This window comes from Kitasatospora sp. NPDC092039 (genome assembly GCF_044756065.1).
GTDB lineage: Bacteria > Actinomycetota > Actinomycetes > Streptomycetales > Streptomycetaceae > Kitasatospora.
Window position 1 is genome coordinate 1 of record NZ_JBIVSD010000007.1, and the last position, 56,883, is coordinate 56,883.

The window sequence follows — 56,883 nt, forward strand, 5'->3', positions numbered from 1 at the left end:
AGCATCAGCCCCCGAAGATAGCAATCCCCCTGCCGGCGCTGGTCCTTGCGCGCCAGGGACGCGAACACCTCGGCGACGAACTCGCCGAGGCGCTCGCGGAGCCTCTCCACTTCACCAAGATCCACAGGCAGCAGCATGCACCGAACGGCAACCAAGATCAAATCGACCTAACGAAGTACTACTAGGCCCTAGACCGCCACGGCCTTGGCGCGGTCGGCGGCGATGTGCACGGCGAGGCCGGCGAGGACCGTGCCCATCACGTAGCGCTGGATCCGCAGCCAGCCGGGGCGGCGGTTGAGGAAGGCCGCGATGCCGCCCGCGCTCACCGCGATCAGGCCGTTGACGGTGATCGCGATCGCGATCTGGGTCAGGCCCAGCAGCAGGCTCTGCGCGGCGACGTGACCGCGTTCCGGGGCCACGAACTGGGGCAGCAGCGAGATGTACATGATGGCGATCTTGGGGTTTAGCAGGCAGGTCAGGAAGCCCATCGCGAACAGTCGGCGCGGCGGGTCCGGCGGCAGCTGCTGCGGGGCGAAGACCGCCGTGCCGCCCGGTTTGACGGCCTTCCAGGCCAGCCAGAGCAGGTATCCGGCGCCGGCCAGCTTGATCGCGGTGTAGAGGGCGGGCACCACCGAGAACACGGCGGCCACTCCGGCCGTCACGGCGACCAGGTAGACCAGGAAGCCGGCCGCGACCCCGATCAGCGAGACCAGCCCGGCGCGGCGGCCCTGCGCGATCGAGCGCGAGACCAGGTAGATCATGTTCGGCCCGGGCGACAGCACCATGCCCAGGGCCACGGCGGCGATGCCCAGCACCGCCTGGCCGTCCACGGCCGATTTCAACGCGTCCATGCGAGGAGGCTAGGGCGGGCGATCGGGTCGATGCAATGATGACTTTGCGCTCGGTGCAATGTGCCGAACGGACCGGTCGTCGTGGCGGCCGACTGCGAGGGACCACGGGAGGGCCCACCACCGATGGACGACTACCGCCTGATCGCCGACCGGATCGCCGCCGAGATCGCGGACGGGCGGCTGCGGCCCGGCCAGCAGCTGCCCACCCAGCGCGCGTTCGCCCGCAGCCGGGGCATCGCCGCCTCGACGGCGGGGCGCGTCTACCGGGAGCTGGCCCGGCGCGGGCTGACCGTCGGGGAGGTCGGGCGCGGGACCTTCGTCCGGGCCGGGCGGGCCCCGGAGGGCGCCCGGGTGGCGCTCGCGGAACCGGCCGCCGCCCCCGTGGACCTGGAGCTCAACTACCCCTCCGTCCCCGGCCAGGCCGAGCTGCTGGCGGGCGGACTGACGCCCCTGCTGCGGTCGGACGCGCTGGGGGACGCCCTGCGGCCGGTCGGCGCGGCCGGGACGGGCGCGGCCCGGCGGGCGTTCGCGGCACTGGTGTCGGCCGTCGGCCCCGGGGAGGTGGCACGGGAGGTCGCGGAGGCCGTCGGAGGGAACCTCGCAGGTGACGTCGGAGGGGACGTCGCGGGTGGCGTGGCCTGGGAGGTCGGGCCGGAGCGACTGCTGTTCGCCGGCAACGGGCGGCAGGCCATCGCCGGGGCGCTGTCCGCGCTGGTGCCGCCCGGGCAGCGGCTGGGCGTGGAGGAGCTGACCTATCCGGTCGTCAGGGCGGTGGCGGAGCGGCTGGGCATCGTGCTGGTGCCACTGGCCGTGGACGAGCACGGGCTGGTGCCGGACGCGGTGGCGGCCGCCCACCGGGCCGGGCCGCTGCGCGCGGTGTACGTCCAGCCGCGGCTGCAGAACCCGCTCGGTACGAGCCTGCCGCCGGAGCGGGCGGCGGCGCTCGCGGCGGTGCTGCGCGGGCTCGACCTGCCGGCCGTCGAGGATGCCGTCTGGTCGTTCCTGCGGCCCGACCTGGCACCGCTGGCCGCACTCGCGCCGGAGCGCACCGTGCTCGTGGACAGCCTCTCCAAGCGGCTCGCCCCGGGACTGACCACCGGGTTCGCGGTCGTCCCGGCGGGACTGCGGGAGCGGGTGGCGGGCGCGCTGCGCTCGGGCGGGTGGACACCGAGCGGCTTCGCGCTGGAGGCCGCGGTGCGCTGGATCGGGGACGGCACGCTGGCCGCGGTGGAAGCGGCGAAGCGGGCCGACGCGACGGCCCGGCAGCTGCTGGCGCGCGAGCTGCTGCCGGGGCAGCGGCTGCGGTCCGACCCCTGCTCGTACTACCTGTGGTGGGAACTGCCGACGGGCCTGCGGGCAGAGGCCTTCGTCGCGGAGGCCGCGCGCGCCGGGATCTCGGTCACGCCCGCGGCGGCCTTCGCCGTCGATCCCCGGCGCTCGCCCTCCGCCGTCCGGGTCGGGCTCGCCTCCCCGCCGCTGCCGGTCCTGGCGCGGGCACTGGAGACGCTGGCGGGGATCGCGGGCACTGACAGCTGACAGATTTCGAAATCTGTCAGCTGTCAGCTGTTAGTCGTCGGCTGTCATCTGTTCGCCGTCAGCCGTCAGTCTCCGCCCCGCTCCGGCTCCCCCGCACCGCCGTGTCCGCCGCGCCCCCGGCGCCGACGGCACGCAGGCGGCTGGCGGCGGTGGCGGCGAGCTGGGGCGCCAGCCGGGCCACGTCCCGGGAGCCGACCACCGCGATCAGGGTCGGCAGCAGCCAGCGGACCGGCTGCATCCCGCGCAGCCACGCCTGCGCGTAGACGTGGGCGGACCGGCGGGCGATCCCGGCGACGATGCGGTCCACCGCGGGCTCCAGCGGGTACGTCTTGTTCGCCGGCCACGGCAACCGGGAGCGCATCTGCTTCAGCACCGCGTCCTCGTCGGCCCCGCGCACCATGTCCGTGTCGGTCCAACTCAGGTACCCGACCCCGACCTTGACCCCCTGGAAGGCCACCTCCGCGCGGATCGAGTGGGCAAAGGCCTCCACCCCGGACTTGCTGGCGCAGTAAGCGCTCATCAGCGGCGCCGGGGTCAGCGCGGCGAGCGAGGCGATCTGGAGCAGGTACCCCCGGCTCTCGGCGAGCGCGGGCAGGAAGGCCCGCGCGGTGGCCACGCTGCCGAGCAGGTTGACCTCGATGACCCGGCTGAACGCCCTGTGGTCGCTGTCGGTCAGCGGTCCGCCGATGGCGATCCCGGCGTTGGCGACGACGGTGTCGATCCGCCCGTAGTGCTCCTTGATCCGCCGGGCGGTGTCCTCGAGCGCATCGAGGTCGGTGACGTCCACCTCCCAGCTGGTCGCGGACGGGCCGCACTGCGCGGCGACGGCCTTCAGCTCCTCCGGCTCGAGCCCCAGCAGGGCCACCTTGGCTCCGCGCCGGGCGAGCTTGCGGGCCAGCGAGGCGCCGACGCCGCGCGCGGCCCCGGTGACGACGACTACCTGTGCGGAAAACGGCGGGATCGCGTTCATGCGACGGCGGTCCTCTCCTCGGCGGAATCGGAAGCGGAGTCGGAAGCGGAGTCGGTTGCGGGAGCGGGAACGGAGTCGGAGACAGGCGGCGCGGGCGCGGCGGCGGGCGCGGACGTCAGGTACGCGGAGGCCATCCGGTGGATCTCGGCGGCGACCTCCTCCGGACGCTCCAGCGGCGCCATGTGGCCGACCCCGGGCAGCAGCAATAGCCCCTGCGGGTCCTGGAGTCGGGAGACGATCCGATGGGCGTGCACCGGCGGGGTCAGCCGGTCGTCGGTGCCGACCACCACCGCGGTGGGCGCGGCGAGCCGGGCGAGCCCGGCGTGGACGTCCAACCGGTCCAGCACCGCGGCCCAGTTGGCGCGGACGGCGGTCGGGCAGGCGTGCACGATCCGGGCCGTCGCCTCGACCTGACCGGCGGGCGAACCGGGCCCCATGGTCGCGTACTTGAGCGCCGCCCGACTGACCGGAGAGACCCGCCCGAGCGGCATCCGGGAGCGCAGCAACTGCCGGTGCAGGAAGCGCCGCAGGCCCCGGGCGCGTACGGCGGGCGGCAGGACGGTGAGTTCGGCCACCAGGTCGCCCGGGCCGGTGGAGACCAGGACGGCCGCGGCGGTGCGTTCGGCGACCTCGGGACGGCCGCCGGCGGCCATGACGGTCATCCCGCCCATGCTGTGCCCGGCCAGTACGGCCCGCTCGCCCGCCGGAACGGTCCGCGCGAGTACGGCGGACAGGTCCTCGGCGAGTGCCCGGGTCGAGTAGCGGGCCCGGCTCGGCGGGATCTCGCTGTGCCCGTGGCCGCGCTGGTCGTAGGCCACCACCCGGTACCGGTCGGCGAGTTGGCGGATGACCGGGGCCCAGAAGACGGTCGAGCAGGTCCAGCCGTGCGCGAGCACCACGGTGGGCGCGCCGGGCTGGCCGTGCACCTCGACGTGCAGCCGGATGCCGTCGGCCGACCGGACGCTCAACTCCTCGACCGGGACCGGTGGTTCGTACTCCTCGGGCAGCTGGACGCGGGTCACGCGGAGACCTCCTGGACGGTACGGGCGGCGGCCGGTGCGCCGCGCATGATCAGCTCGTACTCGCCGAGGTCGACCCTGCGGGTGGCCCGGCGGAACGCGGTGGTGGAACCGGGCCAGAGCACGGTGTTCTTGCCGCTCGGGTCGAGGTACCAGCTGCGGCAGCCGCCGGTGGTCCAGACGGTGCGGTCCATCCGGTGCTGGAGTTCGAGGTTCCACTGCCGCTGGGCCCGCGCGGTGGGGTGCATCGCGGCCGCGCCGATCGAGCCGAGCGCGGTCAACGCGTCGATCAGGTAGTTCAGTTGCGACTCGATCATCAGGATCATCGAGCTGTTGCCGAGGCCGGTGTTGGGCCCGATGACGAAGAAGAGGTTCGGGAAGCCGCGCACGGTCGAGCCGCGCAGCGCCTCCATGCCGTCCTTCCACTCCTCCGCCAGGCTGGTGCCGTCGACGCCGAACACCCGGGCGCCGATGGGCATGTCGGTGACGTGGAAGCCGGTGCCGAAGACGATCGCGTCCACCTCGTGCTCGCTGCCGTCGGCGGCCACCAGCGTGGAGCCGCGCAGTTCGCGCAGGCCGGAGGAGACGACCTCGGTGTTGGCCGCCGCGAGCGCCGGGTAGTAGGTGTTGCTGAGCAGGATGCGCTTGCAGCCGATCCGGTAGTCCGGGGTGAGCCTGGCGCGCAGCGCCGGGTCGGAGACGCCCTGGGCGATGTGGCGTTCGGCGAGCTGCTGGACCAGGCGCAGCAGTCCGGGGCGGCGCACGAACGCGTCCACCTGGAGCTCACGGAGCGCGAAGAGGGTGCCGCGGCGGATCTTCGTGGTGACCGGCAGGCGGCCGTGCAGCCACTTCTCCAGCTGGGTGATCTCGCGGTCGCGGCGCGGCAGCACCCAGGCCGGAGTGCGCTGGAAGACCGTCAGTTTGCCGACCTCGGGCTGGATCGACGGGATGATCTGGGCGGCGGAGGCGCCGGTGCCGACCATCGCCACGCGCTTGCCGGTCAGGTCGAAGTCGTGGTCCCAGCGGGAGGAGTGGAACACCTTGCCGGGGAAGCCGGCCAGTCCGGGCAGGTCGGGGATCTGCGGGTCGGCGAGCGGTCCGGCGGCGGAGACGACGGCGTCGGCGGTCCACTGGCCGGCCGAGGTGGTGATCCGCCAGCGGGTCCGATCGCTCTCCCAACGGGCTTCCAGGACTTCGGTGTTGAAGCGCAGGTGGGGGCGGAGGCCGAAGACGGTGGCGACCTTCTCCAGGTAGGCGCGGATGTCCGGCTGGCCGGAGAAGCTGCGCGGCCATTCGGGGTTGGGCGCGAAGGAGAAGGAGTAGAGGTGCGAGGGCACGTCGCAGGCGCAGCCGGGGTAGCTGTTGTCGCGCCAGGTGCCGCCGACCGAGTCCGCCCGCTCCAGGACCACGAAGTCGGTGATCCCGGCGCGACGCAGTCGGACCGCGGCGCCGAGGCCGCCGAAGCCGGAGCCGATCACCGCCACCCGGACGTGCGGAACGGGCTCCTGCGCAGCGGTGGTGTCGGTCGCTGCGGACGCGCCGGAGCCGGGGCGCTTGCTGCTGGATGCCATGCGGCAACCTCCTGAGGGTGGGACGGTGATCGTCGCGCTCTCCCGGAGCCCCTCGGCCCCGGAACCTCCCGGGGAGACTCGCCTCCGGGACCCTGCCAATCGCGCCAGCAATCACTGGCATGGTTGGCAGGGTAGCCCTTGCTGACACCGGATGGAAGAAGCACGACGGCTCCGGTTCGGGGAGCCTTCCGAGCCGGCGGTCCTATGCTGATCGCCGTGGACAAGGTCAGAGCTGCTGCGGGCGACAGAAAACGCGAGTACCGGGTGGAGGAACTGGCCGAAGCCGCCGGCATCACCACCCGCACCCTGCGCTTCTACCGCGAGCGCAAACTGCTGCAGCCGCCCCGCAAGGAGGGCCGGATCGCCTGGTACGGCGAGGAGCACCTGGCCCGGCTGCGGATGATCGCCGAACTCCTCGAACGCGGCCACACCCTGGGCGGCATCGCCGAGCTGATCGGCGCCGGCGAGAGCGGGCGGGACGTCGCCGAGCTGATCGGACTGGAGGCGGCGATCGTCGCGCCGTGGTCCGACGAGACCCCGGTGCGCCTGGACTGGGAGGAGCTGAGGTCCGCCTTCGGCGACCAGCTCACCGAGGAGAACACCGCCGAATCGATCGCCCAGGGCTACATCACCGTCGAGGAGCACGGCATCACCCACGTCAGCCGCCGGCTGATGGAGGCCACCACCGAGCTGGTGGCGGAGGGGGTGCCGCTCGCGGCGGTGCTGGAGGCGAGCCGGCGGACCCGTGAGCACGTGGACGCCATCGCCGAGATCTTCATCGAGGTGGTCAGCGAGCACCTGCTCAGCGCGCTGGCCGCCGACACCCCGCTCCCGCCCGGCACGGCGGCCCGGCTCACCGAGCGCATCATGCGGGTCCGGCCGCTGGCACGGACGGTCGCGGACGCCCAGTTCACCCTCGCGATGGACCGGCGGGTGCACGCCGAGTACGCGGAACTCCTGCGCCAGCGACGGGAGAACGGTTCCGAGGCGTAGCCGGGCCGTCGTGCGGGCAGGGATTCCGGCGCCCCGCCCGTACGTTGGAGGTGCCGCCGATGCCCCGACCGCTCAGCCGCCGCGCCGCGCTCGGCCTCGCCGCCGGACTCGCCCCGGGGCTCGCACTCGCCGCCTGCGGGTCCGGCACCACGGCGCCGAGCGGCGGTTCGGGCGCCGGTTCGTCCGGCACGGGCGGCACGGGCGGCACGGGCGGCACGGGCGGCACGGGCGGCACGGGCGGCACGGGCGGCAGCCGGACGGTCCGGCACGCGCGCGGCGAGAGCACCGTGCCGGCGCGGGCGAGCCGGGTGGTGGTCCTGGACACCGACGCGCTGGACTCGGCGGTCACCCTCGGCCTCAGCCCGGTCGGTGCCACCACCGTCACCGCGGGCGCGTCCTTCCCCGCATACCTGCCCGCCGAGCGGCTGGCCGGGACGAAGCCCGTCGGGGCCATCGGCCAGCCCAGCCTGGAGGCGATCGCGGCGCTGCGGCCGGACCTCATCCTGAGCAACCAGGTCCGCGACGACAAGCGGTACGACCAACTCTCGAAGATCGCGCCGACGGTGCTCTCCGCGACCACCGGGCCGACCTGGAAGGAGAACGTCCGACTGCACGCCGAGGCGCTGGGCCGTCAGGCCGAGGCCGACGCGGCGAACGCGGCGTACCGGGCGAAGCTGCGGGACCTGGTCACCGCGCTCGGCGGCCCGGCCAGGGCGGCGGCCACCCGGGTCGAGATGGCCCGCTTCCTGGCGGGCGCGCCGACCAGGCTCTACCTGAACGACACCTTCGTCGGCTCGCTGTTCAAGGACCTCGGCCTCGGGCGGCCCGCCAACCAGGACAAGCCCGGCTTCTCCATGGAGATCAGCCCCGAGCAGGTGGACCAGGCGGCGGCCGACGTCATCTTCTACTCGGTGTACGGGGACGCGGCCAAGTCCGACCAGGGCAAGATCACCGAGGGAGCGCTCTGGAGGAACCTGGACGCCGTGCGCGGCGGGCGGGTGTTCCGGGTGGACGACAACCTGTGGATGCTCGGCATCGGCTACAGCGGGGCCGGGCTGATCCTGGACGAGATCCGCAGGGACCTGGCTCCGGCGGGCGGGTGAGGGGCGGCGGCGGGCGCCGAACACATGACAGCCGACAGACGACAGCCGACGGATTCCAGCGAACAGATGACAGATGATGAAATCTGTCATCTGAAATCCGTCATCTGTCATCCGCCCGCGCCCACCGCCCGTCACCTCCGCAGGTACCGCCCCGGCCGCAGCCGCCCGGTGCCCGCCAGGAAGGCCACGAACCCGCCGAGGACGATCCACCCGGGCCAGCCCGCCAGTGACATGGTGAGCGGGTCCAGCTCGGCGTCCGGGGCCGCGAACTCCCGGACCATCGACACGCTCATGCTGCTGGCGAAGGCGTGTGCCAGCACCGCCGGGACGACCGACCCCGAGCGCAGCCTCAGCCAGGTGAAGACCGGCAGGACGAGCACGCAGCTCACCGTCAGCGCGGGCACCGCCAGGTACCAGGGCCGCCCCGGGTACTGTCCGCCCATCAGCAGGGTCGGCAGGTGCCAGAGCGCGAAGGCCGTACCGGTGAGCAGGTAGGCCCGCACCAGTCCCGCCGTGCCGCCCCCGAACTGCAGCAGCCGGGGGAAGAGGAAGCCCTGCCAGCCGATCTCCTCGCCGAAGAACAGCGGCAGCGAGAACACCATCCCGATCAGTCCCTGGACCGCCCACGACCCGACCCGGCCCACGTCCAGCGCGCCGAAGCCGGCGAACGGGTAGTCGCCCACCAGTGCGCCGAGCCCCAGTGTCGCGGCGGTCAGCCCACCGATGATCCCGAGCGGCAGCAGGAGGGCTCGAACCGCGCGGGCCCGTGGCCGCGGCATGCGCAGCGCGAGCGCCTCCCGTACCGCTCCGCCGCGCTCGACGAAGCGGACCACGAGCAGTGCCGCCAGCGCCGGGGCCAGCATGGCGGCCGCGATGCAGAGTTGCTCCAGCGCGCCGGTCTCCTCCCGGGCGTTGGAGCGCCGGTAGCCGTCGGCGAGCAGCGGCGCCATGGCCGCCCACATTCCGGCATAGGCGAGCACCAGGTAGACCAGCAGGCCGCGTCGCCGGACGGCGCCCGGCCGGGTTGGCGTCGGTTGCGTGAGCCGCGTCGATGGCGTCGGTGGTGTAGGTCGCGTCATGCCGAGCACGCTACGGACCCGAAGGTTCGCCCCGTAACCAAGTGCTCTGCCGTTCCGAGGTGTTGTCCACTACCACGCCGATGGTCGAGATTTCTGGGTGGACAAGGGCCCACTGGAGGTACTCGTGCGCGCCCCGCACCCCGCCGACCGCCACCCTGCGTTCCGTGAACCACCGCGGAGGCTGCAGCGGGGAACGAATTGACGTATCGTCAGACCTCACGCGGCGGGGGCGACGGTGGTCCGCTCACCGTCGCCCCCGCCGTACTCCCGCCGTACTCCCGCCGGCCGGCAACCCCGGCGCCCGGAACCCGCTCCGTTCACGTCGGCGGCCGGCCGGGCGGCGACGGCGTCGCACTCCGCACTGGGGATGGGAACGGCCTGGGCACGGCCCGGCGGGGCCTCCGTTCACTGGAAGCGCCACTCCTGGGCGGTGTTGCCGGGGGTGCAGGTGACCATCGTGACCGCGCCGCCGGGGCCGTTGTTGGTCATGCAGCTCTGGCCCTGGTAGTCGGCGAGGGTGTAGGAGCCAGCCGAACTCCCGCTACGGACGCTCCAGTTGGTGAGGAAGCTGAAGCCACCGCTCAGGGCGACCTTCCCGTCCATCGTCTGGACCATCTGCGGGCCACCGTTGTTGCAGGCGTTGAAGAGGATCCACGCGCCGGGGTTGGTCGAACGCACCCAGCCGTACTGCGCGTTGCCGCCGACCACGATCGGGTTGTCGCCGTTCAGGTTGTCGTCGCGCATCCCGATCGCGCGGCCGTCCTTCACGCTGACGATGGTGCTCCAGCTGGTGCCGCCGCAGGACGCGGGCCGGCTCGGGCTCTGCGGGGCGGTGGTGGTGCCGCCACCGGTGGTCTGGGCAGGGGGCTGCGGGTTCTGGTTGGCGGGCGGGTTGGGCGGGTTGCCGCCGCCTGGCTGATTCGCCTGACCGGCCGACGACCCGCCCGCGGCCGTACCGGTGCCGGCGCCCGTGCCACCGGTCCGGCTGCCGCCCGAGCCGCCGCTCGCGCCGTTGCCGCCCTGACCCGCGGTCGGGAGCGGAGGGACCGGCACCTGCGGCTGGTTCTGGGCGGCGCCGGGCGTCTGCTGGTCCGGGCCCGGGGTGGCCGCCGGGGTGTCGGTCGGCGCCGGTGCGGCGGGCGCGGTGGTGGTCGCGGGCGCCGAAGTGGCGGTGCCCGGGTTCACGGGGGCGGTGACCACCACGGTCGGCTGGGCGGCGGGCGGCTGGGCGGCATCGGAGTTGCCGGCGCCGCGGTCGATCAGCAGCACGGTCGCCGTGCCCATCGAGATGACGACGGGGATGACGACGGGCACCAGCAGGGTGCGTCGCGTCCGTCGACGGCCGGGCTCGGTCTGCGCCTGCGGCTCCACCTTCGCGACCTCGTCCGGTGCCGGGGTGCCGCCCGCGGGTGCCACCACGGCCCCCGCCCCGGCGGGCTCCGCGGCACCGCCCTTGGCCAGGTCCACAGCGCCGCCCTTGGCCGGCTTCGCCGCACCGCCCTCGGCCGCCCCGCCGTCAGCCGCCGCACCGGCGCGGGGCCGGAGCGGGAGGGTCCCGCTGTCTGCCGCACCGATCTCCGCGGGCCCCGGCTCGACGACCGGACCGTCTCCCCCCGCGCGCGCCGCACGGGCCGCCGCACGGGCCGCCGCCGCCATTCCGGCGGCGTCCGCGTACCGCTCCTCGGGCTTCTTGGCGAGCGCCCGGGCGACCAGCGCCCGCACCGGCGCCGGGAAGGTGTCCGGCAGTTCCGGCACCGGCTGGTTGACGTGCTTGAGCGCGATCTGGAGCGGCCCGTCACCGGAGTACGGCGGCTCGCCGACCAGCAGTTCGTAGCAGACCACGCCGATCGAGTAGAGGTCGGTGGCCGGCCCGAGGTTCGCTCCCTCGGCCTGCTCCGGGGACATGTAGAGCGCGGTGCCGATGATCGCGAACGGGGCGGTGAGCTTGGTGCTGGCGAGCGCCCGGGCGATGCCGAAGTCGGTGATGGCCACCCGTCCGTCGGCGCGCACCATCAGGTTGGACGGCTTGATGTCCCGGTGCACGATCTCCCGCCGGTGCGCGGCGTGCAGGGCGTCCAGGGCGCCGGCCACCAGGTCGAGGGTGCGCTCGACGGTCATCGGGCCGGTGTCCGTGAGCACCCGGTCCAGCGGACGGCCGTCGATCAGTTCCATGACGATGTAGGCGCAGCGTTCCTCGCCCTCGCCGCCGCTCTCGCCGTAGTCGTGGACGCCCACCACGCCGGGGTGGTCGACCGCGGCGACCAGCTGGGCCTCGCGGCGGAAGCGCTGGGCCGAGGTGTCGTCCTCCAGCAGCTCCGAGCGGAGGATCTTGACCGCGACCTGCCGTGCCAGCACGGTGTCCTCGGCCTTCCAGACCGAGCCCATCGCGCCGCCACCGATCTTCTCGACCAGCTCGTACCGGCCGCCGAGCACGGTGCCCGCCCCGCTCATACCCCTGCTCCCCCGTGTTCCGTGCCCCGCCCCGACGGGTCATCGGCACACAGTGTGCCAGAGGGTGTCGCAGCCTCAGCAGTCCAGGTCCGAAAAGGAATTGAGCACGAATTGTCAGACCTTGAGGAAGTATCGGGCGTGATCCGCAACTTCTCGAACGGCCGCGACGACCGCCTTGGGCCGGTCGGCCTGGATGACGTGACCGGCGCCCTGGACGGCGCCGTGCGTCGCCCGGACGGCGTTCCTCGCCACGCACGCCTGCAGCGCGGTCCAGCGGCGGCGCATCGGCCCGGGCAGGCCCCGGGTCGCGCTCAGGACCGCCACCGGCATCGCGAGCGGCCGCGCGGCAGCACGGCGCCGCCGGATCTCGGGTGCCGCGCGGGCCGTCATCCGCACCTCGGCGAGAACGGCCCGCCGCTGGTGCCGGTACGCGATCACGGCCGCCTCGGCCCGGTCGAGCGGCCCCGCCGGTCCGGCCGCCGTCGGCGACGGTGACACCCGTGCCGGCGCGGTCCGGAGCAGCCACAACCGGGTCAGTACGGCCTCGGCGACCCGGATGGACCGCGGCTGGAACTCCTCGTGCCCGGGGTCGACCAGCACCAGCCCGGCCACCAGCTCCGGCCGCTGCCAGGCGAGGAGTTGGCCCAGCTGCCCGCCCCAGCTGTGCCCGACCAGCAGGGCCGGTCCCGCGTCCAGGTGCCGTATTAGGGCGGCGAGGTCGGCGATCTGACCGTCCAGGGTCGGGGCGGTGGCACACCCGGGCGCGCTGGCGCCGAGCCCGGCCCGGTCGTACGCCACGACCCGTCCGTACCGGGCGAGTTCGGGCAGGACGGCCGACCAGCTGAGCGCCGTGGTGCCGCAGCCCGCGATCAGGACCACCGGCACGGCGCCGCCCCGGCCGGCTTCCACCCAGCGCAACAACCGTCCGCCGCAGTCGAGTTCACCGCAGCGCACGCCGCCGGGCAGGTGCTCGCCGAGCGCCCGCGCGATGGCCTCCTGGACGCTCCGCAGGCCCGGCCCGGCGAGCGCCCTCCGTTCGCTCCGACTGGTGTTCATGAGCGATCCCCCCTGGATCGGTCGTCGGGCCCCTCCCCCGGGGCCCGGTTCCGCACGGCCTGCGAGCGGCCGGTCAACACCTCAGCGGGCCGGCCGGTCAACAGGCCGGCCGATCAGCAGGCGCCGTCAGGCCGGCAGCGTCCGCTTCAGCACGCCGAGCAGCGCGTCCCAGTGCCGCTCGGCGGCCGCCGCGTCGTAACGGGTGGTGTCGGCCTGGGTGTAGCCGTGCGGGGCGCCGGTGTAGACCTCCGCCCGGTACCGGACACCGGCGGCGGCGAGGGCCGCGGCGAGCCGGCCGATCTGCTCGGGCGGCAGCGACGGGTCGTCGTCCGCGTGGCCGAAGTACAGCTCGGCGGTGATCCGGTCGGCGCCCAGGTGCGGGCTGTCGGGGCTGTCGGTAGCCAGGCCGCCGCCGTGGAATCCGGCCGCGACGGCGATCCGGTCCGGGTGGCCGGCGGCCGTGCGCAGCGCCAGCCGGGCTCCGAGGCAGTAGCCGGTCAGGCCGACCGGGCCGTCCTGGACCAGCGGGGAGTCCGCGAGCCAGCGCAGGTACGCGTCCGCGTCGCGGGTCGTCGCCTCCGGGGTGAGTTCGTCGAGCAGCGGGACGATCCGGGCGAAGAGTTCGTCGGCCTGCTCCACGTCGATGAGTTCCGGCAGTTCGACGACCGGCGCGCGGCCGCCGCGGTAGAAGGCGTTGGGGACGAGCACGGTGTACCCGGCCGCGGCCAGCCGGTCGGCCATCCGCTCCAGGTGCGGCCGGAGCCCGAAGGCGTCCATGTAGAGGATGACGCCCGGGTGGGCCCGGCCGTCGTCGGGGTGGGCGAGGTAGGCGTCGGCGGTGCCGTCCGCCGTCGGGATGTCCACGAGGGTTCCGCGCACGGGCATGGTGAGGGCGCTCCTTATCGGTCGTCCGGCAGCGTATCCGGTGGGTCCGCCCCCGCCCACGCGCTTTTCGTCACACCGCGCCCGCCCCGCGTCCGCGGTTCGCGTGGGGAACGCTGCGGGCCCGCGGCCCCGTTGAGCGGGCATGGGCTGGATCGTGGGTGTGGCGGCGGCGGTCGTGGCGGTGCTGGGGATGGTGCTGCTGGCGGTGTGGCAGGTCGAGGACGAGTCCTCGTCGCGACCGCGGCAACGCGGGCCGGGGACCGGGCTGGGCGTCGGCGGGCTGGAGGAGCTGCACGCGCTGTTCAGCCCGGGCAAGCAGGTGCAGGTCGAGCAGAGGCGGGAGCGGCTCGTGCTGCGGGACGACGCGCGGGCCGGAGCGCCGCCGCGGTTCGGCGTGGACCTGGACCGGGGCTTGGCGGTGCTGCCCGGCGGCGCCGCGGGCCGTACGCCCGGCCCCGCGCCGCGTGCGGACGGCGCCACGGTCACGGCCGGCCGGGTGCCCGGGGAGACGGAGGCTCAGGTGCCCCGGGCGCGGGAGCGGAGCACCGGCCGGTAGCCGTCCGGGTCGGCCCTCGTCGCGCCGCACTCGCCCCGGTACGGGTCGGGGGACTCGACCCGGGTGCCGCCGGCCTCCTCCGGCCGACGGACGGGAGACATGCTGCAGCGGCGGGGCCGTGAACGAGCCGTCAGAGCCATGAGAGCCGTCAGAGCCGTCGCAGCCGCTCCTCGTCGGAGGTCCGCGGGCAGGTCAGGCAGGCGGTCGCCGCCGGCCCGACCGCGTAGTAGAGGCAGCAGCCGAGCCGGGTGCGGGTGTGGTGGGCGCGCCCGTCGGGGGTGCGCAGGCGGCGGAAGTCGGCGCCGCCGGGGAGCGGCAGGGTGCCGCCGGGCAGGACGGACTCGGCGGCGGCGACGGAGGCGTCCTCCTCACCGAGCATCCGGCCGAGGTACCAGATGGCGGAGGTCAGGTCGTCCGTCACCATGCCCCAGAGCGCGCGGTCGCGGCGTCGGGTGGGCCCGGCGAACGCGGTGAGCACCGGTGCTAGGTGCGCGACCACGGCCGTCCGCAGTTCGGCGCGCAGTTCGTCGTCGCCGGGCAGGGTGACGTGCCCGCGCGGGCGCAGCGCGAGGTCGCCGGTGGGGGCGTGCAGCCAGAGGTCGCCGGGGTCGACGGCGGGGACCCGGCGGCCGAGGTGCCAGGGGCCGGCGATCAGCAGGCAGGCCGACCAGGCGTAGTGGTGGAGCAGCCGGGAGGCGGTGACGTGCGGTCGGGGGGCGCGGCCGTGCTCGTCGGCGATGCGGGCCTCCTCGCCGGCCAGGACGGCGGCCAGTGCCCGTTCGTCGGTGGCGAGTTCGGCTCCGGAGTACCAGCCGTCGGCGGCGCACGGGTCGGGCTCGGCGGCGTCGAGCAGACGCAGCTCCAGCACCGGGCACAGCTCCAGCAGCCGCCGGTAGTCGGCGACCAGCGCCGAGGACGCGGCGGGCCCGCCGGGCAGGCAGTCCGCGGCGGGCCCCGCCGGCGCGGGGGCCGTGACGGACGCGGCAGCCCCGCAGTGCGCGACGGACAGGGGTGTTCCGGGAACCATTGACACTCCCGTAGATCGATTCTGCATGATCGATTAAGGTGAGGCTCACCTTACAATGCATCACGGCGCCCGGCGACCACCGCGGCCCCACCGGTCGGTTCATCGGTCCAATCGGTCGAACCGACCAAAAGCTTGACGAGTTTAGGTAAACCTAACCTAAGATGTCTCTTCGTGCTGAGAACCGACCCGCCGGCCCCCACAGCCCCGGCGCCGCCCCGCTCCCCGGCGATCCGGCAGCCCCTGCCGCTGCTCGCCGGCGCGTGCGCGCTCGTGCTGTGTGCCGCCCTGAGCCTTGCGCTGGGCTCCCGATCCATCCCGCTCTCCACCGTGATCGACGCCCTCACCGGTGCCGCCCACGGCGGTGACGCCGATGTGGTGACGGGCCTTCGGGTCCCACGCACGCTGATCGGACTGGCGGTCGGCGCCGCGCTCGGCGTCGCCGGGGCGGTCGCCCAGGGCGTCACCCGCAACCCGCTGGCCTCCCCGATCACCCTCGGCATCAACGCCGGGGCGAGCCTCTTCGTGGTCGCCGCGATCTACACGCTGGACCTCTCCCGGACCGTCGAGTACGTCTGGTTCGCCTTCGCCGGCGCGGCCGTCGCCGCCGTCGCCGCGTACGCGATGTCCCGGCGCGGTGGAGACCTCGACCCGGTCCGGCTGGCGCTCGGCGGCACCGTGCTCACCGTGGTGCTCACCTCCTGGACCTCCTCGCTGATGCTGGCCAGTCACCGCACCCTGGACGAGGCCCGGTTCTGGCTGGCCGGCTCGATCGCCGGGCGGCACCTGGACACCCTCACCCCCGTCCTGCCCTTCCTCGTGCTCGGCCTGGTCGGCGCGCTCGCCATCGCGCCCGCGCTGAACGCGCTGGCGCTCGGCGACGAGACCGCGCAGGCGCTGGGCGTGCCGGTGGCCCGGATCCGGGTGGTCGGCGGACTGGCCGTCGTACTGCTCGCGGGCGGCGCGGTCGCCGTCGCCGGACCGGTGGCGTTCATCGGACTGGCCGCGCCGCACCTGGTCCGTCCGCTGCTTGGCAACGACCACCGCTGGCTGCTGCCCGGATGCCTGGTCACCGGCCCGGTGCTGCTGCTCACCGCCGACGTGCTCGGCCGGCTGGTGGTCCGCCCGTCCGAGATCGAGGTCGGCATCGTCACCGCGTTCCTCGGTGCGCCGCTGCTCGCGGTGCTGGCCCGGAAGGTGGCCAAGTGAGCACGATCGCCCTGCCCGTGCGGGCCCTCGCCCGCCGCCGGACCCGTACCGCCGTCTGGTCGCTGGTGGCCGCCGCGCTGCTGGTGCTGCTGACCGGGATCGCGCTCGGCACCGGACGGCTCAGCATCTCCGCCTGGGACGCGCTGCGCGCCCTGGTCGGCCAGGGCGAGCCCGGGGACGTCCTGGTGGTGCAGCAGTTCCGGGCGCCCCGGGTGGTCTCGGCGCTGATCGCGGGCGCCGGGCTGGCGGTGGCCGGCTCGATGCTCCAGCGGCTGTTCCGCAACCCGCTGGCCGCCCCCGACACCATCGGCATCACCGGCGGCGCCTCCTTCGGCGCGACGCTGATGCTCGCCGCCGGCGCCTCCCAGCAGCTGATCCCGCTGGCCGCGGTCGGTGGCGGGCTGCTCGCGGCGCTGCTGCTCGGCGGCTTCGCCTGGCGCTCCAAGATGGCCGTCACCCGGCTGGTGCTGGTCGGCCTGGCGGTCCAGCAGGGCCTGGCCGCGGCCGTGAACCTGATGATCGTACGGTTCCCGGCCGAACTGGCCTCCTCCGCGCTCCAGTGGACCACCGGCTCGCTCTACGGCCGCAACTGGACGGAGGTGTGGATCGGCGGCACCGCCATCGCGCTGACCATCGCCGCCCTGCTGCTCTGCCAGCGGCGGGTCGCGGTGCTCGACCTCGGCGACGACTCGGCCGGCGGCCTCGGCCTCAACCCGGCCCGGGACCGGCTCTGGCTGCTGCTGCTCACCATCACGCTGGCCTCCCTGGCCGCCGCGCTCACCGGGCCGGTCGCGTTCGTCGCGCTCGCCGTCCCGCACCTGGTCCGGCTGCTCGCCGGGCCGCCCACCCTCGGCACGCTCGGCCTCACCGCGCTCACCGGCGCCGTGCTGCTGCTCTCCGCCGACCTCCTCGTGCTGCACGTGATCCCCGTCCACGGCCTGCCGGTCGGTGCCGTCACCGCCACCCTCGGCGCGCCCTGGCTCCTGGTGCTGATGATCCGCCAGGGCCGGCTTCCCCAGAGGAGCAGCTGATGACCTCCGTCGAGACGACCACCGGGACCCCCGGGGCGGCCGGGGCCACCGAGGCAATCGGGACCGCCGCGGTCTCCGGCCCGGCTGCCGGTACGACTACCGGTACGGCGGCGGGCGCTGCCACCGGTGCCGCCGCGAACCGGCTCGCCACCCGGGGCCTCGGCCTGCGCTACGGCGACCGGACCATCGTGGACGGGCTCGACCTCGAACTGCCCGGCAACGCCGTCACCGCGATCGTCGGGCCGAACGCCTGCGGCAAGTCCACGCTGCTGCGCGGACTGGTCCGGCTGCTCGACCCGGCCGTCGGGACGGTCACCCTGGACGGCTCCGACATCCACCGGATGCCCGCCCGGGCGCTCGCCAAGCGGATGGGCCTGCTGCCGCAGCAGCCCGTCACCCCGGAGGCCGTCACCGTCGAGGCGCTGGTGCGGCTCGGGCGCTACCCGCACCAGCGGATGCTCAGCCCGTGGTCCAAGGCGGACCAGGCCGCGGTCGAGGAGGCGCTGGAGCGCACCGGCACCGCCGAGCTGCGCGACCGCCAGGTGGACCGGCTCTCCGGCGGGCAGCGCCAGCGGGTCTGGATCGCGCTCGCACTCGCCCAGGAGACCGACCTGCTGCTGCTGGACGAGCCGACCACCTTCCTGGACCTGCGCCACCAGCTGGACGTCCTCGACCTGGTCGCCGACCTGCACGCCGAGGCCGGGCGCACCGTCGTGATGGTGCTGCACGACCTCGGGCAGGCCGCCCGGTACGCCGACCACCTGGTCGTGCTCAAGGATGGCCGGCTCGCGGCCGCCGGGCCGCCGTCGGAGGTGCTGACGGCGGACCTGGTGGAGAGCGTCTTCCAGGTGCCGTGCCGGGTCGTGCCCGACCCGGAGACCGGCACGCCGCTGGTCGTGCCGCGGGCGCGCCGACGCGGCGGCGCCACCCCGTCCGGCTCGTGACCTCACCGCCCTCACCGACTGCCGAACTCCCCCATCCCGTCCCCCCGTTCGACCCGATCCAAGGAACCCCGATGAATCGCCGACTCCCTGTCGCCGTCCTCGCCGCTGCCCTCTCGACCACCCTGCTCGCCGCCTGCGGCAGCAACGGGGACGGCGCCAAGTCGGGCGGCGACTCCGCGTCGTCCGCTTCCTCCGCCTCGGCCGCCACCGCCGCCGGATTCCCGCGCAGCGTCAAGCACGCCGCCGGGACGGCCCAGATCAAGAGCCAGCCCAAGCGCGTCGTGGTCCTGGACAGCGGCGAGCTGGACGACGTCACGCTGCTCGGCATCACGCCGGTCGGCGCGGTGTCCCCGCACATGAAGACCGAGGGCGGGTTCCCGAACTACCTCAAGGACAAGATCAAGGACACCAAGGACGTCGGCCCGATGAACGAGCCGAACCTGGAGCTGATCGCCTCCCTCAAGCCCGACCTGATCCTCTCCTCCAAGGTCCGCCACGCCAAGGTGTACGACCAGCTGAACGCGATCGCCCCGACCGTGCTGGCCGAGACCACGGGCTTCCCGTGGAAGGAGAACCTCGCGCTGTACGCCCAGGCGCTCGGCAAGGAGGACGACGCCAAGAAGGCGCTCGCCGACTACGAGGCGCGGGCGAAGAAGCTCGGCGAGGCGATCAAGGCGAAGAACAACGGGACCATGCCGACGGCCTCGGTGGTCCGCTTCGTGGCCGGCCCGACCCGCCTGTACGCCAAGTCCTCCTACAGCGGCGTGGTGCTCAAGGACGTCGGCCTGGCCCGACCGGCCTCGCAGGACGTGGAGCAGAACATCGTCGAGGTCAGCGCCGAGCAGATCAACCAGGCCGACGCGGACCTGGTGTTCGTCACCACGGCCGACGACCCGAGCAAGACCAAGGAGAGCGAGGTCCAGCAGACCCCGGTCTGGCAGGGCCTGAACGCCGTCAAGAACAACAAAGTGTTCAACGTCCCGGACGAGACCTGGATGTCCGGCATCGGCGTCCAGGCCGCCGACGCGATGCTCGGCGACATCGCCAAGGCCGCGGGCGTGGAAGCGCCCAAGTAACCGTCGACAGCCGGGGGGCGAACAGATGACAGCCATCGGACGGCCGACGACGGACGACCGATGACAGACGACAGACGACGGCTTTCAGCCGACGGATTTCAGATGACAGATTTCGAAAGTTGTCCGCTGTCATCTGTTCCCCCTTCCTCCTCCGCCACCCTCCGAGGACCCTCCATGCGGCTCTACCTGCTCGCGCTCAACCCCACCGACTCCGTCACCTCCGGCTTCCTGCCCGCCGCCGCCCGGCTCGGGCTCGACGTCACCGTCCTCACCGACGGCGCCGACGCCCACCGACGGGCCTACGCCGAGCTGGCCTTCCCCGCACCCGAGGTCCTGGAGTGCGACGTCCGCGACTTCCGCGCCGTCATCAGCCTCGTCTCCCGCCTCGCCCTCGCCGCCCCGGACCACGCGCCCGACGCGGTGTTCAGCAACAGCGACCACCTCCAGACCCAGACCGCGCTGGCCGCCGAGTACTTCGGCCTCCCGGCCAAGGACTGGAAGGCCGCGCTGCGCGCCAAGGACAAGGGCCAGCTGCGCCGCCACCTCGCGCTGACCGGCCTGGACACCGTCCGCTCCGCCGAGCTGGCCCTCGGCCAGGACCCGGCCGAGCTGAACGTGCCGTTCCCGTGCGTGGTCAAGCCCCGCGAGGGCGTGGCCAGCGAGGACGTCACCCTGGTCGCCGACGCCGCCGAACTCGCCCAGCGCTGCAAGGAGATCCAGCACCGCAGAGCCGGCGCCACCCTGGTGGTCGAGGAGTTCCTGGCCGGGCAGCTGTGCACCCTGGAGACCCTCGGCGACGGCCGCCGACGGCACGTCCTCGGCGGCTTCCGCACCCGGCTCTCCCCACCGCCGGACTTCATCGAGGAGGTGCTCACCTTCGTCCCGGCCCACCCGCGGCCCGTGGTCGACCAGGTGCTCGCCCAACTCGACGCGCTCGGCGTCGGATTCGGCGTCTGCCACACCGAGTTCGTCGTCCAGCCGGACGGCCGCGCCCGCATCATCGAGGTCAACTACCGCGCCCTCGGCGACCAGTGCGACCTGATGCTGGCCGAGATCCTCGACATACCCCTGTTCGAGCTGATCCTCGGGGTCCACCTGGGCCGCGACCTGCCTGCCGACCTCGCCGAGCGGTGCGCCGCGACCCCCCGCCGGGCCCGCAACGAGGTGGTCTGCGCCGACCGGGCCGGCGTCCTCACCGCCGCTCCCGGCCCGTACGACGAGGAGCGCGACGGCGTCCGGCTCGCCTACCGCCCGCTGCGCCCGCTCGGCGAGCGCCACGAGCACTACCGCACCAACCGCGACTACCTGGGCGTCGTCTGGACGATCGGCGCCGACCAGGACGCGGTGGACGCCGCCGCCGCCCGTTTCCTCGCCGCCAACCGCTGGGAGATCACCCCATGACCGTCGGAGACCGGACCACGGCCGCGACCGCGGCCCGCCCGGCGGGTCCCGCCGAGCAGCCCCTCACCACCACCGGGCAGGCGGCCACCACCGCCACCACCGCCGCGCGGCCGTCTGCCGCGGCCGCGGCCGCGGCCGACCAGCTCACCCTGCGCGTGCTCTCCGCCCTGCTGCGCGAGGACGTCCTCGGTCTGCGCACCCGCGGCACCGTCGAGGACCGCGCCGACGGCCGCTGGCTGACCGTTCCCGAGCTTCGACTCGCCCTGCCCGTACAGCCGGAGGGCTTCCAGTCGGAGTACGCGGCCCGGCTGCCGCTGCTGGAGCTGGCCGGTCGGCGGCTCACCGGCCCGGACACCGTCGTCACGGCGCTCGCCGAGTCGGCCGAGCCCGAGGACCGGCCCGGCTGGGCGGCCTTCGCCGAGGAGTGCCGGCAGACCCTCGCCACCATGGAGCTGCACGAGCGGGTCCGCCCCGAGGTGCACGAGCGGCTCGCCGACCTGTACGGCGCGGACCCAGCCGACTGGACCGGCCTCGCCGCCGCCCTCGGCCACGACGCCCTGGCCGCCTACCTCGACCACCCGGTCTACCCCACCGCGCGCGGCCGCTCCGGTCTCACCGAGCCCCAACTGCGCGCTTACGCGCCGGAGTTCCACTCTCCCTTCGAGCTGCGCTGGCTGGCCGTGCCGGCCGGCGCGCTGACCGTCCACGGGGACCGTCCACTGCCGAGCTGGTGGCCCACCCCGGCCTGGCTGGGCCTCGCCGACCAGTGCCCCGGCGAGGGCTGGGCCACCCTGCCGGTCCACCCGCTCACCGTCGGCGCACCCCTGGACGAGGCGCTGGCCGCCACCGGTCTGGCCGGCCGCGCGGTACTCGCCGAGCGGCCGTACCTGACCGTCGTGCCGACCCTGTCCATGCGCACCGTCGCCGTCGCCGACGACCCCGCCTGCCACCTCAAGCTCCCGCTCGCCACCGCCACCCTGGGCCGCCTCAACCGCCGCACCATCAAGCCCGGCACGCTGCTCGACGGCGCCGCCGGCCAGCGGTTGGTCGAGGCCGTGCTGGCGCGCGAACCGCGCTTCGCCGACCGTGTCCTGCACGCCGACGAGCAGACCTGGGCGCACGCCGGACACGAGCTGCTGGCCGTCCTGCTGCGCCGCTACCCGGCCGGGCTGGAGCAGGCCTCGACCGTCCCGCTGGCAGCCCTGCTGGCCCCCGCGCCCGGCGGCCGGCTGGTCGTCGACCACCTCGCCGACCGCTACTACGGCGGCGACGTCCTGGCCTGCTACGACGCCCTGCTGGAGCTGCTGCTCGACTGGCAGACCACGCTGTTCGGCCATGGCGTCGCCCTGGAGTCGCACCAGCAGAACACCTCCCTGGTGCTCGACCGGGACGGCCTGCGGCTGCTCTACAAGGACGACGACGGACCGCGCGTGCACACCACCCGGATGACCGCCTCGCTCGGCGAACTCGCGCCCGCCCGCGAGGAGTTCGACGACGCGCGGATATTCGGCGAGGACGACCGGCCGCTCACCGACCTGTTCGCCACCATCACCGGCCACCTGTGCACCGCCGCTCTCGCCTTCGGTCTCGCCGACCACGGCCGGGCCGAACTCGCGGACACCCTGGCCCTGTTGCGCAAGCGCACCGCGGAGGCCGTGGAGCGGCTCGGCCCGGCGGGCGACCCGCTGCGGGCCGCGCTGCTGGACGCCGAACGGCTGCCGGTCAAGGCCATGGTCACCGCCGGCACACTGCTGAGCAAGCAGCGCTCGGGTGCCGCCGACATCAACAAGCACTACACCAGCGGGCCCAACTACCTGCGCGAGCAGCCGGGCAAGCCCGCCTTCGACCACCCGTCGGACCACCCGCACGGCCAGCGGCGCACGGACGGGACCGCCCGGTGAGCGTGGAGACCCTGCCGCAGCAGTCGCAGCCCTCGGCCGACCGCTCCGGCGGCCTCGGCCGGCGCCAGGTGCACGCCGTCGCGGCCTGCTACTTCGTCGCCTCCTTCGCCGCGCTCGGCCTGCCGCCCTACCTGACCGCGATCCTGCCCGCGCTCGGCGACCAGGAGGCCCGCTGGGCCGGTGTGCTGTACATCGTCCCGACGGTGTTCAGCGCACTCGGCGCACCGCTGTGGGGCCGACTGGCCGACCGGTTCGGCCGCAAGCGCCTGCTGCTGCGCGCCCAACTCGGGCTCACCGTCTCCTTCCTGCTGGCCGGGGCCGCCGACAGCCTGACCGCGTTCACCCTCGCGCTGGTCCTCCAGGGCTTCCTCGGCGGCACCTTCGCCGCCACCAACGGCTACCTGGCCGCCGCACTCGACGGCCCCCGGCTCTCCCGAGCCCTCACCCTGATGCAGGGAAGCGCGCGGGCGGCGCTGGTGGCGGCGCCGATCCTGGTCGGGGCGCTCTCCCCGTGGATCGACCCGCACCGCCAGTACCTGGTGATGGCCGTACTCCCGCTCGCCGCGGCGGTGTTCCTCTCCCTGCTGCCCGAGCCGGAGCGTCCCGAGGCCGCTACGGCCGCCGACGGCCGGCCTGCCGAGCGGACCGCCACGGTGTCGCTGCTGCCGCTCTACGCCTTCGAGTTCGCCTTCGTCTTCGCGACGGTCATCTCCTTCCCCTACCTGATCGCCCTCGCCGAGCAGCGCCTGCCCGGCGTGGACGGCACCACGACGGGCGTGCTGTTCGCCCTGCCACACCTGTGCTACCTGGTGTTCGCCGCCCGTACCCACACCGTGTTCCACTCCCGCCCGCACACCGGCATCGCGCTCGGCTTCGGCTTCGTCGCACTCGGCCTGGCCGGGCACGCGGTGGCGTACTCGCTGCCCGTGTTCATCGCCGTCCGGCTGCTGCTCGGGGCCGGGCTCACGCTGGGGCTGGTCTGCCTCGCCGTGCTCGCCGCCGGAGCCGCCCAGGGGCGCCAGCCCGGGCGGATGTTCGGCACCCTCGAACTCGTCTCCAAGGGCGGCGCCGTCGCCGCCGGCGCCGTCGCCGCGCTGGCCAACGGGCGGTTCGGCGCCGCCGCCCCCGTGGTGGCCGGAACCGCCGCCGCCCTGCTGGCCGCCGTCGCGGCCACCACCCTCACCCTTCCGTCCCTCCGCCAGCGCTGGAGTCGCCGATGACCCCCGAGCAGTCCACCCACTCGCCCAGGACCGACGAACCCCGCGACACCACCGGCCGGCCCCTCGATTCCGGCAACCGACCGGGCGGAACCGACGAACTGCCCTCCGCCGACGAGGCGGTGGTCCACACGCTGCTGAACTGCCTGCTGCGCGAGGTCTCCGCCCCCGAGCACCAGACCGCCGCCGACGAGGGCCGGCTGCTGCTGCGCCTGCCGCGCCGCGGCGCCCTGCTGCGGGTCGCCCTGCGCCGCACCTCGCTGCTCGGCGCGCACCGCTTCACCGGGCCGGTCGAGGTCGAACGGGACGGCCACTGGTCCGAGTTGGGCTGGTCGGAGCTGGCCGAGTACGTCCAGCACGAACTGGAACTGCGGACCGGCACGGTGAACGAGGAGTTCCTCGACCAGGTCGCGTCCAGCCACCACGGCGTCCGCCAGGTCCTGGACGGCCGACCGGCCGCCGGGGCCGACCGCTACCTGGAGTCCGAGCAGGCACTGCTGTTCGGCCACCGCTTCCACCCGGCCCCCAAGTCCCGCTCCGCGGCCCGCGGTGACTGGCGCAGCTACGCCCCCGAGTCCCGCGCCGCCTTCCCGCTGCGCCACCTCGCCGTCCGCTCCGACCTGCTGGCCGAGGAGTCGCTGGACGGGAGCGTGACCGCCCTGCTGGACGGTCTCGGCGAGGTGCCGGACGGCTACCGACTGCTGCCCGCCCACCCCTGGCAGTACCAGCTCATCGGCGACCACCCGCTGTTGCGCGCCGCCCTGGCCCGGGGCGACATCCTCGACCTCGGCCCGCGCGGCGAGCGCTTCACCGCCACCGCCTCGGTGCGCACCCTGCACGGCGCCGACGCCTTCCTCAAGTTCAGCCTGAACGTCCGCATCACCAACTGCCTGCGCAAGAACGCCGCCTACGAGCTCACCGGCGCCGTCGCGCTCACCCGGCTGCTCGCCCCGGCCCTGGCCGACCTCGCCCGGCGCTTCCCCGACTCGGCCATGCTGCGCGAACCGGCCTTCCGCACCCTCGCCCTGCCCGGCGCCGACGGACACCCCGACCGGGAGCTGTTCGAGGGCTTCGGCCTGATCGTCCGGGAGGGCTTCGGCGGCGTGCTGCGGCCCGGGGTCACCCCGCTGCTCGCGGCCGCCGTCGCCGACGAGCACCCGACCAGCTCCGCCCACATCTCCCGGCTGCTGGACGGTGGTTCGGACGGCGCGGCGGCGCTCGACTGGTGGCGCGCCTATCTGCGGCTGCTCGTCCCGCCGGTCCTGGCCGCCTACTTCGACCACGGCGTGGTGCTCGAACCGCACCTGCAGAACGTGCTGATCGGCGTGGACCCGGCCGGGCACCCCGTCCAGGTGCTCTTCCGCGACCTGGAGGGCACCAAGCTCGTCCCCGAGCAGAACGCCGGCATCCTCGCCGCACTCCCGCCCGAGGTGGCCGGCCCGATGACCTACGACGCGGAGCGCGGCTGGGACCGGGTGGTCTACTGCCTGCTGGTCAACCACGTCGCCGAGCTGCTCGCCGCGCTCGCCGACCTGCACCCCGAGCTGGAGTGCGCGCTCTGGCAGGCCGTCCGGGACGCCCTGGAGGAGTACGCCGCCGCGCACGGCTGCCCGCCCCGGCTGCGCGCACTGCTCGCCGGCGTCCCGCTGCCCGCCAAGGCCAACCTGCTGACCCGCTGGGAGCGCAAGGCCGACCGCGAGGCCGGTTACGTCCGGCTGCCCTCCCCGCTGGCCGGCTCGGTCCTCGCCGAGGCCGCCCGCATGCCCGTCCGTTCGCCCGTCCGCCTTCCCGCCGGGAGCACCGCCCGATGACGACCGAGACCCTCCGGCCGACCGAGGCCGTCCACCGCCTCGCCGCCGGCCTCGCGCCCGACGAACTTCCGGCCTACGTCTACGACTTGGCCGCGCTGCGGGAGCACGCCGCCGCCGTCCGGGCCGCGCTGCCCGAGCGGGTGGAGCTGTACTACGCCGCCAAGGCCAACCCGGAGGCGCCGCTGCTGACCGCGCTGCGCGCGGCGGTGGACGGCTACGAGGTGTCCAGCGGCGGTGAGTTGGCCCACGTCCGGGCCGCCGTGCCGGACGCGCCGCTGGCCTTCGGCGGCCCTGGCAAGACCCCGGCCGAGATCACCGCGGCGGTGGACGCCGGGGTGCACCGCTGGCACGTCGAGAGCGAGCAGGAGCTGCACCGGCTGGCCGCCGTCCTCGCGGACCGGCCGGACACCGTCGTGGACGTGCTGCTTCGGGTCAATCTGGCCGTCGAGACCGAGGCGCTCGACGCGGTGCCGCTCGCCATGGGCGGCCGTCCGACGCCGTTCGGGCTGGACCCGGACCGGGCCGAGGAGTGCGTCCGACTGCTCGCCGAGGGCGCTCCGCTGGGGCGGCAGCTGCGGCTGCGCGGCGTGCACGCCCACCTGGCCAGCGGGCTCGCGGCGGCGGAGCAGCTGTCGGTCGCCGACCGGATCGTCGCCTGGTCGGCCGCGCTGGCCGAGCGGCACGGCTTCCCGCTGACCGAGGTCAACATCGGCGGCGGGATGGCCGTGGACTACGCGGACCCGTCCGCCCGCTTCGACTGGACCGCCTTCGGCGAGGGTCTGGCGAAGCTGCTCGACGCCCACCCGGGGCTGACCCTGCGGATCGAGCCGGGCCGGGCACTGACCGCCTACTGCGGCTGGTACGCGACCGAGGTGCTGGACGTGAAGGCGAGCCACGGCGAGGACTTCGCGGTGGTCCGCGGCGGCACCCACCACCTGCGCACGCCCGCGACCCGCGGGCACTCCCAGCCCTTCGCGGTGCTCCCGGTGGGCGCCTGGCCGCACCCGTGGCCGCGCCCCGCCGTCACCACCGGCCGCGCCACCCTGGCCGGGCAGCTCTGCACGCCGAAGGACGTGCTCGCCCACGCCGCCGAGGGCGCGGACGGCCTGCGATCGGGCGACCGCGTGCTGTTCGCGATGGCGGGCGCGTACGCGTGGAACATCTCGCACCACGAGTTCCTGATGCACCCTCGTCCGGGCTTCCACTACCTGGACGGCGACGGGCCGAACCCGGCGGAGGAGTGACGGGCGGCCGCAGACGGCCGATGGGTGACAGATGACAGAGTTCGAAATCTGTCATCTGTCATCTGTTAGCTGTTTCCTGTCGGCTGTCATCTGTCAGCTGTCATCTGTCGGCTGTCGGCTGTCGGCTGGGTATCGCGCGCCCCCGGCCCACCACCGCCCCCTTCCGCCACTCGTGGGAGAGTGGTAGGCAGCGAAGGGAGCGCGAACGTGCTAATGGACAAGGTGGCGGAGATACTCGCCGAGGCGTCGGCCGAGGTGGTGGAACCGCGCTTCCGGGCGCTGGCCGCCGGCGAGGTGATGGAGAAGGCCCCCGGTGAGGTCGTGACGGTCGCCGACCGCGAGGCCGAGGCGATCATCGCCCGCCGACTGCACGAGCTGCTGCCCGTCCCCGTGGTCGGCGAGGAGGCCGTCGCCGCCGACCCCTCCCTCGCCCTGGCCCTCCACGACGAGCCCGCCGCCTGGCTGGTCGACCCGGTGGACGGCACCGCCAACTTCGTCGCCGGCAGACCCGAGTACGCCGTGATGTGCTCCCTGGTCCGCTCCGGCCGGACCGTCGCCTCCTGGATCTGGCAGCCCGCCACCGCCACCACCTACTGCGCCGAACTGGGCTCCGGCGCCTGGCGCGACGGAGTCCGCCTGACCCGCCCGCCGGCACCGAAGGACGTCGCGCAGCTGCGCGGCTCGGTGAAGAGCCGCTACCTCGACGCCGACCACCGCCGCCGGCTCCAGGCCAACACCGCGGCCTTCGGCGACATCTCCCCCGGCCGGCACGCCGCCGGGATCGAGTACCCGGACGTCGTCGAGGGCCGCTTCGACTTCATCCTCTACTGGCGCACCCTGCCCTGGGACCACGCCCCCGGCTCCCTCCTGGTCACCGAGGCCGGCGGCGTCTCCGCCCGCCCGGACGGCACCCCGTACCGCCCGGAGGCCCCCGGCTGCGCGGACGGACTCCTGGTCGCCGCCGACCCCGACACCTGGGAGCTCACCCGGTCGATCCTCCTGGACGACTGACCCCGGACCCGTCGGGTCGACCGGGCCGGTCGGCCCGCCCGACGGCCCGAGGGGCCGACCTGCGGCCCTACCCCGCCCGTTCGCCCGCCACCTTGCGGCCGGCGCCCACGACCTCCCGCAGCAGCGCGCCGATCTCCCCCACCGTCGTGTGGGGGTTCAGCAGGGTGAGCTTCAGCCGGACCCGCCCCGGGCCGTCGCCCGGGAGTTCGGTGCGCCCGACCACCGCCCGGCCGGTGCGCAGCAGCAGCCGCCGCAGCTGGCCGTTCAGCTCGTCCAGCGCCGCCTCGTCCGTCACACCGGGCGGCCGGTAGCGGAAGAGCACGGCGGTGAGCACGGGCTCGGTGTGGAGTTCGAGCGCCGGATCGGCGCGCACGGCGTCGGCGGCGGCGCGGGCGAGGTCGTGGCAGGTGTCGACCAGCCGGCCGAGGCCGTCGCGGCCGAGGGTGCGCAGGGTGACGGCGAGTTTGAAGGCGTCGGCCCGGCGGGTGGTGCGCAGCGAGCGGCCGAGCAGGCTGGGGTAGCCGGCCTGCTCGTCGTCGATGGGGTTGAGGTACTCGGCGCGGCGGGCGAGCGAGACGTAGGTCTCGGCGCGGCGCACCAGGAAGACCCCGGCCGCGGCGGGCTGCCAGCCGAGCTTGTGCCAGTCGAGGGAGACCGAGTCGGCGCGGGCGATGCCGTCGAGCAGCGGGGCGAGCCGGTCGGAGAGCAGCGCCCCGCCGCCGTACGCGGCGTCCACGTGCAGCCAGGCGCCGTAGCGGCCGGCGAGGTCGGCGGCGGCGTTCAGCGGGTCGACGGCTCCGGTGTCGGTGGTGCCGGCGGTGGCGACCACGGCGATCGGGGTCCGTCCGGCCCAGCTGGCCTCGGCCATCGCCCGTTCCAGTTCGGCCTCCCGCATCCGCAGTCCGCGGTCGACCGGGACGGGGATGACGGCCCGCTCGCCGAGGCCGAGCAGGGCGGCGGAGCGCTGGACGGAGAAGTGTGCGGCCTCGGAGGCGAGGATGCACGGGCGGACGCCGGCCGGGACGCCGTCCAACTCCACGATGCCGTCGAGCTTCTGGTCGCGCGCCAGCATGAGCCCCATGAGGTTGGACTCGGTGCCGCCGGAGGTGAGGACGCCGGCGGAGCGCTGCGGGTCGTAGCCGACCAGCCCGGCGATCTCGACGAGCAGGGCGCTCTCCAGGGCGGTGGCGGCGGGGGCCTGGTCCCAGGAGTCCTGGGAGGGGTTGAGGGCGCTGACCGCGAGGTCCGCCGCGGCGGCGACGGCGAGCGGCGGGCAGTGCAGGTGGGCGGCGCAGGCCGGGTCGGCGGGGTCGGCTGCCCCGTAGGCGAGGAGTTCGGTGAGCCGGGCGAGCGCGCCCGGCCCGTCGGCGGCGGCCAGCGCGTCGTCGACGAGTGCGGCGATCTCGGCCGGGCTGCCCGCCGGGAGCGGTCCGGAGCGCATGGCGGTGCCCGCCTCCAGCGAGTCGAGGACGGTGGCCAGCAGTGGCGCGAGCGCGCCCGGCCCGGCGGCGCCGCCTGCCAGGGCGTCCGTCGCGGCGCCGTCGCCGGGCAGCCCGCCGGGGCCGGATCCGGGCCCGCTCACCGCTGCCCCCGCCCCGTCGGCGCCCCTGCCGGACGGTGCGCGGGTCCACCCGCCGGACCGTGCGCCGACGCGCCCGCGGGACGGCGCGCCGAATCGCCCGCCGGACGGCTCGTGGAAGCCGCCGCGATCGCCTCCGCCAACCGTTCCAGTACCGCCGCCACCTGCTCGTCCGTGATGGTGAGCGGCGGGAGCAGCCGCAGCACCGCGTCGTGGCGCCCGCCGAGTTCGACGATCAGTCCCCGCGCCAGGCACGCCTCCCGGACCCGTACCGCGAGCGCCGGGTCGGCCGGCCGGGCGCCGCACGCGTCCGGTTCGGCCGCCTGGTCGACCAGTTCGACCCCGAGCATCAGCCCTCGGCCGCGCACGTCGCCGATCACCGGCAGTTCGACGGCGAGTTCGCGCAGCCGGGCGGCCATCCGGTCGCCGACCACGGCGGCCCGCTCGGCCAGCCCGTTCGCCGCGACGTGGCGCAGCGTCGCGGCCCCGGCGGCCATGGCGAGGGTGTTGCCGCGGAAGGTGCCGGTGTGGGCGCCGGGCCGCCAGCCGTCGTAGTCCTCCCGGTAGACGACGACGGCGAGCGGCAGGCTGCCGCCGATGGCCTTGGACAGGACCATGGCGTCCGGGACGATGCCGCTGTGCTCGATCGCCCACATCGCGCCGGTGCGGCCGACTCCGGTCTGCACCTCGTCGACGATCAGCGGGATGCCGCGTTCGGCGGTGATCCGGCGCATCGCGCGCAGCCAGCCGTCGGGTGCGGGGACGACGCCGCCCTCGCCCTGGACGGCTTCCAGGATCATCGCGGCGGGTGCCACCACACCGCCCGAGGGGTCGTCCAGCAGCCGTTCCACGTAGGTCGCGGCGAGGTCGGTGCCCGCCTCGCCGCCGATGCCGAACGGGCAGCGGTAGCCGTACGGGTAGGGCAGCCGGGCGACCTCGCCGCCGCTCGGCAGCGGCTCCTTGACGGCGACGTTGCCGGTGAGCGCGAGGGCGCCGGCGGTCATGCCGTGGTAGGCGCCGGTGAAGGCGAGCGCGCCGGAGCGGCCGGTGGCGGTCTGCATCAGCTTGAGCGCGGCCTCGACGGCGTCCGTCCCTGCCGGTCCGCAGAAGTGCACCCGGGCGCGGTCGGCGAACTCGGCGGGCAGGCTCTCGAACAGCGCGCTGGTGAAGTCGTCCTTCTCGGCGGTGGCGAGGTCGAGCAGGTGCAGCGGGGCGCCGCTGTCGAGGGTGCGGCGGATCGCCTCCAGCACCACCGGGTGGTTGTGGCCGAGGGCGAGCGTGCCGGCGCCGGAGAGGCAGTCCAGGTAGCGCCGCCCGTCGGCGCCCTCGACGGTCATGCCGTGGGCGCGGACCGGGACGATCGGAAAGGAGCGGGCGTACGTTCTGGCGGCGGACTCGCGGACGCGCTGACGGCGCAGGATGGCTTCACCGGCGGCCGGGGCTCCGGAGGCGGCCTGGACGGGTACGGCAGCGAGTGACACGGGAAACCCCCAGGGGAAGTTAGGTAAGCCTAACTTTACTGCCCTTGACCTGGCGGAATGCCCTCGGGCCCCCAGAACCACCCGAGTGAGTGAACCGCCCCCGGCTCCTCCAACGAGCGCCGCGCGGAAAGGTCACGCAGGAGGGCCGACGGCCCCGCGCGCCGACCGTCAGACCCGGCCCCGCCACCGGTAGCAGAGCTCCGGCCGCCCGACGCTCCCGTACTGCGGCTCCCGCACCGCGGACCCGGTCTCCACCAGGTGCTCCAGGTAGCGCCGCGCGGTGATCCGGGAGACCCCGGCGGCGGCGCCCGCGGCCGCCGCCGACAGCCCGGTGGGCGACTCCCGCAGCACCGAGGCGACGGTGTCCAGGGTGGGCGCGGACAACCCCTTGGGCAGGGTGCTGCGCTCCGGTGTGCGGAGCAGGGCGAACGCCTGGTCCACCTCCTCCTGCCCGGTCGCCTCGCCGGTGCGCCCGAGGCTGTCGCGGTAGCGGGCGTAGCGCTCCAGGCGGTCGTGCAGGGCGGCCGCGCTGAACGGTTTCAGCAGGTACTGCACGACACCCGCGGAGACCGCCTGCCGGACCATGGCGAGATCGCGGGCGGAGGTCACCGCGATGACGTCGGCGCCGTGGCCGGCCGCGCGCAGCGTGCGGCAGAGCTGGAGCCCGTGGCCGTCCGGGAGGTAGAGGTCGAGCAGGACCAGGTCGACGGGCTTCCCGGCGGCGCGGGCCCGGTCCAGGAAGCGCAGGGCGTCGGCGCAGCTGTGGACCGTCCCCACGGCGTGGAAGCCGGGCTCGCGCCGGACGTACAGGGTGTGCGCGGCGGCGGCCACCGGGTCGTCCTCGACCACCAGGACGGAGATCCCCGCGCCGGCGGTGTCGGCGGCACCGCTCACACCAGGGCCCCTTCCTGCTCCCGGCCGTCGGCCTCGCCGAACCGGCCGGCGGCCTCCCTGGACCGGCCGGTGGACGCCCTCGGCCCTCCGGTCGATCCCCCGGGCCCGCCGGGCGGCCCGCCCGGGCCGCCCGGGCCACCGATCCGGCCTGCCGGCCGTCCGGCCAGCGGCAGCCGCACCGTGAGCACCGCGCCGCGCTCCCGTCCGACCTCGACGGTGCCGCCGTTGCGCCTGGCGGTCTGGGCCACCAGGGCCAACCCGAGCCCGTGCCCGCGGCCGTCCTGCTTGGTGCTCCAGCCGCGCCGGAACACGTCCTCGACCGCGGCCGGGTCGATCCCCGCGCCGGTGTCGGCGACCCGCAGCAGCAGGCAGTCGCCGACCGCCCCCGCACCCTCACCGCCGCTGTCGCCTTGGTTTCCCCCGCCGCCTCGGCCGCCTTCGCCTTCGCCGCCGCTCCGACCGTCGCGGTCCTGAGAGCTGTCGTCCCGAGCGACGTCGCCCCGGACACCGCCGCCCCGGACGCCGCAGTCCCGACCGTCGGCGATCCGTGCGGTGACGGTGACCTCCGGCGGGACGGGGCTCTCGGCCGCACCGGCGATGGCCGCGTCCACGGCGTTGTCGATCAGGTTGCCGAGCACGGTGATCAGGTCCCGGGCGGAGAGCCCGGGCGGCAGCACCCCGTCGTCGATCCGGCTGTCCTCGGTGAGGGTCAACTCCACGCCCCGTTCGGCGGCTTGGGCCGCCTTGCCGAGCAGCAGCGCGGCCAGCACCGGCTCGCCGACCGCCGCGACCACCCGGTCGGTGAGCTGCTGGGCGAGCGCCAGCTCGGCGGTGGCGAACTCCACCGCCTGTTCGTGGCGGCCGAGTTCGATCAGCGACACCACCGCGTGCAGGCGGTTGGCGGCCTCGTGCGCCTGTGCGCCGAGCGCGTCGGTGAAACCTCGCACCGAGTCCAACTCACCGCTGAGGGCTTGGAGTTCGGTGTGGTCCCGGAGGGTGACCACCCGACCGAGACCGGTGCCGGTGCCGATGGTGGAGGTGTTCAGCACCACGACCCGCTCGGCGGTCAGGTGCACCTCGTCCCGGACCGGTTCCGCCCCCAGCACGGCCGTCACCAGCGCCTCCGGCAGGCCCAGCTCCACCACCGGCCGGCCTTCCACCGCGCCTGCCAGGCCGAGCAGTTCACGGGCGGCGTCGTTGCACAGCACCACCCGGTGCGAGCGGTCCAGCAGGACCAGCCCCTCGCGCACCGCGTGCAGGGTGGCCTGGTGGTACTCGTAGAGGTGGCTCAGCTCGTCCGGCCCCATCCCGTGGGTGTGCCGCCGCAGCCGGGAGTTGGCGAGGTAGGTGCCGACGCCGCCGGCCGCGAGCGCGGCCACCGCCACCCCGACCAGGGCGAGCAGCGGACCGCTCAGCTGCTCGGAGATCGACTCCACCGTGAGGCCCACGCTGACCAGTGCGACCACCCGGTGCCGCTCGTCCCGCACCGGGGCGACCACCCGTACGGACGGGCCGAGCGTGCCGGTGTACGTCTCGCTGCGGATCTGCCCGGCGAGCGCCCAGTCGATGTGCCCGAGGTAGGTCCGGCCGATCTGTTCGGGCAGCGGGTGGGTCCAGCGCACACCGTCGGTGTCCATGACGGTGATGAAGGAGACCCCGGCGTCGGCCCGCACCTGTTCGACGTACGGCTGGAGCACCGCGGTCGGGTCCGGCCCGCCGACGGCGGCCCGGACGGACGGCGAGTCCGCGACGGCGTGCGCGACCGAGGTGACCTGGCGACGGGCGGCGTCCTCGGTGCGCTCGGCGGTGAAGAGGTACGCGAGCACCGCGCCCCCGGCGACCACGGCGGCGACGATCACCACCTGGACGACGAACAGCTGCCCGGCCAGGCTCCGGACCAGCCGCCGGGGCAGGCATCGGACCAGGCGCCGCGGCACGCGGCTGGACAGGCACCGGGCCAGGCACCAGGCCAGGCACCAGGCCAGTGGCCGGGCCAGACGCCGGCAGAGGCGCCGGGCGAGGCGCTGAGGCAGCCGCCGCGGCCCGCGACCCGTCGGCCGGTGCGAGCGGCGGCGCGGGGCGGTGGAGGCGGGGCGCTCGGACATGCCTGCCAGTGTGCACCACGCCCGCCGACGGTCCCAGGGCCCGGCCGGCCCCCACCCGGCACGCACCGGGCATCCCGGCGCCCGTACCGTTCGTGAACTCTATGAACGCAAACGTGACCTCCGTCACTCCGGGGCCCCATAGTCGGAGCGGCCCACCCCCCGGGGCTACCAGGACCGCACGGCAAGGGAGCCGCAGATGTCGATCGATGAAGCCGCCGTGGCGGCGCGCCCCAGACGCAAGGACCGGACGCACTACCTCTACATCGCCGTGATCGCCGCGGTGGTCGCCGGTGTGGTGGTCGGTCTGGCGGCCCCCGGTGTCGCCGTGGAGCTGAAGCCGGTCGGCACGGGCTTCGTCAACCTGATCAAGATGATGATCAGCCCGGTGATCTTCTGCACCATCGTCCTGGGCATCGGCTCGGTGACCAAGGCCGCGAAGGTCGGCAAGGTCGGCGGCCTCGCCATCGGCTACTTCCTGACCATGTCGACCGTCGCCCTGGCCATCGGCATGGTCGTCGGCAACCTGCTGGAGCCCGGTGGCGGTCTGCACCTGACCGCCGCGCTCGCCAAGTCCGGCCACGCCCAGGCGGCCGCCGGCGGCGCCCAGTCGACCGCCGACTTCCTGCTCGGGATGATCCCCGAGACCCTCTTCTCCGCCCTCACCCAGGGCAAGGTGCTCCAGACCCTGCTGGTCGCCCTGCTCGCCGGCTTCGCGCTCCAGGCGATGGGGCCGGCCGGCGCGCCCGTGCTGCGCGGGATCGAGCACGTGCAGCGGCTGGTATTCCGGATCATGTCGATGATCATGTGGGTCGCGCCGATCGGCGCCTTCGGGGCGATGGCCGCCGTGGTCGGGGCCACCGGCACCGCCGCGCTGAAGAGCCTGGCCGTCATCATGATCGGCTTCTACGTCACCTGCGTGCTGTTCGTGGTCGTGGTGCTGGGCGCGCTGCTGCGCCTGGTCGCCGGCGTCAACGTGTTCACGCTGCTGAAGTACCTCGGGCGCGAGTTCCTGCTGATCCTCTCCGCCTCCTCCTCCGAGAGCGCGCTGCCCCGCCTGATCGCCAAGATGGAGCACCTGGGCGTCAGCCGGCCGGTCGTCGGCATCACCGTGCCGACCGGCTACAGCTTCAACCTCGACGGCACCGCCATCTACCTGACCATGGCCTCGATCTTCATCTCCGAGGCGATGGACAAGCCGATGTCGCTCGGCGAGCAGATCTCGCTGCTGGTCTTCATGGTGATCGCGAGCAAGGGCGCGGCCGGGGTCACGGGCGCCGGACTGGCCACCCTCGCGGGCGGACTCCAGTCGCACAAGCCCGCGCTGGTGGACGGCGTCGGCCTGATCGTCGGCATCGACCGCTTCATGTCGGAGGCCCGCGCGCTCACCAACTTCGCGGGCAACGCCGTCGCGACCGTGCTGATCGGGCACTGGACCGGTGAGCTCGACACCGAGCGTGCCCGGCGGGTGCTGGCCGGCGAGCTGCCGTTCGACGAGCTGACGCTGGTCGACGCCCACGGTGCCCACGGTGCACCCGCCGATCCCGCTACCGCGCCGGACGACTCCCGGGCCGCCGCCCCCGAGGCCGCCCCCGCCCAGGGCACCGCCCCCGTCGGCGCCTGAGCCCGACAGCGGCCCCCGCACTCCCCCGGTCCGGCGCCTCCACCAACCCCGGAAACGGCGCCGGACCGGGGGTCTTCGCTGTCCGGCCGACCAGCTCTCCCGGCTCCAGCCGGCTGCCCGCCCACTGCGCCCACGGGCCTCCCGCTTCCGCCCGACCGGCACTCCCGGCCCGGGCGGGCCCGTCACAGCTCCTGCGAGCCGCTGACCACCCAGGCCACCCCGCTGGCCGGGTCCTCCAGCGCGACGTGCAGATGGTGCAGTCCGGCCGACGGCTCCTGCCAGGTGAAGCAGCGCATCCGGGCCACCAGTGCGTTCACCTCGCCCCGGCCCACCCCTTCCGCCCTCTCCGGACCGTCCGCCCCGGCCATCGCGGCCAGTGCCCGCCACAGGCCCAGCCTCCCGTGCGCGCAGCCCTGCGCCCGGCCCACGGCGGCGGCCCGTACCAGCGCCGGGTAGGCGAGCGCGAACGGCAGGTACCCGCCGACCACCCGCCGGTCACGGGCCACCAGGGCGGCGGCGGCCGGGGCCTGGCCGCGGACGCAGGCCGTCTCCGCCCACGGCGCGAGCGCACCCAGCCCGGTCAGCGCCCGGGTGACCCGCGGCCCGTCCGGCCGTCCGTCCGGCCGCGCCGCCGGGGGCAGCTCCACCTCGCCCAGGCCTTCGCGACTGGCCGGCAGGGTCAGCACCGCGCTGCGCGCGCCCCCGCCCGGCAGGTACTCACGCACCCGCTCCCCCTCGTCCCAGCCCGCCGCCTCCCACGGCTCCAGGCGCAGCGGCACACCCTCCGGATCGGACTCGGCCCCGTACGAGAGGTCCTCACCGAGCAGCGCCCGGGTGTGCGCGACCAGCCGTCGCACCGGGGGCGGGCCGAGCAGCGGGGCCAGCCGCAGCCAGGAGTGCCGGGTCGCCAGCACCTCCCAGAGCGGGCCGGCGTCGTGGTCGGCCACCCCGGCGGCCGTCCCCGCGCCGCCGTCGCCGTCGAACAGCCGGACTGCCAGCTCGGGCGGCGCCGCGTACGCGATCAGGTGGCCGAGCGGAGCCGTCAGCGCCGCCGCGGCCTCTTCGCCCGCCTCCGCCACGGCGGCCGCCCGGCCCTGCCGGTAGGCGGCGAGCAGTTCGGGCCAGCGGCCGTCCTCGGCCAGTGCGCGCAGGCGGCCGTCCTCGTGCGTGATCACGATTCGCAGAGTACGGGCCGGGGCGGCGCATCGGCTGACTTGCCGTCAGTTCGGTGCGTCGAGGCGGCGGTCGGGCACCCGGACCGGCGCCCTCAGCTCCGCTCGCGCGCCCGACCCCGTTCGTACTCCCGTTCACGTTCACATTCCCGTTCACGCACGCATTCCCGTTCACGCTCGGGTTCGCGCTCCCGTTCCCGTTCGCGTTCCCGCTGGACGACGGCGCGCAGCCGCCCGTGGGCACGTCGGCGGGTGACGGCCAGTGTGCTGCGGTGCAGCCCGAGCAGTTCGGCGGCCTCGTCGACGCTGTAGCCGTCGAGGTCGACCAGTACCACCGCGCGGGCCTGCTTGTCGGTCAGGAAGCCCAGCAGCCGCAGCACCTCCCAGCGCGCCTGCAACTCGGCCATCCCGCCGAGCCGGGGATCGGAAGCCCCCGGATCCCGCTCGCCGGCGTCACCCGCCTCCGGCACCTCGGACATCGACACCCGCCGGCGCTCCCGTCGCCACTGGTCGCGCAGGATGTTGACCATCGTGGTGAACGCATAGGCGTACGGCTGCGGATGGCCGAGGAAGCGTTCCGGCCGACGGGCGATCCGGAGGTACGCGTCGTGGACGACGTCCCCGGCGCCGGCCGGTCCGCCGGCGAGGGAGGCCGCCGCCTGCTGGAGTCTGGGCAGTAGATCCGTGAACACCCGGTTGAATTCGGCCGATTGACCACCGCTCCCGCTCGGACCGAGGTCCGCTTCCCGCCCGCCGCCCGCCGTTCGACCAGTGCGATTCACCATGCCGCTCTCCCCGGAAATCGGCACCCCGAGCACCCGGCCCGCCCTGGCCGCCGGGGCCGTGGACCAACCGAATGACTTGTGACACAGGTCACATCATAGTTCGTCGTCTCACTGTGCGCAGTCATTCGTGTGCAACACGTCACCAGCCGCGCGAGGAGCGGGACTTCACGTCTCCGCGCGGACATTCCGGCGGTCGGGACGCTCCGCCCGACGGGAACCCTGAGCAAGGAGAACGACATGCGAGGTCGCATCGCCAGGAAGATCGCCACGTTCGGGCTGGCCGCCACGGCTGCCCTCGGCGTGCTCGGGACCAGTACCCTGCCGGCCGCCGCGGCGACGGCCCCGAGCCGGACCGTCGACCCCGGGACCACCGAGGACTGGAACACCGTCGCGGCCGACGCGTACCGCTGCGTCATCACCGCCAACTACGGCTGGCGCTGGGAGGGCCGCTGCAACGTCTACTCCGGGCGGCTGCGCACCATCACCTACTGCGCCGACGGTTCGCACAGCACCGGCCTGTGGATCGGCGCGCGACCGGAGGCCTGGGCGGTCTGGGGCAACTGTCCCGGATCGCGCTGGACCCGGGTCGTCTTCCAGTGGCACAGCTGAGCCGTTGACGGCCGACGAATGACAGATGACAGCTGACAGATTTCGAAATCTGTCAGCTGTCATCTGACCGTCGCAGGTCGTTCGTCCGTCGCCCCCTCGGCCGCCGCTCCGCCGCCGCCCCAGCCATCCGGCTCCGGGCCACCGACTCAGGCTCAGGCTCAGGATCAGCCCACCGGCGAGGCGTCCGCGAGCAGCCGGGCGGCATGCACTCGGCCCGCATGTTCGACCAGGTTGATCAGCACCTCCTTGCCCGAGGCCCGGCGGCGCGCGTCGCACATCAGCACGGGCGTACCGGCATCCAGGTCGAGCGCGCGGGCGACCTCCTCCGGGCCGAACTCCCGCGTCCCGGCGAAACGGTTCACCGCGACCACGAACGGGATGCCCCGGTGCTCGAAGAAGTCGACGGCCGGAAAGCAGTCGGTCAGCCGACGGGTGTCGGCGAGCACCACCGCGCCGAGCGCCCCCTGGGCGAGCTCGTCCCAGAGGAACCAGAACCGGTCCTGCCCGGGGGTGCCGAACAGGTAGACCGCCAGTCCCTCGCGGATGGTGATCCGGCCGAAGTCCATCGCCACCGTGGTGGTGGTCTTCCGCTCCACGCCGTCCAGGTCGTCCACGTCGCGCCCGGCCTCGGTCAGCCGCTCCTCGGTGCGCAGCGGGCGGATCTCGCTGACCGCGCCGACCAGCGTCGTCTTTCCGACCCCGAAGCCGCCCGCCACCAGGATCTTGAGCGCGAGCACGGTGCCGTCGGGGTCCTCGTCCTCGAACGGATCGGGCCCGCCGTACGGATCGGACCGGCCGAAGGGACCGGACGGACCGGACAGCCCGGACAGCCCGGACGGCCCGGCCGGCACGGGCGAAACGGACGGTGCGGCCGGTACGGCCGGATGGTCAGAGTGCACGGAGTCCACGGATGACCTCCTGGAGGATGCGCTCGTCGGGGAGCAGGGCGGGCGGGACGGGACGGCGGACGCGGATGAGGCCGGCCGCCAGCAGGTCACCAAGCAGCACCCGCACGACGCCCACCGGCAGGTCGAGGTCGGCGGCCAACTCGGCCACGGACAGCGGGGTGCCCCGGCACAGCGCGAGGATGCGCGCCTGTTCCGGGCCGACCGGCGGCTCGGGCGCGTCCGGCACGAGCGCCGGGTCTGGCAGCTCCGTGACCACCACGGCGATCAGGTCGAACTGCTGCTCCCCGGCCCCGGTGCGCCCCCGGGTCATCGCGTACGGGCGGACCAGCGGCCCGGCCTCGTCGTCGTACCAGCGGGCGCGGTGGGCGGCGGCCAGCGGATTCCGGGGGCTCCCGTCGGGTTCGGTCCTCGGGTGCTCCGGATGTCGCCCCCGGTACGGGCGGGGCACCGGACTCACCGTCCGCCCACCGCCCTTGGCGCGGCGCCCAGGTGCTCCCCGACCCGGCGGACCAGCCTGGCCATCTCGTAGGCGATCAGCCCGAGATCGGCCCGGGCGGTGGCGAACACGGCGAGGCAGGTGCCCTCCCCGGCCGCCGCGACCAGCAGGTAGCCGCCCTCCAACTCGACCATGGTCTGGCGGACTTCACCCGCTCCGAAGTGGCGGCCGGCGCCCTTGGCCAGGCTGTGGAAGCCGGAGGCGACGGCCGCCAGGTGCTCGCCGTCCTCGCGCGGCAGACCGGCCGAGGTGCCCATGGCCAGGCCGTCGGCGGAGAGCATCACGGCGAAGCGGAGCTCGGGGGCGCGCTGGACCAGCTCGTCGAGGAGCCAGTTCAGCTCCCCCGCGCGGTGGGTGGTGGCGATCACGGACGCTCTCCTTCGGATCGGGACGGGGGTTGGTGGTGGCTCACCCGCGGCGGCTGCGGAAGGTCGGCGGGCTGCCCGTCCCGCCGGCCCTCGGGGTCCAGGCCGCGCGCCCAACCGTTCTGGAAGGCGGACATCGCGGCCCGCGCCTCCTCGGGGCTGCGGCCCGCGGCGCCGTAGCCGTCACCCGCGCCGGATTCGGCGAAGGCACTGGTGGAGGCCGAGGCGGAGGCAGCGGCGGAGAAGGCGGCAGCCGTACGACGGCCGTGCGCGGTCGGACGGGCCGGGGCCTCGCGCAGCTGCGGCGCGAGGCTCGCCTGACGGGTCCGGCGCGGCAACTCCTCGGGGCCCGGATCGGCCCGGTGACCGGTTACCCGGCCTGCTCGGTGACCGTCGCCCCGGTGACCGTCTACTCGGTGACCGTCTACTCGTCGGCCGTCCGAGCCGGCCCCGGGCGCTGGCTCCGGACGGCGTTCCGTACGGTACGGCTCCGCACCGTGCGACTGCGGCGGCCCGGCCTGGGGACGGGCGGCCGCACCCGCGCCACCGTCCGCGACCGGCCCGGCCGCCCGGGCGCCGGAGGCCCGGAAGGGAGTGCGGCGCACCGGCCCGGAGCCACCGCCCCGGGCGCCGAACGGCAGCAGCGCCCCACCCTCCGGCGGCGGCCCACCCACCGCCGGAAGTCCGTCGTTCACCCTGCCCCGCGGGTGCTCCCGATGCCTCGGGTCGCCTGCCGGGTCACCGATCAGGTCGCCGGCCGCGCCGCCGCTCGGATCCCTGCTCGGTTCACCGACCGGTGCGCCGCCACCCGGACCGCCCGCCGGACCCTCCACGCGACCGCGCACCGGCGCGAAGTCCCGCTCCGGCCCGACTGGTTGAGACAGCCCGGCGAACGGCGCATCCGCTGCCGCCGGCGGCAGCGGCGTCACCGGCCCGAAGCCGTACCGCACGTCCTCCGTCTCCGCCGCCTCCGCCATATCCGCCGCCTCCGCCGCCGCCGATTCGTCGGCCAGCAGCGTGGTCGGCAGCAGCACCACGGCCGTGGTGCCGCCGTACGCGGAGGTGACCAGCGAGACCTTGACGTCCTGCCGCCGGGCGAGCCGGCTCACCACGAACAGGCCGAGCCGGTCGCTGTCGAAGAGGTCTCCCTGCTCGGCGGCGGCGATCCGGCGGTTGGCCGAGGCCAGCACCTCCGGGCCCATGCCGAGGCCGCGGTCCTCGATCTCCAGCGCGAAGCCGTTGCCGACCCGTTCGCCCCGGATGTGCACCCGGGTGTGCGGCGGGGAGAACCCGGTGGCGTTCTCGACCAGTTCGGCCACCAGGTGGGTGAGGTCGGCGACCGCGTGACCGACCACCGCGGCGCGCGGCAGCGGGTGCACCTCGACCCGGGCGTACTCCTCGACCTCCGAGACGGCCGCGCGCACCACGTCCACCAGCGGGACGGGCCGGCGCCAGCCCCGGCCGGGGGCGGCGCCGGAGAGGATGATCAGGCCCTCGGCGTGGCGGCGCATCCGGGTGGTGAGGTGGTCCAGCCGGAACAGGTCGGCCAGCTCGGACGGGTCGTCGGTGCGGCGCTCCATCGTGTCCAGCAGGGTGAGTTGGCGGTGCACCAGGACCTGGCTGCGCCGCGCGAGGTTGACGAACACCCCGGAGACCCCGGACAGCACCTCGGCCCGTTCGACCGCCGCCGTGACGGCCGCCCGCTGGACGGTGCCCAGCGCCCGGTGCACCTGGCCGATCTCGTCGCCCCGCTCCACCGGCCGGGGCACCTCGGCCTCGACGTCCACTTCCTCCCCCGCGCGCAACTTCCGCATGGTCGCGGGCAGTTTGCGTTCGGCCAGCTCAAGTGCCGAGTTGCGCAGGCCGATCAGCTCGGTGACCAGCCCGCGCCCGATCTGCACCGAGATCACCAGCGAGGCCACCACACCGACCAGACCGAGCAGCACGGCCATCCCGGCCGGGGTGAACAGGCCCAGGGCGTACGGGTCCTGGCGCTCGGCGGCAAGCCGCCCGACCTGGTCCTCGACGGTCCGCAGCCCGCCGGCCAGGTCGCCCGCGACCATCGCCCAGCGGTCGGCCGGCACCGCCTCGACCGCGGCCCGTCCGTCGACGGCCGTCCGCACCCGGTCCTCGTACCCGGTCAGCTCGCGGTGGTCCTGACCGCCGGTGACGGCGAGCAGCGCCTCCCGGTCGGCCGGGCGCAGGTCGGCGGCGGCGACCCGCTCGAACTCGCGCCGGGCGAAGACCGCACCGGTGAACTCCCGCAGCTGGTCGTCGCCGAGCCCGCCGGAGAGCTGGGCGGCACGCAGCAGCGCGTCCTCGCGGGCGAGCAGTTCCCGGGACCGGGCCAGCTCCAGCAGCACCCGCGCGTCGGCGGCCACCCGACCGTTCTGGAGGGGCGTGACGGCACCGGCGGCGGCGAGCGCCCGGTCCACCGCCTCGCCGTACGCGGCGTACGCCTCGGGCCAGCCGACGCTCCTGGCCAACACCCGGTCGCGCAGGGCGGGCAGGGCGGCGAGCGAGCTTCCGAGGGCGTCCAGCCGGGCGGCCGCGTCACCGCCCAGCCCCTGGGCATCGGCGCGGTTGTAGCCCTGGTCGGGACGACGGGCGTCCGGGAAGAGCGGGATGAGCGCCCGGTCGGTGGCCGCCACCGCCTGGCGCAGGGCGCTCTCCCGGGCGGCGGTGGGGGCGCTCGCGGGGGCGGTCAGCAACTGGCCGACGGCGGTCCGTTCGGCCTGCAGCCCGGCGACCGTCTCGGCGACGGGGGTGAGCAGCGTGCGCTGGGCGTCGCGCTGGCGCAGCAGGTCCCAGACGCCCTGGGCGGTGGTGACGGTGGCGAACCCCCACAGGGCGATGACGGAGACGACCGGGACCATCAGCAGGGCGATGATCCGGGCGCGGACGGTCCGGGGGCGCAGCCCGCGCAACCACGGGCCGGGGCGCGGTGGTCGGGCGGGCGGCCCGGCGTGGGCACCCCGACGGGCGCCGGGGGCGACACCGCGGTCTTCTCGCATGGGTGAGCGGCCTTTCGGGCGGGGGGGAGCGGGAGGGTAGGACGGCGGGACAGCGGGCGGAGGCGGCGCTGGCGGCGGCGCTGGCAGAGGCGGCGGCGCGGACGGCGTGGAGGCGGCGTGGCTCAGGCGGCGCGGTCGTGCCGCCCGGTGTCGCGGTGCCCGGCCTCGGCCCGGGCGGGCTCGCGCCAGGCAGGCTCGGGGCGTTGGGCCGCGGCGGGCGGCTCCTCGGCGCCCAGCCCGCCCAACTCCCGGTAGCCGGCCCGCTCCTGGGCGGTCGGCGAGAGCGCCACGAAGGCGGAGGCGAGGAAGAGGAACGAGCCGAGCCCGACGGCGAGCGGGAAGACGAACTCCATCGGGCTGACCCCGCCGAGCCCGGTCCGGGTCGGCTCCAGCCGGACGTGGACGGCGGCCATGCCGGTGTAGTGCATGCAGCTGACGGCCAGCCCCATGGCCATCGCGGCGGCCGCCGCCGCGTACACGTTGCGGATGGTGACGGCGGCCCAGAGCGCGGCGGTGGCGGCGCCGACCGCGACCAGCACGGACAGTGCGACCGTCCCGGCGTCGTAGTGCAGGCCGCCGTGCATCCGGAGGGCGGCCATGCCCAGGTAGTGCATCGCGGCGACGCCGAGGCCGGTGGTGACGCCGCCGGACAGCAGGGAGAGGCCGCGGTGCCGGCCGTAGCAGACCACGGTCAGGCCGAGGCCGGTGACCAGCACCGCGACCACGAGGCTGAGGACGGTCAGCGGGACGTTGTAGCGCAGTTCGGTGCCGTCGACGGTGAAGCCGAACATGGCGACGAAGTGCATGGTCCAGATGCCGGAGCCGATCGCGGCGGCGGCCGTGATCAGCCAGTTCCGGCGGGCCGGGCCGCTCGCGGCCAGGCCGCGCAGCGTGCAGCGCAGCCCGAGGGCGGCGCCGGCGCAGGCCATCAGGTACGAGAGGACGGGGGTCAGCCAGCCGAGGCTGAGATGGTTGAGGGTGCCCATGGGACCTCCGGTCGACCGGTCGGGCCCGGGGCGGTACACGGTGCGCCCGGGCTCCCCGGGCCGGGCGGACTGCACACGAATGGCATATGCCAATCGCATGTGCGCTTCCGGTCTGGGGTGCGTGGGACGCTACCGAGGGGCCGGAATCGGTCAGACAAAGATCTGAAAAGCTGCCCGCGGTGCGAGGGCGGTGTGTTCGAATGGGCCTGTCGTGTGCCCAGTGGGCAGGGCGCTCGGCGGGCCAGTCGGCTCACCGGCCGGACCGGCGACGGTCACCCCGGGAACGGACAGCTGACAGCCGACAGCGGACAAAAGACAGCGGACAGATAACAGAGTTTGAAATCTGTCATCTGTCCGCTGAACTCTGTCAGCTGTCACCCCTGCCGACCGCCGTCCGTCCCCCGGCCGACCGTCAGTCCCCCGCCGTCACCCGGATCCGCATCGGGCTCGCTGCCCGCAGCGTGATCCCCTGGGCGAGCGCCACCCGCCGGTCCACCGCCTCCACGTCGAAGTCCCGCAGCAGTACCCCCAGCGCCAACACCGCCTCCAGCATCGAGAAGTGCTGCCCGATGCAGGCCCGCGGCCCGCCACCGAACGGGAACCAGGCGTAACGGTGCCGAGTCTGCTCCGCCTCCGGCAGGAAGCGGTCCGGGTCGAAGCGCTCCGGGTCCACCCAGTGGTCCGGGTGCCGGTGGGTGACCAACGGCGCGACGACGACCTGCGCCCCCGCCGGGATCACGTACCCGTCGATCACGGTCTCCGCGACCGCCCGCCGCCCGCCCAGCGCCGCCGACGGGTAGAGCCGCATCGCCTCCTTCAGCACCCGGGTGATGTACGGCAGTGCGTCCAGGTCCGCCGCCGTCGGCGCCCGCCCGGCCAGGACGGTCCGCGCCTCCTCCCGGGCGAGCCGCCGCTGCTCCGGGTGGAGCGCCAGCAGGTGCAGTGCGAAGGCCAGCGCGGTGGCCGTGGTCTCGTGCCCGGCGAGCAGGAACACGAGGACCTGGTCGCGGAGTTCGGCCGGGTCCAGCCGCTCGCCGTCGTCGTCGCGGGCCCGTCCGAGCAGGGCGAGCAGGTCGTCCGCGTCCTCGTCGCCGCCGCGCGCGGCCCGTTCGGCGATGATCCGGTCGCAGACCCCGTACAGCGCCCGCTGGGCCCGGGCGCCGCGCCGGTTGGACGGGGTCGGCCAGGTGCGCGGGAGGCGGACCGGCGCGTAGCCGCGTTCCTTCACGTACTCGCCGAGCACCGGGAAGCTGTGGTGCACCACCGCCACCGCCTGCTCCACGTCGGCGCCGAACAGGATGCGCGCGACCGCCCGCAGCGCGAACCGGGACGTCTCCTCCGCCGCGTCCACCACCCCGCCGGGCACCGCCCGCCAGCGCTCGGCGAGCGCCTGCGCCTCCTGCGCGAGCGCGTCCGCGTAGCCGTCCACCCGGCGCCGGGTGAACAGCGGTTGGACCATTCGGCGTTGGCGCTGGTAGACGGCGTCCTGGCTGGTCAGCAGCCCGTTGCCGACGCTGGTCCGGAGTTCGTCGTAGAAGGAGTTCTCCTTGCGGAAGTTGGCCGCCTCGCCGGCCAGCACCTGGCGGACCCCGTCGGGCGAGAACACTCCGTAGAAGTCGGCCCGCAGCCCGGGCGGCCCGGCCTGGAAGCGCACCACGTCCCCGTGGTCGCGGCGGGCCGCGAGGTAGCTGCGCAGCGGACGGCGGGTGAGGTCGAACAGCGATCCGACCAGGGGGTTCCCGGCCGGGACGGGTATCGCGGAGGTGGGGGCGGGCACGGGGCCGGGAACGGGAACGGGGATGACGTCGGTGGTCATCGGCACTCCTTCTGCACAGGGATGTGCCCGCCAGTCACACCGACGGGCAGTCAGCACCGAAAGAAGCCGCGCCCGGACCCTCCGACGGGCCGACCTCGCCCGGCCGGATCCGGACCCGCCTCACTCGTATTCGGTGCCCCCCTTGCGGGTCAGGTAAGCGTCACTGACCACCTTGGCGATCGCCCGCCCGCCGAGCAACGGGCTCCACCGCTCGGCCACCGGCCTCACCACCACGCCCTCGCGCAGGTGCAGTCCACGCCCGGAGACGGTCTCCTTGCCGCGGGCGAACCCCAGCACGGTCTCCGGGTCGAACGGCCCGCGCCACAGCTCGGGCACCAACGGCAGCTGACCGTCCAGCAGTTCGGCCGCCGACAGCCAGATCAGCTGACCGTCCACCAGCGCCGACACGTCGAAGGCCGCGTAGCCGGGCCGCTCGGTGCGCGCCGAGGCACCGTACCCCAGGTCCTGCACGCCCGCGCCGAAGACCTCGCCGAAGATGCCGACCCGCTCGGCCCCGAGGCGCTCCGCCAGCCGGGCCGCCACCGCCGGAATGTCGTACGCGCGCACCGCCCGCCAGTACAGGTTGCGCGGGTCCTCGGCCAGCGCCAGCCCCTGCGCGCCGATGCCCTTGGACGACACCCGCACCTCACCGGTGGCGGCGACGTACGTGACCAGGCAGCAACTGCCGTGCAGCTTCTCGGTCAGCACCACCGGCTCGCCCGGCTCGAAGGCGTCGGGGTAGCGCTTGAGGTTCTCGATGTCCACCCAGGGCAGCAGGTCCGGCGCGCTGACCACGTCGCCGCTCATCGAGGTCGGCACCGGCGGCTGCCACTTGACGACCCCGAGCAGCTCGGCGAAGTCCTCGCCGTGCTCGGCCGCGGCGGCCAGGTCGGTGCCGGCGAGCGCCGCGGGCTTGCAGACGATGCCCTGGGACAGTTCGCCGCGCAGCCGTACCGCCTTCACCCGGTTCGCCCCGGCGCCCGCCAGCTTGCCGGTCAGCCCCAGCTCCTCGATCAACTCCTCGGGAAGGACGGACTGTTCGGGGATGTAGACGGCGTGGTCGCCGGTCCGGTACACGCCCTTGGCGACCACCGCCCGGTAGAGGCCGACCTGGGCGAGCTCCAGGGCATCGGCGTTCGGGTGCTCCAGGATGATCAGCTTCTCGGCGGTGACGCGCAGCGTGGACATGGACGGACTCCTCCCCTTGATTCGGCCGCGGCGGTGGCTCGGCCGACCCGGCCGCGTGTACGGACGGCGACCACTCTCGCCGTTCGACCACCGACGGCGCGACGCAATTTCCGCGCGCCCCACACCACCACCGCCGCCCGTTCCTTCCCGCCTCGCTCTCCACGGGGGCCGCTCGCGCCATCCCACAGCCGCCGAGGGCCTCGCACCGCCCCCGCCTGTGCGAACCGACAGGGGGTTCATCGCTCGCATGTGCGGCACTATGATCGCCGTCATGGCCGCAGCTGCGGCCGGTCCCTCGCGCCCCGTCCGGCGCGCGCCCTGGAGGGGAAGCACCGTTGACCACTCGTACGCCCACCAGCCGCAGGCTCGCCGTCGCCGTCGCCGCGACCCTCGTTCTCGGCCTCGGCGCCACCGCCTGCGGCAGCGACGGCGGCACGTCCTCCGGCTCCTCGGCCTCCTCGAACTCCTCCCCGGGCGGTGCCGGCAGCGGTGTCCCCAAGGCCTCCGGCACCGTCACCGTCTTCGCCGCCGCGTCGCTCAAGGAGACCTTCACCGAGCTCGGCGGGAAGTTCGAGGCCGCCAACCCGGGCACCAAGGTCACCTTCAACTTCGGCGGCAGCTCCAGCCTCGCCACCAGCATCAACTCCGGCGCCCCGGCCGACGTGTTCGCCGCCGCCAGCCCCGCCACCATGAAGACCGTGACGGACGCGGGCGGTGCCGCTGGACAGCCGGCGACCTTCGTCCGGAACACGCTCGCCATCGCCGTGCCCAAGGGCAACCCCAAGCGCATCGCGGGCCTCAAGGACCTCACCGCCTCCGGTGTGAAGGTCGCCCTGTGCGCGAAGGAGGTGCCGTGCGGCGCCGCCGCACAGAGCGCGCTCAAGGCCGCCGGCGTCAGCCTCACCCCGGTCACCCTGGAGCAGGACGTCAAGGGCGCGCTCACCAAGGTCGAACTCGGCGAGGTCGACGCCTCGCTGGTGTACCGGACCGATGTGCACGCCGATGCTGCGAAGATCGACGGTGTGGACTTCCCCGAGGCCGAGCAGGCCGTGAACGACTATCCGATCGCCGCCCTCGCCAAGGCGCCGAACAAGGGCGGCGCCGCCGCGTTCGTCGCGTTCGTCCAGTCGCCCGAGGCCAGGCAGGTGCTGACCGCGGCGGGCTTCCAGGCGCCGTGAACGACCGCACTTCCGGCTCCGGGGCGAACCACCCGGACCGGGACCACCAGGCACGCACCACCGCCGACGGCCCGGCGGGAGCGGCGCCGGCAAGAGCGGCGCAGGCAGGGCCGGCGCCGGCCTTGCCGCGGCGGCGCCCGCGAAGCCGCCGCCCGCACCGCGTCCCGGTCACCCTGCTGCTCCCGGCGCTGCTCGGGCTCGCCTTCCTGATCCTGCCGCTGGTCGGTCTGCTGATCCGGGCGCCCTGGAGCGGCCTGTCCGAGCAGCTCACCAGCACCGCCGTCTGGGAGGCGCTGCGCCTGTCGTTGATCAGCGCGACCGCCGCCACCGCGGTGTCGCTGGTCCTCGGCGTCCCGCTGGCCTGGCTGCTCGCCCGCACCGAGCTGCCGGGCCGACGGGTGATCCGGGCGCTGGTCACCCTGCCGCTGGTGCTGCCACCGGTGGTCGGCGGTGTGGCGCTGCTGCTGGTGCTGGGGCGGCGCGGCATCGTCGGCTCCTGGCTGGACTCGGCCTTCGGCATCACGCTGCCGTTCACCACCACCGGGGTCGTGATCGCCGAGGCCTTCGTGGCGATGCCGTTCCTGGTGATCAGCGTCGAGGGCGCGCTGCGGGCCGCCGACCCCCGCTACGACGAGGCCGCCGCGACCCTGGGCGCCTCCCGGCTGACCGCCTTCCGGCGGGTCACCCTGCCGCTGATCGCCCCGGGGATCGCCGCCGGGGCCGTCCTGGCCTGGGCCCGGGCGCTCGGCGAGTTCGGCGCGACGATCACCTTCGCGGGCAACTTCCCGGGCCGCACCCAGACCATGCCGCTGGCCGTCTACCTGGCCATGGAGTCCGACCCCCAGGCGGCGATCGCCCTGTCGCTGGTGCTGTTGGTGGTCTCCGTGGCCGTCCTGGTCGGCCTGCGCGACCGCTGGCTGTCGACGCCGTGACCCCGCCCGCACCCGCTCCCCCGTTCACCGGACGCACCGGACACGTCGGACGCACCGAGCACGTCGGACGCACCGGACGCACCGGACGCACCGAGCACGCTGGATGCACCGGACACGCTGGACACACCGGATGCACCGGACACACGGGAAACCTGGACACCTGGACGTCGCCCCGATGAGCACCGACCGTCTCCCCGACCCCGCGCTGGACGCCCGCCTGCGGGTCGAGCGCCCCGCCTTCGCCCTCGACCTCTCCCTCACCGCCGCCCCCGGCGAGGTGGTGGCGCTGCTCGGCCCCAACGGCGCCGGCAAGTCCACCGCCCTGCGCGCCCTCGCCGGGCTGCTCCCGCTCACCGGCGGCCACCTGCGCCTGGACGGCCGCCTCCTGGAGGACCCGGCGCAGCGCGTGCACACCCCGGCAGAGGAGCGGCCGGTCGGTGTGGTGTTCCAGGACTACCTGTTGTTCCCGCACCTCAGCGCGCTCGACAACGTCGCCTTCGGCCCGCGCTGCCAGGGCCGTCCCAAGCGCGAGGCGCGGGCGGAGGCGGCCGGCTGGCTGGAGCGGATGGGCCTGGCCGACCACGCCTCGGCCCGCCCCGGCCGGCTCTCAGGTGGCCAGGCCCAGCGGGTGGCGCTCGCCCGCGCGCTCGCCGTACGCCCCCGGCTGCTCCTGCTGGACGAGCCGCTGGCCGCCCTGGACGCCCGCACCCGGCTCGACGTACGGGCCCAACTGCGGCGCCATCTGGCCGAGTTCGAGGCGGTGGCGGTGCTGGTGACGCACGACCCGCTGGACGCCATGGTGCTGGCCGACCGGCTGGTGGTGATCGAGGAGGGGCACGAGGTGCAGTCCGGCAGCCCCGCGGAGGTCGCCCGGCGTCCGCGCACCGACTACATCGCCCGGCTGGTCGGGTTGAACCTGTACCAGGGCCGGGCCGACGGCACCCGGGTCACGCTCCCCGACGGCACCGTCCTGGCCACCGCCGAGGAGCTGGACGGTCCGGCCTTCGTCGCCTTCCCGCCGTCCGCCGTGACGCTCTACCGGGAGCGCCCGCGGACCAGCGCGCGCAACCTGTGGAGGGCCGAGGTCACCGGGCTGGACCTGCACGGCGACCAGGTCCGCGCCGAGCTGGCCGGCGACCTGCCGATGGCCGCCGACCTCACCCCCGCCGCCGTCGCGGAGCTGGAGTTGGCGCCCGGCGTCGCGGTCTGGGCCTCGGTCAAGGCCACCCAGACCCATGCCTATCCGGCCTGACGGGCCGCCGACGGCGTCACGTCCGCGGATCCACCCCGACGGGACCGTTCCGGCGGGGTCTCGGGTTCCGGCAGGGTTGCTGCGGGGTTCCGACGGCTTCCGGCGGCATTCCGACGGGGATCCCGGCGGGATCACTCCGACGGCTCGACGAACCCCGACTCGTACGCCGCGATCACCGCCTGGGTGCGGTCCCGCGCGCCCAGCTTCGCCAGCACGCTGCTGACGTGCGTCTTCACCGTCTGCACGCCGAGGAACAGCTGCTCGGCGATCTCCCCGTTGCTGAGGCCGCGCGCGACCAGCCGCAGCACCTCCGCCTCGCGCTCGGTCAGCGCCGCCCGCTCCATGGCCGCCCGGGCGGTCGGGTTGCCGTGCCCGGCCGCGAGGCGGCGGATCGCGGCCGGGAACAGCAGTGACTCGCCCGCCGCCACCAGCCGTACCGCCTGGGCGATCTCGGCCGGGCGGGTGCGCTTGAGCAGGAAGCCGTCGGCCCCCGCACGCAGCGCCTGGTAGACGTAGTCGTCGTTCTCGAAGGTGGTCACGACCAGGATCCGCGGCGGGCGCTCCCCCGGGGCGCCGGGGCGCAGCAGTTCGCGGGTGGCCGCCAGGCCGTCCAGGACGGGCATCCGGACGTCCATCAGCACCACGTGCGGTCGCAGCGCGCGGGCCAGGGAGACCGCTTCGGCGCCGTCGGCCGCCTCGCCGACCACCCGCAGGTCCCCCTGCGCCTCCAGGACCGCCCGCAGGCCCGCCCGGACCAGCTCCTCGTCGTCGGCGAGCAGGATGTCGGTCATCCCGGCGGTCCCCCCGGCCGGACCTCGCGCCCCAAGATCGTTCGTCACGAGCCCAAGCGTAGGGGCAACCGGACGCTCAGCACCCACTCCCCGCTCCCCTCCCCCATCGACCCCGGAGTCGACGCCACCGCCGACCCCGCGATCGGCCCCACGATCGGCCCCACCGCCGATCCCGTCACCGGCCCTGCCGTCGACTCCCCGCCGAGCAGGGTGGCGCGCTCGCGGATGCCGCGCAGTCCCTTGCCCCCCTTGCGCGTTGCGCCCCGGCCCGCCGTACCCGCCGGGTGCCGAGCCGGGTCGGCCGGTGAACGCCCGGTGCCGGGCAGCCGGTTGGCGCAGCGCAGCTCCAACCGGCCGGCCCGTACGGCGATCCGGACGTCGAGCGGTTCGCCGGGCGCGTACTTGAGCGCGTTGGTGACACCCTCCTGGACGATCCGGTACGACTCGCGGGAGAGCACCCCGGGCAGCGTGCCGGCCGGCACCTCGATCCTCGCCTCCACCGGACTGCCGGCCGCCCGGGCGGTGTCGAACAACGCGGGCAGCTGCTCGATCCCGGGCTGTTCGGTGGCCACGCCGTCCGCTCCGGCCGGGGTCTCACGCAGCAGCACCAGGGTGCGTTCGAGGTCCTCCATGGCCCGGCGGCCGGTCTCCTCGATCACTTCGAGCGCTTTGGCCGCGAAGACCGGGTCTCCGACCTCCCGCGCCGCTCCCGCCTGCAGGACCGTCACCGTCAGGGCGTGGCCGATCGAGTCGTGCAGCTCCCTGGCCAACCGGTTGCGTTCCAGCAGCCGTTCGGCCCGCAGCTCCGCCTCGGCCAGCCGCTCCGCCGGGGAGGGGCCCAGCAGCCTTACCGCCATGGCGAGTTGGAGGCGGCCCGCGTGAACCACGAACCAGCCGAAGGCGATCGCCACCACCGGGGCGAGCGGGAGGTACCACAGCGCCAGCGGACCGGTCAGCCGCTCGTAGCAGGTGGCGAGGACGAGGATCAGTGCGAAGCCGACCACCGAACCGAGCGCGACCCGGCCGATCAGCCAGCCGGCCGTGCGCCACCGGTCGGCCCGCGTGCGGGAGGGCTCGGTGGCGATGTCCTCCTCACGGTCGGGCACCAGCAGCAGCCGGGCCTGCACGCCTTCGGCCCGCCGGGCAGCCGGAACGAGCGCGGACAGGGCCAGCAGCACGGCGTCCAACGCGATGCTCTTCATCACGATCTCGTCGAGCGGCTTGTCCTCCGTCCCCGGATAGACCATCAGGACGATGCCCGCGAAAACCCACCCGACCAGCAGGTGCAGCAGTCGCGCGTACGTGGCACCGGCCACCAGGGGTGCGACGAGCCCGGACACCGCGCGTCCCGGCGCCGCATGCCCCGGCGCCACGCGACCTGGCACCACGGTTGCGGACACCGCGCTCTTCAGCGCTGCGAACTTGGACGCTGCGATCTTGGACATTGGCTCATCCTGCCAGGTCGGCCCCGGTCACCGGCTCCCGCGCCGGTCGCCTGCTGCCTCCCTCCCGAGAGGGAGGCGGCTCCCCGCCACGGCGGGATCCGCCGCACCGGCCCGCTCCGGTCGAATGGGGCCACCGCCCGGGGCCGACCACAGCAGGCTCCGGCGGGGACCGCCAGGACGACGAGACAAGGGAGCGGGCCGTGATCGAGATCCAGGGCCTCACCAAGGAGTACGACGGCCGACGTGTCGTCGACGACCTGACCTTCGAGGTGCGGCCCGGCGTGGTGACCGGCTTCCTCGGCCCGAACGGCGCCGGCAAGAGCACCACCATGCGCCTGGTCCTCGGCCTCGACCGGCCGACCGCCGGGCGGGCCCTGGTCGCTGGGCGCCCGTACGTCGAACTCCCCGACCCGCTGCGGACGGTCGGAGCGCTGCTGGACGCCCAGGCGCTGCACGGCGGCCGGACCGCGCACGGCCACCTGCGCTGGCTCGCCGCGAGCAACGGACTGCCGGCCCGGCGGGTCGACGAGGTGCTCGGCCAGGTCGGCCTGGCGGACGCCGCCGGACGGCGGATCCGGGGCTTCTCCCTCGGCATGCGCCAACGCCTCGGGGTGGCCGCCGCGCTGCTCGGCGACCCGCCGGTCCTGCTGCTGGACGAGCCCGTGAACGGTCTGGACCCGGAAGGCATCCGCTGGATCCGCACCCTGCTGCGCGACCTGGCCGCCGAGGGCCGGTCGGTGCTGGTCTCCTCCCACCTGATGACCGAAATGGCGCTCACCGCCGACCACTTGGTAGTGATCGGGCGCGGTCGGCTGCTCGCCGACGCCGCCACCGCCGAATTCATCGACCGCCACGGCCGGACCCGGATCAGGGTCCGCGCCGTCGACCCCACCAAGCTCGCCGCCCTGCTCCGCGACCCCGGTCACGGCTTCGGCGCCACCGAGGTCGACGGCGGCGCCTGGGAGGTGAGCGGCGCCGAACCCGAGCGGATCGCCGCGCTCGCCGCCGCCAACGGCGTGGTGCTGTACGAGATCGCCGTACAACAGGACTCCCTGGAGGACGCGTTCATGCGGATGACCGCCGACAGCGTCGAGTACCGCGCGGAGGCCGCCGCATGAGCGCGCCGACCCCCGCCGCCACCCCTGCCGCAACGCCGGCCGGGACTCCTGCAGTGACCTCCGCCGGGGCACCTGCCGTCAACGCCCTGCGCGCCGAGTGGATCAAGCTCACGACCCTCCGCTCGCTCTGGATCACGCCCCTGCTCGCTCTGGTGCTCACCGTCGGCGTCACCACCGCCGTCGGCGCGGCCCTCGGCGGCAAGGACGACAGCCTCACCGACGACCCCGGTGTCGGCGTCTTCTACGGCCTCAACTTCGGTCAGGCCGCGCTGATCTGCTTCGGCATCCTGCTGATCGGCCAGGAGTTCAACACCCGCATGATCGGTGTGTCGCTCACCGCCGTCCCGCGACGCGGCCGGCTGTACGGCGCCAAGTTGGCGCTCGGAACGCTGGTCGGGCTGGCGGTCGGCGCCGTCGCCACCGCCGGCGCCTTCGCCGGGTACGCGGCCACCGTCCCGGCCGACTGGGACGGGGACGCCTTCGTCCGCACCGCCGTCGCCGGGGTGCTCTACCAGACGATGCTGGTGGTGTTCTGCCTGGGCACGACCGCCCTGCTGGGGAACCTCACCGCCGCCATGGGCCTGCTGGTCCCGTCCCTGTTCCTGGTCTCGCCGCTGCTCAGCAGCGTGCCCGGAGTGCGCCGGGTGGTCCAGTTCCTGCCCGACCGGGCCGGCCGGTACGCCCTGCGGTACGCCGACGACCCGCAGGTCGTCTACGGCCACTGGACCGGGCTGCTGATCACGGCACTGTGGACCGCCCTGGCGGCGTACGGCGGCCTACGGGCGATGCGGCGCGCCAAGTGAGCCCGGAGGGAAGGGAGTTCGGGCGGAAGAGAAGGCCGGGAAGCGCGCCACAGGAGACGGGACATGGGAGACGGGAGAGGGGAGCGACGATGAGCACGATGGCCGACGCGCTGCGCGCAGAACGGGTCAAGTTCACCACCCTGCCCTCGCAGTGGGCGGCCCCAGTGGTCGCCCTGGTACTGACCGTCGGCGTCACGGCGGCCGTCAACGCCGCCTACGGGACGAAGGACCACACGGTCGGCGAGGACCCGGCCGGCGGGATCTTCTACGGGCTGCTCTTCGGCCACGTCGCGGTCGCCTGCCTCGGCATCCTGCTGATCGGGCAGGAGTTCAACACCCGCATGATCGGCACCTCGCTCACCGCCGTCCCCCGACGCGGCCGGCTGTACGGTGCCAAGCTCGCGCTCGGCGCCGGGCTGGGCCTGCTGCTCGGGCTGGCCTCGACGGTGGGTTCCTTCCTGGCCGTCGGCACCACCGTCGGCCTGGATCTCTCCACGCCGGGCCTGACCCGCAGCTTCCTGGCCGGCGTGCTGTACCACCCGATGATGGTGCTGCTCTGCCTCGGACTGACCGCCGTGCTGGGCAACTTCAGCGCCGCGCTCGGCCTGCTGACGCCGATGGTGTTCCTGGGCACCACCTGGCTGGCCGCCGTCCCCGGCGTCCGCGAACTCGGCCAGTTCCTGCCCGACCGGGCCGGCCTGTACGCGACGCGCACCCAACCGGAGGCGGGCATCCACTACGGTCACTGGACCGGGCTGCTGATCATGGCGCTCTGGACCGCCCTGGCGGCATACGGCGGCCTACGGGCGATGCGGCGGTACGAGCAGAGCTGAGGGGCGACGAGGAACAGCGAACAAATGACAGCGAACAGCTGACAGCTTTCGAAATCTGTCAGCTGTTCGCTGTCATCCGTCAGCTGTCATCCGTCCGCTGCCGCCCGCCACCCCGTCACCGCAGCGCCGGGTGCTCCGCGATCACCGTGCAGCTGCCCGGCGCGATCTCGGTGAAGCCCGCGTCCTGGACCACCGGCAGTCCGCTGCGGACGAGCTCCTCCCACGCCTCCGGCGAGGCCGTCCGGACCGCGAGCGCGAAGCCGGCCTCTGCCCACTCCTTGCGCTGCGCCTCGTCCAGCCGCCACCACGCGAGCTGGGCGGCGTGCCCGGTCTGCGCCATCGTCTTGCCCGCGCTCATCTCCAGTTCGGGGTTGAGCCACAGCACCGGCAGCCCCGGCTCGGGTGCCCCGGCCTCCGCCGTCTCCTCCAGGTCCGTCCCGGACACCTGGAGCTTGGCGAGCTCCTTGGGCCAGCCGTCCAGCGGGACCGGCGGGAACACCCGCACCTCGGCCTCCCGCCCGTGCACCGTGATGCCCGGCAGCTCGCCCGCCCGACGCCACTCCCCACCCCGGGCCCGCCGGACCACCTTGCGGATCCGGGCGTCCTCCCAGGCGGCGACCCGCTCCGCCCACTCGCCGTCCGCCCCGGTCACCCGCGGGTCGGCCAGCAGCGTGAGCACCGCCCGCGCCGAGGTCTCCAGCGCGTCCGTCCGGCCCGGCGGAGTGGCCCGCTCCAGCCGGACGACCAGCGGCAGCACGTACTGCGGCCGCTCATCACGGCCCTCGCGCCCCGCGGCGTCGACAAGGTCAACGGCGTCGGCAGGGTCGGCCGCAGGAGCGGGAATCACGGAGGCCGGAGCCGGAGAAGCGGAAGTAGGGGCGTCGGGATCGGTAGGAGAAGTCACCCGTCCAGGATGCCAGCCCCGTCCCGCCCGGTTCGGCCCGCCCCGTCCCGCCCGGTTCGGCCCGCCCCGTCCCGCCCGGTTCGGCCCGGTTCGGCCCGCCCCGTCAACGCCGGAAGCCGCGCTGCGGGTCCCGTTCCTCCGCGTCCTCGTACATCAGGAACCAGCCCTCCGGGTGGGTGGCCGCCAGCAGCGCCTCCGCGCGCTGCTCCGCCCCCAGCTCCGCATCGCCGTCGTCCGGCCCGTAGACCCCGAACAGCTCGTCGTGGCAACCGTCCCAGTCGTAGTCGTAGAGGTCGGCCGGGAGGTCGCCCATCATGTCCGCCACCGACTCGGGCTGCGCGCCGAGCAGCGCCCGGGCGTCCACCAGCGCCATCCGGAGGGCAAGCTCCTCCGCCAGGCAGCGCGGCAGCGGCCACTCGCCGAGCGCGAGGTCGTCGGCGAGGTCGTCGAAGGCCCGGGCCATCGCACGGCGCCAGCCCCGGTGCATCCGCCAGGTGCGCTCGGGAAGCCGGGCGAAGACCGTCCAGTCCACGTCCTCGCCGTCGGCGACGGGCTCGTCCCCGTGCTCGTCGAGGTCGTCGTACGCGGCGTCGGCCAGGCCGATCAGCTGGGCGTGGAGCAGGCAGGCGGTGCGCGGGGTGAGCGTCCAGTCCGCGCCCGCGCCGCCGT

General features: G+C 74.6%; 49 protein-coding genes and 1 pseudogene (1 of these 50 only partly in view). 22 read left to right on the forward strand and 28 right to left on the reverse strand.

Annotated elements, in window-relative coordinates; translation table 11 throughout:
- Positions 1-125: pseudogene (locus tag ACIQI7_RS15840) on the reverse strand (IS701 family transposase); the annotation flags it as partial.
- Positions 126-188: 63 nt separating this feature from the next.
- Positions 189-851, reverse strand: a complete 663-nt coding sequence (locus tag ACIQI7_RS15845; RefSeq protein WP_401109756.1) for a LysE family translocator — start codon at positions 849-851, stop codon at positions 189-191.
- A 123-nt stretch (positions 852-974) separates the two neighbouring features.
- Here ACIQI7_RS15845 and ACIQI7_RS15850 point away from each other — a divergent pair, with 123 nt between their 5' ends.
- Entirely contained in the window at positions 975-2,387 is a 1,413-nt protein-coding gene (locus ACIQI7_RS15850; RefSeq protein ID WP_401109758.1) for a PLP-dependent aminotransferase family protein, read from the forward strand.
- A 58-nt stretch (positions 2,388-2,445) separates the two neighbouring features.
- Here ACIQI7_RS15850 and ACIQI7_RS15855 read toward each other — a convergent pair whose 3' ends face one another.
- From ACIQI7_RS15855 to ACIQI7_RS15865, 3 genes are read right to left on the reverse strand one after another with little or no spacing between them, the layout of a single operon-like run.
- Positions 2,446-3,357, reverse strand: coding sequence for an SDR family oxidoreductase (locus tag ACIQI7_RS15855; protein ID WP_401109760.1), 912 nt, complete (start codon positions 3,355-3,357; stop codon positions 2,446-2,448).
- Positions 3,354-4,379: an alpha/beta fold hydrolase gene (locus ACIQI7_RS15860; RefSeq protein WP_401109762.1), complete on the reverse strand. Its 1,026-nt coding sequence runs from the start codon at positions 4,377-4,379 to the stop codon at positions 3,354-3,356. The genes ACIQI7_RS15855 and ACIQI7_RS15860 overlap by 4 nt, the downstream gene beginning before the upstream one ends.
- Positions 4,376-5,947 (reverse strand): flavin-containing monooxygenase, encoded by a 1,572-nt coding sequence (locus ACIQI7_RS15865; protein WP_401109764.1) that lies wholly within the window; start codon positions 5,945-5,947, stop codon positions 4,376-4,378. The genes ACIQI7_RS15860 and ACIQI7_RS15865 overlap by 4 nt, the downstream gene beginning before the upstream one ends.
- 204 nt (positions 5,948-6,151) lie before the next feature.
- Between ACIQI7_RS15865 and ACIQI7_RS15870 the strand changes: the two genes are divergently transcribed.
- Both ACIQI7_RS15870 and ACIQI7_RS15875 read left to right on the forward strand, forming a co-directional pair.
- Positions 6,152-6,940, forward strand: coding sequence for a MerR family transcriptional regulator (locus ACIQI7_RS15870; protein WP_401109766.1), 789 nt, complete (start codon positions 6,152-6,154; stop codon positions 6,938-6,940).
- A 59-nt stretch (positions 6,941-6,999) separates the two neighbouring features.
- On the forward strand, positions 7,000-8,043 hold the full coding sequence (locus ACIQI7_RS15875; RefSeq protein ID WP_401109767.1) for an ABC transporter substrate-binding protein: 1,044 nt from the start codon (positions 7,000-7,002) through the stop codon (positions 8,041-8,043).
- Between the two features lie 131 nt (positions 8,044-8,174).
- Here ACIQI7_RS15875 and ACIQI7_RS15880 read toward each other — a convergent pair whose 3' ends face one another.
- From ACIQI7_RS15880 to ACIQI7_RS15895, 4 genes are all read right to left on the reverse strand, one after another.
- Entirely contained in the window at positions 8,175-9,122 is a 948-nt protein-coding gene (locus tag ACIQI7_RS15880; protein ID WP_401109770.1) for a CPBP family intramembrane glutamic endopeptidase, read from the reverse strand.
- A gap of 405 nt (positions 9,123-9,527) precedes the next feature.
- Entirely contained in the window at positions 9,528-11,573 is a 2,046-nt protein-coding gene (locus ACIQI7_RS15885; RefSeq protein ID WP_401109772.1) for a serine/threonine-protein kinase, read from the reverse strand.
- Between the two features lie 114 nt (positions 11,574-11,687).
- Positions 11,688-12,629, reverse strand: coding sequence for an alpha/beta fold hydrolase (locus ACIQI7_RS15890; protein WP_401109775.1), 942 nt, complete (start codon positions 12,627-12,629; stop codon positions 11,688-11,690).
- A gap of 126 nt (positions 12,630-12,755) precedes the next feature.
- Entirely contained in the window at positions 12,756-13,514 is a 759-nt protein-coding gene (locus tag ACIQI7_RS15895; RefSeq protein WP_401109778.1) for a dienelactone hydrolase family protein, read from the reverse strand.
- A 142-nt stretch (positions 13,515-13,656) separates the two neighbouring features.
- Here ACIQI7_RS15895 and ACIQI7_RS15900 point away from each other — a divergent pair, with 142 nt between their 5' ends.
- Complete coding sequence (locus ACIQI7_RS15900; RefSeq protein WP_401109781.1) at positions 13,657-14,070, forward strand: DUF6191 domain-containing protein; 414 nt, start codon at positions 13,657-13,659, stop codon at positions 14,068-14,070.
- On the opposite strand, the gene ACIQI7_RS15905 is transcribed toward ACIQI7_RS15900, so the two are convergent.
- Together ACIQI7_RS15905 and ACIQI7_RS15910 are read right to left on the reverse strand one after the other, a co-directional pair.
- Positions 14,031-14,210, reverse strand: coding sequence for a hypothetical protein (locus ACIQI7_RS15905; RefSeq protein ID WP_401109784.1), 180 nt, complete (start codon positions 14,208-14,210; stop codon positions 14,031-14,033). The two genes, ACIQI7_RS15900 and ACIQI7_RS15905, sit on opposite strands and share 40 nt — an antisense overlap.
- A gap of 8 nt (positions 14,211-14,218) precedes the next feature.
- Positions 14,219-15,097 carry a (2Fe-2S)-binding protein gene (locus ACIQI7_RS15910; protein WP_401109786.1) on the reverse strand — a complete coding sequence of 293 codons (879 nt, stop codon included), beginning with the start codon at positions 15,095-15,097 and terminating at the stop codon, positions 14,219-14,221.
- 240 nt (positions 15,098-15,337) lie between these two features.
- On the opposite strand from ACIQI7_RS15910, the gene ACIQI7_RS15915 reads away from it, so the two are divergent.
- The 10 genes from ACIQI7_RS15915 to ACIQI7_RS15960 all read left to right on the forward strand — a co-directional run bounded on the left by ACIQI7_RS15915 (position 15,338) and on the right by ACIQI7_RS15960 (position 27,939).
- Positions 15,338-16,303 carry a FecCD family ABC transporter permease gene (locus ACIQI7_RS15915; protein WP_401110477.1) on the forward strand — a complete coding sequence of 322 codons (966 nt, stop codon included), beginning with the start codon at positions 15,338-15,340 and terminating at the stop codon, positions 16,301-16,303.
- A complete protein-coding gene (locus tag ACIQI7_RS15920) occupies positions 16,300-17,334 on the forward strand; it encodes a FecCD family ABC transporter permease (protein ID WP_401109787.1) in 1,035 nt (344 codons plus the stop codon). Before ACIQI7_RS15915 ends, ACIQI7_RS15920 begins: the two co-directional genes overlap by 4 nt.
- On the forward strand, positions 17,334-18,278 hold the full coding sequence (locus tag ACIQI7_RS15925; RefSeq protein WP_401109790.1) for an ABC transporter ATP-binding protein: 945 nt from the start codon (positions 17,334-17,336) through the stop codon (positions 18,276-18,278). Before ACIQI7_RS15920 ends, ACIQI7_RS15925 begins: the two co-directional genes overlap by 1 nt.
- A 71-nt stretch (positions 18,279-18,349) precedes the next feature.
- Positions 18,350-19,354, forward strand: coding sequence for an ABC transporter substrate-binding protein (locus ACIQI7_RS15930; RefSeq protein ID WP_401109793.1), 1,005 nt, complete (start codon positions 18,350-18,352; stop codon positions 19,352-19,354).
- A gap of 174 nt (positions 19,355-19,528) precedes the next feature.
- Complete coding sequence (locus tag ACIQI7_RS15935) at positions 19,529-20,755, forward strand: acetyl-CoA carboxylase biotin carboxylase subunit family protein (RefSeq protein WP_401109796.1); 1,227 nt, start codon at positions 19,529-19,531, stop codon at positions 20,753-20,755.
- Positions 20,752-22,656 (forward strand): IucA/IucC family protein, encoded by a 1,905-nt coding sequence (locus tag ACIQI7_RS15940; RefSeq protein WP_401109799.1) that lies wholly within the window; start codon positions 20,752-20,754, stop codon positions 22,654-22,656. The genes ACIQI7_RS15935 and ACIQI7_RS15940 overlap by 4 nt, the downstream gene beginning before the upstream one ends.
- Positions 22,653-23,876, forward strand: a complete 1,224-nt coding sequence (locus ACIQI7_RS15945; RefSeq protein ID WP_401109802.1) for an MFS transporter — start codon at positions 22,653-22,655, stop codon at positions 23,874-23,876. Before ACIQI7_RS15940 ends, ACIQI7_RS15945 begins: the two co-directional genes overlap by 4 nt.
- Positions 23,873-25,684 carry an IucA/IucC family protein gene (locus ACIQI7_RS15950; protein WP_401109804.1) on the forward strand — a complete coding sequence of 604 codons (1,812 nt, stop codon included), beginning with the start codon at positions 23,873-23,875 and terminating at the stop codon, positions 25,682-25,684. Before ACIQI7_RS15945 ends, ACIQI7_RS15950 begins: the two co-directional genes overlap by 4 nt.
- On the forward strand, positions 25,681-26,928 hold the full coding sequence (locus tag ACIQI7_RS15955) for a type III PLP-dependent enzyme (protein ID WP_401109807.1): 1,248 nt from the start codon (positions 25,681-25,683) through the stop codon (positions 26,926-26,928). Before ACIQI7_RS15950 ends, ACIQI7_RS15955 begins: the two co-directional genes overlap by 4 nt.
- A 213-nt stretch (positions 26,929-27,141) precedes the next feature.
- Entirely contained in the window at positions 27,142-27,939 is a 798-nt protein-coding gene (locus ACIQI7_RS15960) for an inositol monophosphatase family protein (RefSeq protein ID WP_401110480.1), read from the forward strand.
- Between the two features lie 67 nt (positions 27,940-28,006).
- Here ACIQI7_RS15960 and ACIQI7_RS15965 read toward each other — a convergent pair whose 3' ends face one another.
- The 4 genes from ACIQI7_RS15965 to ACIQI7_RS15980 all read right to left on the reverse strand — a co-directional run bounded on the left by ACIQI7_RS15965 (position 28,007) and on the right by ACIQI7_RS15980 (position 33,998).
- Positions 28,007-29,521 (reverse strand): pyridoxal phosphate-dependent decarboxylase family protein, encoded by a 1,515-nt coding sequence (locus ACIQI7_RS15965; RefSeq protein ID WP_401109810.1) that lies wholly within the window; start codon positions 29,519-29,521, stop codon positions 28,007-28,009.
- Positions 29,518-30,999 (reverse strand): diaminobutyrate--2-oxoglutarate transaminase, encoded by a 1,482-nt coding sequence (locus ACIQI7_RS15970; protein ID WP_401109813.1) that lies wholly within the window; start codon positions 30,997-30,999, stop codon positions 29,518-29,520. Before ACIQI7_RS15970 ends, ACIQI7_RS15965 begins: the two co-directional genes overlap by 4 nt.
- A 168-nt stretch (positions 31,000-31,167) precedes the next feature.
- Positions 31,168-31,893, reverse strand: coding sequence for a response regulator (locus ACIQI7_RS15975; RefSeq protein WP_401109816.1), 726 nt, complete (start codon positions 31,891-31,893; stop codon positions 31,168-31,170).
- Positions 31,890-33,998, reverse strand: coding sequence for an ATP-binding protein (locus ACIQI7_RS15980; RefSeq protein WP_401109819.1), 2,109 nt, complete (start codon positions 33,996-33,998; stop codon positions 31,890-31,892). Before ACIQI7_RS15980 ends, ACIQI7_RS15975 begins: the two co-directional genes overlap by 4 nt.
- 196 nt (positions 33,999-34,194) lie before the next feature.
- On the opposite strand from ACIQI7_RS15980, the gene ACIQI7_RS15985 reads away from it, so the two are divergent.
- Positions 34,195-35,619 (forward strand): cation:dicarboxylate symporter family transporter, encoded by a 1,425-nt coding sequence (locus ACIQI7_RS15985; protein ID WP_401109822.1) that lies wholly within the window; start codon positions 34,195-34,197, stop codon positions 35,617-35,619.
- A 182-nt stretch (positions 35,620-35,801) separates the two neighbouring features.
- On the opposite strand, the gene ACIQI7_RS15990 is transcribed toward ACIQI7_RS15985, so the two are convergent.
- Both ACIQI7_RS15990 and ACIQI7_RS15995 read right to left on the reverse strand, forming a co-directional pair.
- Positions 35,802-36,794, reverse strand: a complete 993-nt coding sequence (locus ACIQI7_RS15990; protein ID WP_401109825.1) for a hypothetical protein — start codon at positions 36,792-36,794, stop codon at positions 35,802-35,804.
- 92 nt (positions 36,795-36,886) lie between these two features.
- Positions 36,887-37,483, reverse strand: a complete 597-nt coding sequence (locus ACIQI7_RS15995) for an RNA polymerase sigma factor (protein WP_401109828.1) — start codon at positions 37,481-37,483, stop codon at positions 36,887-36,889.
- Positions 37,484-37,813: 330 nt separating this feature from the next.
- Between ACIQI7_RS15995 and ACIQI7_RS16000 the strand changes: the two genes are divergently transcribed.
- Entirely contained in the window at positions 37,814-38,185 is a 372-nt protein-coding gene (locus tag ACIQI7_RS16000; RefSeq protein ID WP_401109831.1) for a hypothetical protein, read from the forward strand.
- Between the two features lie 164 nt (positions 38,186-38,349).
- Here the strand turns inward: ACIQI7_RS16000 and ACIQI7_RS16005 are convergent, their stop codons facing one another.
- From ACIQI7_RS16005 to ACIQI7_RS16035, 7 genes are all read right to left on the reverse strand, one after another.
- Positions 38,350-38,922, reverse strand: a complete 573-nt coding sequence (locus ACIQI7_RS16005) for a GTP-binding protein (protein ID WP_401110482.1) — start codon at positions 38,920-38,922, stop codon at positions 38,350-38,352.
- Positions 38,923-39,073: 151 nt separating this feature from the next.
- Positions 39,074-39,469, reverse strand: a complete 396-nt coding sequence (locus ACIQI7_RS16010) for a DUF742 domain-containing protein (protein ID WP_387757785.1) — start codon at positions 39,467-39,469, stop codon at positions 39,074-39,076.
- Between the two features lie 77 nt (positions 39,470-39,546).
- On the reverse strand, positions 39,547-39,957 hold the full coding sequence (locus tag ACIQI7_RS16015; RefSeq protein WP_387757718.1) for a roadblock/LC7 domain-containing protein: 411 nt from the start codon (positions 39,955-39,957) through the stop codon (positions 39,547-39,549).
- Positions 39,954-42,968, reverse strand: coding sequence for a nitrate- and nitrite sensing domain-containing protein (locus ACIQI7_RS16020; RefSeq protein WP_401109834.1), 3,015 nt, complete (start codon positions 42,966-42,968; stop codon positions 39,954-39,956). The genes ACIQI7_RS16015 and ACIQI7_RS16020 overlap by 4 nt, the downstream gene beginning before the upstream one ends.
- A gap of 122 nt (positions 42,969-43,090) precedes the next feature.
- Positions 43,091-43,954: an MHYT domain-containing protein gene (locus ACIQI7_RS16025; RefSeq protein ID WP_401109837.1), complete on the reverse strand. Its 864-nt coding sequence runs from the start codon at positions 43,952-43,954 to the stop codon at positions 43,091-43,093.
- Between the two features lie 412 nt (positions 43,955-44,366).
- Positions 44,367-45,770: a cytochrome P450 gene (locus ACIQI7_RS16030; RefSeq protein WP_401109840.1), complete on the reverse strand. Its 1,404-nt coding sequence runs from the start codon at positions 45,768-45,770 to the stop codon at positions 44,367-44,369.
- A gap of 120 nt (positions 45,771-45,890) precedes the next feature.
- On the reverse strand, positions 45,891-46,958 hold the full coding sequence (locus tag ACIQI7_RS16035; protein ID WP_401109843.1) for an RNA ligase (ATP): 1,068 nt from the start codon (positions 46,956-46,958) through the stop codon (positions 45,891-45,893).
- 335 nt (positions 46,959-47,293) lie between these two features.
- On the opposite strand from ACIQI7_RS16035, the gene modA reads away from it, so the two are divergent.
- From modA to ACIQI7_RS16050, 3 genes are all read left to right on the forward strand, one after another.
- Positions 47,294-48,136, forward strand: a complete 843-nt coding sequence (modA, locus tag ACIQI7_RS16040) for a molybdate ABC transporter substrate-binding protein (RefSeq protein WP_401109845.1) — start codon at positions 47,294-47,296, stop codon at positions 48,134-48,136.
- A gap of 122 nt (positions 48,137-48,258) precedes the next feature.
- A complete protein-coding gene (locus tag ACIQI7_RS16045; protein WP_401110486.1) occupies positions 48,259-49,068 on the forward strand; it encodes an ABC transporter permease in 810 nt (269 codons plus the stop codon).
- 175 nt (positions 49,069-49,243) lie between these two features.
- On the forward strand, positions 49,244-50,320 hold the full coding sequence (locus ACIQI7_RS16050; protein ID WP_401109848.1) for an ABC transporter ATP-binding protein: 1,077 nt from the start codon (positions 49,244-49,246) through the stop codon (positions 50,318-50,320).
- 131 nt (positions 50,321-50,451) lie between these two features.
- Here ACIQI7_RS16050 and ACIQI7_RS16055 read toward each other — a convergent pair whose 3' ends face one another.
- Positions 50,452-51,111: a response regulator gene (locus tag ACIQI7_RS16055; RefSeq protein ID WP_401109851.1), complete on the reverse strand. Its 660-nt coding sequence runs from the start codon at positions 51,109-51,111 to the stop codon at positions 50,452-50,454.
- Between the two features lie 44 nt (positions 51,112-51,155).
- On the reverse strand, positions 51,156-52,451 hold the full coding sequence (locus tag ACIQI7_RS16060; protein ID WP_401109854.1) for a sensor histidine kinase: 1,296 nt from the start codon (positions 52,449-52,451) through the stop codon (positions 51,156-51,158).
- Between the two features lie 305 nt (positions 52,452-52,756).
- Between ACIQI7_RS16060 and ACIQI7_RS16065 the strand changes: the two genes are divergently transcribed.
- The 3 genes from ACIQI7_RS16065 to ACIQI7_RS16075 all read left to right on the forward strand — a co-directional run bounded on the left by ACIQI7_RS16065 (position 52,757) and on the right by ACIQI7_RS16075 (position 55,310).
- Positions 52,757-53,674 carry an ABC transporter ATP-binding protein gene (locus tag ACIQI7_RS16065; protein WP_401109857.1) on the forward strand — a complete coding sequence of 306 codons (918 nt, stop codon included), beginning with the start codon at positions 52,757-52,759 and terminating at the stop codon, positions 53,672-53,674.
- Positions 53,671-54,477 carry a hypothetical protein gene (locus ACIQI7_RS16070; protein WP_401109860.1) on the forward strand — a complete coding sequence of 269 codons (807 nt, stop codon included), beginning with the start codon at positions 53,671-53,673 and terminating at the stop codon, positions 54,475-54,477. The genes ACIQI7_RS16065 and ACIQI7_RS16070 overlap by 4 nt, the downstream gene beginning before the upstream one ends.
- A gap of 89 nt (positions 54,478-54,566) precedes the next feature.
- Positions 54,567-55,310 (forward strand): hypothetical protein, encoded by a 744-nt coding sequence (locus tag ACIQI7_RS16075; protein ID WP_401109863.1) that lies wholly within the window; start codon positions 54,567-54,569, stop codon positions 55,308-55,310.
- A 115-nt stretch (positions 55,311-55,425) separates the two neighbouring features.
- On the opposite strand, the gene ACIQI7_RS16080 is transcribed toward ACIQI7_RS16075, so the two are convergent.
- Positions 55,426-56,157: a peptidyl-tRNA hydrolase gene (locus tag ACIQI7_RS16080; protein ID WP_401109866.1), complete on the reverse strand. Its 732-nt coding sequence runs from the start codon at positions 56,155-56,157 to the stop codon at positions 55,426-55,428.
- 160 nt (positions 56,158-56,317) lie between these two features.
- Positions 56,318-56,883, reverse strand: the 3' portion of a protein-coding gene (locus ACIQI7_RS16085; RefSeq protein WP_401109869.1) for a hypothetical protein. 364 nt of this gene lie beyond the right edge of the window; 566 of the gene's 930 nt are visible here — the last part of the coding sequence; the start codon falls outside the window, past its right edge; the stop codon is at positions 56,318-56,320.

Bases quoted from the DNA above. Each gene is read 5' to 3' on its own strand.
- ACIQI7_RS15845 (WP_401109756.1), bottom strand. From the start codon at position 851: ATGGACGCGTTGAAATCGGCCGTGGACGGCCAGGCGGTGCTGGGCATC.
- ACIQI7_RS15850 (WP_401109758.1), top strand. From the start codon at position 975: ATGGACGACTACCGCCTGATCGCCGACCGGATCGCCGCCGAGATCGCG.
- ACIQI7_RS15855 (WP_401109760.1), bottom strand. From the start codon at position 3,357: ATGAACGCGATCCCGCCGTTTTCCGCACAGGTAGTCGTCGTCACCGGG.
- ACIQI7_RS15865 (WP_401109764.1), bottom strand. From the start codon at position 5,947: ATGGCATCCAGCAGCAAGCGCCCCGGCTCCGGCGCGTCCGCAGCGACC.
- ACIQI7_RS15870 (WP_401109766.1), top strand. From the start codon at position 6,152: ATGCTGATCGCCGTGGACAAGGTCAGAGCTGCTGCGGGCGACAGAAAA.
- ACIQI7_RS15875 (WP_401109767.1), top strand. From the start codon at position 7,000: ATGCCCCGACCGCTCAGCCGCCGCGCCGCGCTCGGCCTCGCCGCCGGA.
- ACIQI7_RS15880 (WP_401109770.1), bottom strand. From the start codon at position 9,122: ATGACGCGACCTACACCACCGACGCCATCGACGCGGCTCACGCAACCG.
- ACIQI7_RS15885 (WP_401109772.1), bottom strand. From the start codon at position 11,573: ATGAGCGGGGCGGGCACCGTGCTCGGCGGCCGGTACGAGCTGGTCGAG.
- ACIQI7_RS15890 (WP_401109775.1), bottom strand. From the start codon at position 12,629: ATGAACACCAGTCGGAGCGAACGGAGGGCGCTCGCCGGGCCGGGCCTG.
- ACIQI7_RS15895 (WP_401109778.1), bottom strand. From the start codon at position 13,514: ATGCCCGTGCGCGGAACCCTCGTGGACATCCCGACGGCGGACGGCACC.
- ACIQI7_RS15900 (WP_401109781.1), top strand. From the start codon at position 13,657: ATGGGCTGGATCGTGGGTGTGGCGGCGGCGGTCGTGGCGGTGCTGGGG.
- ACIQI7_RS15905 (WP_401109784.1), bottom strand. From the start codon at position 14,210: ATGGCTCTGACGGCTCGTTCACGGCCCCGCCGCTGCAGCATGTCTCCC.
- ACIQI7_RS15910 (WP_401109786.1), bottom strand. From the start codon at position 15,097: ATGGTTCCCGGAACACCCCTGTCCGTCGCGCACTGCGGGGCTGCCGCG.
- ACIQI7_RS15925 (WP_401109790.1), top strand. From the start codon at position 17,334: ATGACCTCCGTCGAGACGACCACCGGGACCCCCGGGGCGGCCGGGGCC.
- ACIQI7_RS15930 (WP_401109793.1), top strand. From the start codon at position 18,350: ATGAATCGCCGACTCCCTGTCGCCGTCCTCGCCGCTGCCCTCTCGACC.
- ACIQI7_RS15935 (WP_401109796.1), top strand. From the start codon at position 19,529: ATGCGGCTCTACCTGCTCGCGCTCAACCCCACCGACTCCGTCACCTCC.
- ACIQI7_RS15940 (WP_401109799.1), top strand. From the start codon at position 20,752: ATGACCGTCGGAGACCGGACCACGGCCGCGACCGCGGCCCGCCCGGCG.
- ACIQI7_RS15950 (WP_401109804.1), top strand. From the start codon at position 23,873: ATGACCCCCGAGCAGTCCACCCACTCGCCCAGGACCGACGAACCCCGC.
- ACIQI7_RS15955 (WP_401109807.1), top strand. From the start codon at position 25,681: ATGACGACCGAGACCCTCCGGCCGACCGAGGCCGTCCACCGCCTCGCC.
- ACIQI7_RS15960 (WP_401110480.1), top strand. From the start codon at position 27,142: ATGGACAAGGTGGCGGAGATACTCGCCGAGGCGTCGGCCGAGGTGGTG.
- ACIQI7_RS15980 (WP_401109819.1), bottom strand. From the start codon at position 33,998: ATGTCCGAGCGCCCCGCCTCCACCGCCCCGCGCCGCCGCTCGCACCGG.
- ACIQI7_RS15985 (WP_401109822.1), top strand. From the start codon at position 34,195: ATGTCGATCGATGAAGCCGCCGTGGCGGCGCGCCCCAGACGCAAGGAC.
- ACIQI7_RS16000 (WP_401109831.1), top strand. From the start codon at position 37,814: ATGCGAGGTCGCATCGCCAGGAAGATCGCCACGTTCGGGCTGGCCGCC.
- ACIQI7_RS16020 (WP_401109834.1), bottom strand. From the start codon at position 42,968: ATGCGAGAAGACCGCGGTGTCGCCCCCGGCGCCCGTCGGGGTGCCCAC.
- ACIQI7_RS16025 (WP_401109837.1), bottom strand. From the start codon at position 43,954: ATGGGCACCCTCAACCATCTCAGCCTCGGCTGGCTGACCCCCGTCCTC.
- ACIQI7_RS16030 (WP_401109840.1), bottom strand. From the start codon at position 45,770: ATGACCACCGACGTCATCCCCGTTCCCGTTCCCGGCCCCGTGCCCGCC.
- ACIQI7_RS16035 (WP_401109843.1), bottom strand. From the start codon at position 46,958: ATGTCCACGCTGCGCGTCACCGCCGAGAAGCTGATCATCCTGGAGCAC.
- ACIQI7_RS16050 (WP_401109848.1), top strand. From the start codon at position 49,244: ATGAGCACCGACCGTCTCCCCGACCCCGCGCTGGACGCCCGCCTGCGG.
- ACIQI7_RS16055 (WP_401109851.1), bottom strand. From the start codon at position 51,111: ATGACCGACATCCTGCTCGCCGACGACGAGGAGCTGGTCCGGGCGGGC.
- ACIQI7_RS16070 (WP_401109860.1), top strand. From the start codon at position 53,671: ATGAGCGCGCCGACCCCCGCCGCCACCCCTGCCGCAACGCCGGCCGGG.
- ACIQI7_RS16075 (WP_401109863.1), top strand. From the start codon at position 54,567: ATGAGCACGATGGCCGACGCGCTGCGCGCAGAACGGGTCAAGTTCACC.